The organism is Microcoleus sp. w2-18bC1 (assembly GCF_036700365.1).
Classification (GTDB): Bacteria; Cyanobacteriota; Cyanobacteriia; order Cyanobacteriales; family Microcoleaceae; genus Microcoleus.
Genome location: NZ_JAUBOS010000014.1, coordinates 65,489 through 109,869, shown reverse-complemented (window position 1 = coordinate 109,869; position 44,381 = coordinate 65,489). Strand labels below are relative to the sequence as shown.

General features: G+C 45.1%; 32 protein-coding genes. 16 read left to right on the top strand and 16 right to left on the bottom strand.

All coding sequences use genetic code 11. The features are described 5' to 3' along the window. Positions 1–289 precede the first annotated feature (289 nt). Positions 290–1,231, bottom strand: a complete 942-nt coding sequence (locus tag QT979_RS11125; RefSeq protein WP_333309869.1) for a site-specific DNA-methyltransferase — start codon at positions 1,229–1,231, stop codon at positions 290–292. A 261-nt stretch (positions 1,232–1,492) separates the two neighbouring features. Next, positions 1,493–4,186 (bottom strand): endonuclease MutS2, encoded by a 2,694-nt coding sequence (locus tag QT979_RS11120; protein WP_333309873.1) that lies wholly within the window; start codon positions 4,184–4,186, stop codon positions 1,493–1,495. A gap of 463 nt (positions 4,187–4,649) precedes the next feature. Here QT979_RS11120 and QT979_RS11115 point away from each other — a divergent pair, with 463 nt between their 5' ends. Continuing rightward, positions 4,650–5,921 (top strand): ATP-binding protein, encoded by a 1,272-nt coding sequence (locus QT979_RS11115; protein WP_333309866.1) that lies wholly within the window; start codon positions 4,650–4,652, stop codon positions 5,919–5,921. A 282-nt stretch (positions 5,922–6,203) separates the two neighbouring features. On the opposite strand, the gene thrB is transcribed toward QT979_RS11115, so the two are convergent. The 4 genes from thrB to QT979_RS11095 form a co-directional block, all read right to left on the bottom strand. Next, on the bottom strand, positions 6,204–7,235 hold the full coding sequence (thrB, locus tag QT979_RS11110) for a homoserine kinase (protein ID WP_333209305.1): 1,032 nt from the start codon (positions 7,233–7,235) through the stop codon (positions 6,204–6,206). A gap of 90 nt (positions 7,236–7,325) precedes the next feature. Continuing rightward, positions 7,326–7,820 (bottom strand): tetratricopeptide repeat protein, encoded by a 495-nt coding sequence (locus QT979_RS11105; protein WP_333209303.1) that lies wholly within the window; start codon positions 7,818–7,820, stop codon positions 7,326–7,328. Between the two features lie 3 nt (positions 7,821–7,823). Next, on the bottom strand, positions 7,824–8,390 hold the full coding sequence (locus tag QT979_RS11100) for a Uma2 family endonuclease (RefSeq protein ID WP_333209302.1): 567 nt from the start codon (positions 8,388–8,390) through the stop codon (positions 7,824–7,826). A 323-nt stretch (positions 8,391–8,713) separates the two neighbouring features. Beyond that, positions 8,714–9,949: a VWA domain-containing protein gene (locus QT979_RS11095; RefSeq protein WP_333209300.1), complete on the bottom strand. Its 1,236-nt coding sequence runs from the start codon at positions 9,947–9,949 to the stop codon at positions 8,714–8,716. A 72-nt stretch (positions 9,950–10,021) separates the two neighbouring features. Here QT979_RS11095 and QT979_RS11090 point away from each other — a divergent pair, with 72 nt between their 5' ends. From QT979_RS11090 to QT979_RS11080, 3 genes are all read left to right on the top strand, one after another. Beyond that, positions 10,022–10,681: an ATP-dependent Clp protease proteolytic subunit gene (locus tag QT979_RS11090; RefSeq protein ID WP_333209298.1), complete on the top strand. Its 660-nt coding sequence runs from the start codon at positions 10,022–10,024 to the stop codon at positions 10,679–10,681. Positions 10,682–10,928: 247 nt separating this feature from the next. Continuing rightward, positions 10,929–11,522: an ATP-dependent Clp protease proteolytic subunit gene (locus tag QT979_RS11085; protein ID WP_172188328.1), complete on the top strand. Its 594-nt coding sequence runs from the start codon at positions 10,929–10,931 to the stop codon at positions 11,520–11,522. Between the two features lie 130 nt (positions 11,523–11,652). Then, a complete protein-coding gene (locus QT979_RS11080) occupies positions 11,653–12,279 on the top strand; it encodes a J domain-containing protein (RefSeq protein ID WP_333209296.1) in 627 nt (208 codons plus the stop codon). Here the strand turns inward: QT979_RS11080 and QT979_RS11075 are convergent. Next, entirely contained in the window at positions 12,273–13,211 is a 939-nt protein-coding gene (locus QT979_RS11075; RefSeq protein ID WP_333209294.1) for a serine/threonine-protein kinase, read from the bottom strand. The two genes, QT979_RS11080 and QT979_RS11075, sit on opposite strands and share 7 nt — an antisense overlap. Positions 13,212–13,325: 114 nt before the next feature. After that, on the bottom strand, positions 13,326–13,646 hold the full coding sequence (locus QT979_RS11070; RefSeq protein WP_333209293.1) for a DUF7873 family protein: 321 nt from the start codon (positions 13,644–13,646) through the stop codon (positions 13,326–13,328). Between the two features lie 467 nt (positions 13,647–14,113). Between QT979_RS11070 and QT979_RS11065 the strand changes: the two genes are divergently transcribed. Next, positions 14,114–14,368 carry a hypothetical protein gene (locus tag QT979_RS11065; RefSeq protein ID WP_333084919.1) on the top strand — a complete coding sequence of 85 codons (255 nt, stop codon included), beginning with the start codon at positions 14,114–14,116 and terminating at the stop codon, positions 14,366–14,368. Between the two features lie 3 nt (positions 14,369–14,371). Here the strand turns inward: QT979_RS11065 and QT979_RS11060 are convergent, their stop codons facing one another. Next, a complete protein-coding gene (locus tag QT979_RS11060; RefSeq protein WP_445304774.1) occupies positions 14,372–15,265 on the bottom strand; it encodes an EI24 domain-containing protein in 894 nt (297 codons plus the stop codon). Positions 15,266–15,354: 89 nt separating this feature from the next. On the opposite strand from QT979_RS11060, the gene QT979_RS11055 reads away from it, so the two are divergent. Then, positions 15,355–16,146, top strand: a complete 792-nt coding sequence (locus tag QT979_RS11055; RefSeq protein ID WP_333309857.1) for a 2-phosphosulfolactate phosphatase family protein — start codon at positions 15,355–15,357, stop codon at positions 16,144–16,146. Positions 16,147–16,468: 322 nt separating this feature from the next. Here the strand turns inward: QT979_RS11055 and QT979_RS11050 are convergent, their stop codons facing one another. After that, complete coding sequence (locus tag QT979_RS11050) at positions 16,469–17,854, bottom strand: lipid-A-disaccharide synthase-related protein (RefSeq protein ID WP_333309855.1); 1,386 nt, start codon at positions 17,852–17,854, stop codon at positions 16,469–16,471. 163 nt (positions 17,855–18,017) lie between these two features. On the opposite strand from QT979_RS11050, the gene QT979_RS11045 reads away from it, so the two are divergent. Continuing rightward, positions 18,018–18,581 (top strand): Uma2 family endonuclease, encoded by a 564-nt coding sequence (locus tag QT979_RS11045; protein WP_333309852.1) that lies wholly within the window; start codon positions 18,018–18,020, stop codon positions 18,579–18,581. 63 nt (positions 18,582–18,644) lie between these two features. On the opposite strand, the gene QT979_RS11040 is transcribed toward QT979_RS11045, so the two are convergent. The 3 genes from QT979_RS11040 to QT979_RS11030 all read right to left on the bottom strand — a co-directional run bounded on the left by QT979_RS11040 (position 18,645) and on the right by QT979_RS11030 (position 28,054). Further along, a complete protein-coding gene (locus tag QT979_RS11040; RefSeq protein ID WP_333209283.1) occupies positions 18,645–23,840 on the bottom strand; it encodes a PAS domain S-box protein in 5,196 nt (1,731 codons plus the stop codon). A gap of 419 nt (positions 23,841–24,259) precedes the next feature. Further along, positions 24,260–25,552, bottom strand: a complete 1,293-nt coding sequence (locus QT979_RS11035; RefSeq protein ID WP_333209282.1) for an ATP-binding protein — start codon at positions 25,550–25,552, stop codon at positions 24,260–24,262. Positions 25,553–25,735: 183 nt separating this feature from the next. Continuing rightward, complete coding sequence (locus QT979_RS11030; RefSeq protein ID WP_333309849.1) at positions 25,736–28,054, bottom strand: tetratricopeptide repeat protein; 2,319 nt, start codon at positions 28,052–28,054, stop codon at positions 25,736–25,738. Between the two features lie 160 nt (positions 28,055–28,214). Between QT979_RS11030 and QT979_RS11025 the strand changes: the two genes are divergently transcribed. The 3 genes from QT979_RS11025 (at position 28,215) to QT979_RS11015 (ending at position 35,788) form a co-directional block, all read left to right on the top strand. Further along, positions 28,215–30,761, top strand: a complete 2,547-nt coding sequence (locus QT979_RS11025; protein ID WP_333309846.1) for a glycosyltransferase — start codon at positions 28,215–28,217, stop codon at positions 30,759–30,761. Positions 30,762–30,881: 120 nt separating this feature from the next. Further along, positions 30,882–34,388, top strand: coding sequence for a glycosyltransferase (locus QT979_RS11020; RefSeq protein WP_333309844.1), 3,507 nt, complete (start codon positions 30,882–30,884; stop codon positions 34,386–34,388). A 71-nt stretch (positions 34,389–34,459) separates the two neighbouring features. Then, entirely contained in the window at positions 34,460–35,788 is a 1,329-nt protein-coding gene (locus QT979_RS11015) for a GH39 family glycosyl hydrolase (RefSeq protein WP_333309841.1), read from the top strand. A 289-nt stretch (positions 35,789–36,077) separates the two neighbouring features. On the opposite strand, the gene QT979_RS11010 is transcribed toward QT979_RS11015, so the two are convergent. Together QT979_RS11010 and QT979_RS11005 are read right to left on the bottom strand one after the other, a co-directional pair. Beyond that, entirely contained in the window at positions 36,078–36,377 is a 300-nt protein-coding gene (locus QT979_RS11010) for a contact-dependent growth inhibition system immunity protein (protein WP_333309839.1), read from the bottom strand. Continuing rightward, complete coding sequence (locus QT979_RS11005) at positions 36,374–36,913, bottom strand: RNase A-like domain-containing protein (protein WP_333309836.1); 540 nt, start codon at positions 36,911–36,913, stop codon at positions 36,374–36,376. Before QT979_RS11005 ends, QT979_RS11010 begins: the two co-directional genes overlap by 4 nt. A gap of 318 nt (positions 36,914–37,231) precedes the next feature. Here QT979_RS11005 and rfbF point away from each other — a divergent pair, with 318 nt between their 5' ends. The 5 genes from rfbF to QT979_RS10980 all read left to right on the top strand — a co-directional run bounded on the left by rfbF (position 37,232) and on the right by QT979_RS10980 (position 42,137). After that, a complete protein-coding gene (gene rfbF / locus QT979_RS11000) occupies positions 37,232–38,008 on the top strand; it encodes a glucose-1-phosphate cytidylyltransferase (protein ID WP_333309834.1) in 777 nt (258 codons plus the stop codon). A 299-nt stretch (positions 38,009–38,307) separates the two neighbouring features. Continuing rightward, a complete protein-coding gene (locus tag QT979_RS10995) occupies positions 38,308–39,372 on the top strand; it encodes an acyl-CoA dehydrogenase family protein (protein ID WP_333309831.1) in 1,065 nt (354 codons plus the stop codon). Between the two features lie 77 nt (positions 39,373–39,449). Next, a complete protein-coding gene (locus QT979_RS10990; RefSeq protein ID WP_333209266.1) occupies positions 39,450–40,181 on the top strand; it encodes a cyclase family protein in 732 nt (243 codons plus the stop codon). Between the two features lie 109 nt (positions 40,182–40,290). Further along, positions 40,291–41,037, top strand: coding sequence for a DUF1995 family protein (locus tag QT979_RS10985; protein WP_333209265.1), 747 nt, complete (start codon positions 40,291–40,293; stop codon positions 41,035–41,037). 329 nt (positions 41,038–41,366) lie between these two features. Beyond that, a complete protein-coding gene (locus QT979_RS10980) occupies positions 41,367–42,137 on the top strand; it encodes a metallophosphoesterase family protein (RefSeq protein ID WP_333209263.1) in 771 nt (256 codons plus the stop codon). A 312-nt stretch (positions 42,138–42,449) separates the two neighbouring features. Here the strand turns inward: QT979_RS10980 and QT979_RS10975 are convergent, their stop codons facing one another. Next, positions 42,450–43,301, bottom strand: coding sequence for a M48 family metallopeptidase (locus tag QT979_RS10975; protein ID WP_333309827.1), 852 nt, complete (start codon positions 43,299–43,301; stop codon positions 42,450–42,452). A 371-nt stretch (positions 43,302–43,672) separates the two neighbouring features. Between QT979_RS10975 and QT979_RS10970 the strand changes: the two genes are divergently transcribed. Then, entirely contained in the window at positions 43,673–44,197 is a 525-nt protein-coding gene (locus QT979_RS10970; RefSeq protein WP_333209260.1) for a DUF4330 domain-containing protein, read from the top strand. Positions 44,198–44,381 lie beyond the last annotated feature (184 nt).

The following is a 44,381-nucleotide window of genomic DNA, read 5'->3' as shown; positions in this document are numbered from 1 at the left end:
TTAGCAGGCATTCACTTTGTCTGAATATCATTATGTTATATTATACCACTATGCGTTTTAAATGCACAACAGCTTATTGGCTCAGGAGACTCTGGAACGCTGAAAAAGTTCAAATCTTATGGCCAACTGCTTCGTACTTATAATTACGAACCCGTATTTTTGATTCTTAGAAAAGATAATTTACCCGCAGCTATTACAGCGTGCCAAGTAGGGACTTGGAAAGTTTACACAGGCGACGATTCGTTTGAGTTCATAAAAACAATAAGCGGGTTTGATTTAAAGTCATTTCTTATTGAAAAAGTGGGAGAATTCCCTGTATACCGCTGAAACTATTAAGGCGCTTGTTGATAATCTCTATGTAGTCAGGTACTATTTCAATGCCAACATACCTAATGCCAAATTCTTGCGCCGCCAGCAAGGTGGTTCCCGATCCTGCGAAAGGATCGATTAGAATAGAATTTTCCAAACGCGGTACAAATATTTCGACCAGCTTTCTCATGAGAGCGATTGGTTTAACGGTGCAATGGACGTTAAACTCCTCGGTTTTCTCACGCTGTATACCTTCTAAAATATTTGACTGAAAACCACCGAACTGATCTTTAGTATAAAATAGACCAGTACCATACTCCTGTAGAGTTTCCAAGTAATTATTGACCAGTGGTTTTTGAAGTACGCAGATTGCTTCCCATTCGTTCCTCAGACAACTGTGCCAACCCTCCCATTTTTCAGAGTTTTCATATCCTTTCTTCTCTAACTGTTGTTTGATATTGACACCTTTAGGGATACCACTGGATCTTTTATACACAAGAATATCTCTCGCATAGAAACCAGCACTTTCAAGTGCTACTTGTACGTGAGCAACAGTCCGTGTGCTGTTAAAAACTAAAACAGTCGCACCCGGTTTGCAGATCCGAAAAAGCTGCTCACCCCAATCAAAGCACCACTTTTCATAATCCAGAGTGTTGTTGCGATTCCTTTGATACCATTTTTCGTTTCTGACTCCACCTGCTAAACCACTGCCATAAGGAATGTTTTTAACAAGGGTTTTATTTGCCTTGCCATTGACTCTTTCAATACGCCTTTGAATTTCTGAGTCATCCCATTTATGACCAATAAATTCATAATTATAAGGTGGGTCAGTGATACACGCAGAAATATAATTTTCTGGCAATGTCTTCATCACTTCACGACAGTCGCCAACCAAAACTTCATTTGAGGGAGTTTTTTTCATTAGTCAGGCAGTTACTAAAGTGGTAAATCAACTCTTAATTATGCCAGATTTGCAGTCTAGTATCCATTCCGGTTGCATCAGTATGATATGTTCGTTGCGACTGGTTTTGCTGCAGACAACTAGATATAGCAATCCTTGCAGGAGTCGTAAATTTTTTACCCCACCCCCACCCTCCCCTTACTAAGGGGAGGGAGTAAGAAATTCACAAATGATGCAAGGATTGCTATAATTACGAGTCAACCGGAAATGCGTAAATCCTGACTATTTCAAATAAACCACCGTCACACCTCCACCCCCTTCTTTTTGACTAGCCAACTCAAAGCGGGAAACCTGCGGGTGAGAAGCGAGGAACTCGTGAACGCCACGCCGCAACTGTCCCGTACCTTTGCCGTGAATTATCCACAGCACTCCGTATTCCACGGCTTTGGAAAGAGCTCTGTCTATTTCGATTTCTGCGTCTGAGACTCTCGCACCCCGTAGGTCGATCGAATTATTAGCAGTGCGAATGGCGATTTCGGGATTGGGTTTTGCAGGTTCCGCCGCTGCTTGCTTAGCTTTAGCCGCAGCCAGTGCTTGGGCTTGGGCGGCCGCCTTGGCTAATTGAGCTTTAGTTTCCGGTTTTTGACCGTCGAGGGATTCAATTTCTCCTAGTTTGACAGTCATTTTCATAATCCCAAACCGAACGCTCAACTCTTCGTTAGCGTCGGGGCCGCTGAGGACTTCGGCGGTTTGGCCCAAGCTGGGAATGCGGATGCGATCGCCCACTTTCGGCATAAAACTCGGTTTGGGTTTAGCCGGTTGTTGGCGAGAGGGGAGATGTTTTTGGGAAATTTGATTTAAGGTTTCTGTCGCTTGTTGGGCATTTTGAGCCGTCTGGTTGCCCGACTGCAAGCGACGAATGATTTGAGCAATTTCTGATTTGGCCGACCCGATAGCCTCATTTACTGCCACTTCCTGAGCTATTTTTAGTTCTCGCTCCCGCTCTTGCAAAGCGGCTGCTTTTTGAGAAACTTCTCTGTGCAGTTTTTCGGTTTGGTGTAGCAGTTGAGTTGCTTCTCTGGCTTTGGTTTCCTGTTTCCGGCGCTGTGCTTCGAGTCCGGCAATCACTTGATTGACATCTTGAGAGGCTCCCCCGACATAGGTTTGAGCTTCTTCGACTATTTCTGTTAGCAAACCGAGTCTTTTGGCAATAGTGAGAGCGTTGGAACGTCCGGGAATTCCCCACAGCAACCGATAGGTTGGCTGCATGGAATTGTCGTCAAATTCTACTGAGGCATTTTCAAAGCGGGAGTCTTGATATTTGAGGGCTTTGAGTTCGCCAAAGTGGGTAGTTGCAACTGTTAATAGGGAATGTTGGGCGAGGTATTGCAACAGGGCGATCGCCAATGCACTGCCTTCTGAGGGGTCTGTCCCCGCTCCTACTTCGTCTAACAAAACTAAAGATTTGGGAATTGGTAATTGGGAATTGGGATTTAGGATTTGGGGTTGGGGAATTTGTAATTTAGGTTTGAGAATTGGGAGAGCAGAAACAGTGTTCTGTGTAGCTGTGACTTCTAGGTCTTGCTGTTGGGAATTAGTAATTGGAAGGTTTGAATTTTCTTCCCCTTCAGCCTGCGATTTATTGTGTAAAACTTCTAAAATGCGGCTGATGCGGCGGATATGGCCGGAGAAAGTAGACAAACTTTGCTGCAAAGATTGTTCGTCACCAATATCGGCCAAAATATTGTCGAACCAAGGCAATTCTACGGGTTCGCGGGCGGCAACAAACATTCCGGCTTTCGCCATTAAAGCTGCCAAGCCCAAGGTTTTGAGGGTGACAGTTTTGCCGCCAGTGTTGGGGCCTGTGATGGCGACGACGCGGATGTGCGGCCCGATCGTTAAATCGACGGGCACGACTGGAAAGCCTTGCTCGTGCTGTTGCTGCCAAACTAATAAAGGATGTCGCAACTGGCGCAGGGTAATTTGCGATCGCAGGTTGCGAATTAACAATTGACTGTTTTCTGAGTTTTCCTCATCTTCTTTTTCCTCATCTTCTGTTTCGGGATTTTTTGGTGCTAATTCTGGCTCTCCCAATTCGATAAATTTCGGCGGATTTGCTTGCAACCAAAAACTATAACGCGCTTTAGCGGCGGCTAAATCTAAAGTTGTAACTACCACCACCAATCTGTCTAAATCTGGTTTGACTGCTGCGACTTGCTCGGTGAGGGCGCGGCGAACTGCTTCTTCTTCGGCTTGTTCTTGCCTGAGAAACTGCCGCATTTGGTTGTTAAGATTGACTGTGCTGTGGGGTTCTACGTACAGTGTCGCACCGCTAGCCGAGGAGTCGTGAACGATGCCCGGTATGGCATCTTTTTGGGGAGCTTTGACGGGAATGACAAAGCGTCCGCTTCTTTGGGTAATTAGCTGTTCTTGTACGGCGTTGGATTGGCGCTGCAAAATCCCCTGCAATATTTGATAAATGCGATCGCGCAACTGTCGCATTTGAACTCTAATTCCTGCTAATTTAGGAGTGGCTCTGTCTGCTACTTGAGCGCGATCGTCTATACAGCGATGGATTTCTTGCTCTAGTTCGGGATAAGTCCGCAATTGGGATGCCAGTTCTTTGAGCGTCGGCACATCTGCCTGAGAGTCAATTATCCGGCGCAATTGCCTTGCTCCGGCGAGGGTAGTAGCAATTGCCAGCAATTCTTCGCCACTGAGCAAACCTTGCAGTTCGGCTCGCTGCAGCGAAGTGCCGATGTCTTGGATTCCTTCAAAACTCAAAGCACCGCCAGCGCGGCTGTCTAACTGATAAGCTTCCTGAGTTTGGGCTAGGAGTTCTGCTGTTTGAGGTTGAGTTGCCGGGATTTGGAGGTCGAGGGCGGCGGCGACGCCAAGTTTGGTGGCCGCGAAGGTAGCCAAGTGCTGACACAGGCGCGGCCATTCTAATAGTTCTAGTGTTTCGGCTTGAATCAAAGTTGAGGTGGTGTTGGTAATTGGCATTCTCAGGCGCTGACCGAGAAGGTGAATTTGACGATACTATTAATTGATTTTAAAGTTTTTTATTGTTTCCTGGCGCAATTTGAGAAAGTATTTGCGATCGCCCTCAGCAGTCTTTCGACCGCAAGCTCTGATGTAACATTAATTACGAAGGAGAAAATTTGCATTTTTGCATTACCCGTCTAAAATTATACCTTCTCGTGATAGCAGTCCCCAAAAAATTTGCAACTTTAGGCAAGCTCCCAACTATTATACAGTAAGTCATTCCCAATTTTTTACTCTAAAATATAAAATCTCAAATGGTATGAGCTATTTTTTGTTTTGAGGGAGCGGGGATGGACTGTTTTTTGAGGGAATTGAACTATTTTGGAATTTTAAATCTGTCAGCACAATTCTGGCGGTTGTATCCTAAAAAGTAATTTGTGGAGGTGGTAGAAGTATGGCAAAGATTCTGGCGATCATCGCGGATACTGTGACTTTTCAAGTTGTGCAAGAGTTACTCAGCCAAGAGGGACATCAGGTGAGAGTCGTTCCCGACGACAAGGAGGGTTTAGACTTGGCGAGGGAATTGTCCCCCGATGCGATAATTTGCGACGGGACTTCGCCTCAAATCAACTTTTTGGAGGTGTGCCGGCTGGTGAAAGCCGATTCCCTACGGGATAGCTTCGCTTCACGAGAATTGGCGACAGCCTATTTTATTCTGCTGACAACACCGGAGCAATTTGATGAAATTCAAGAATTGGATGCGCCCTTTGATGATTTTCTGTTTAAACCGATAGTTAAGCAGGAATTATTGGCGCGGGTGCGCGCGTCTAAGCGATCGCGCGAGTTGAGGGCGCGGTTGGAGTTAACCCAGCAAGAATTGCAACTGTCGCGCGATCGAATGCTGCAAAATGAAAAAATGTCTAGTTTGGGCGAATTGGTGTCTGGGATAGCCCACGAAATTAACAACCCAATTACTTTTATTTACAGCAATCTAACTCACGTCCAAAGCTACGCGACCGATTTAATAGAACTGCTGCGATTGTATCAAAAAGAGCTAGTCAATCCCGGAGCAGAAATTCTGCAAAAACAACAAGATATGGATGTGGACTTCGTACTCGACGATTTATTAAAAATTGTGAGTTCCATGCGTACCGGGAGCGATCGCATACGCCAAATAATTTTGTCGCTACAGGATTTTTCCCGCAGCGATCGATCGGGCTGGCAGTTATTTGATGTTTCCGACGGTTTAGAAAATACTCTGTTGTTGTTGCAGCACCGCTTGCCGGCTCGCGAGGGAAGGCGAGATATCAAGGTGATCAAACAATTCGGCAATTTGCCACAGATTGAGTGTTATGCAGGGCTGCTCAATCAAGCTTTTCTGAATATCATCAATCACGCGATCGATGCTTTGGAAGAGTCGGCTCAAGAGTTAGAGGAGTTGGAATCCATCAAATTTAAGCCTGTGATTTTGATTACCACTCAGGTGGTCGATGCTCAGCGAATTTCGATTGAGATTGCTGATAACGACATCGCACATAGCAAAGATACCACAGCCGAAATTTCCGATCCATTTTTGGGAGCAAAACCTGCGGAACCACCCATATCATCGGGACTTGCTCTCAGCTATCGGATAATTGTAGAGCAGCACAAAGGAGAGTTCAAGTGTTTTTCCGAACCGGGTAAAGGCACTAAAATTCAGATAGAGATTCCGCTGCGTCACAGTTAATTAACAGTATTTACCGTTGGTGGGGGCGGGTTTTTGAAATGGTTGGTTGTAGCCGGAAATTCTTGTGAATCCGCCCCTACAATGACTGCACTTTTTTCAGGTAAAATTTTGTAGAGGGAATGGCAGAAGTTATCGAAAAGAGACTTGATTTGATATTCCAGAGATTTGAAGGAGAGAGGAAGAGAATAGAAATATGAATAATTCCATCGAGAGGGGCAACCACGAGAGATTGCCCCTACAAAACACGGTTATGTAGATGTTGTGTGTCTAGGATTGGAATAATTAAAGGGAGACTAGCGCGCCTTGAGTATCAAGGCCGATCGCCCTTACCTCAGCCTTGACCCCAAATTCCATCCAAGCAGCCGCCATCGCTTTTTCAACCGCCTCGGCGTTAGCCATATCCGTTAAAGCTAAAAGCGTTGGCCCGGCACCGCTAATTACCATTTCATAGGCCCCTGCATTCAGAGCAGCTTGTTGCACCGCTTCATATCCCTTAATCAGAGATTGCCGATAAGGTTGGTGAATTTTGTCTTGGAGGGCGCAGCGCAGCCAGTTTTCATTGCCAGTTTCCAAAGCCCGCACTAGCAAACCGAGGTGTGCAGCATTAAAAATCGCGTCAGCCTTACTGTAATCTGCTGGCAAAACTTTGCGGGCTTCGGCTGTAGAAAGTTCAAAATCGGGGATGGCTACCACGGGCACAATATTCGGATGCCAGGGAATATCGCAAATCTCCCATGAACCCCCCCCCTGCCCCCCCTTGCTAAGGGGGGGTGATTGTGTGATCCCCGCGTCGGTAAGGGGGAATTCTTCTCTTAGCCCCCCCTTACTAAGGGGGGGTTGGGGGGGTGCATTGCTAGCAGCGAGGCGACATCCTCCCAGTAAAGCGGGGACAACGTTGTCGGGATGTCCTTCAAGTTCGATCGCCAATTGCATCACTTCCACCTGACTCAAAGGCTTTCCGGCTAATTCATTTGCACCAACTAACCCACCGACAATAGCTGTGGCGGAACTTCCTAAACCTCTAGCCAGCGGCACTTGCATATCTATATGTATGGCTACGGGCGGCGGCGATTGGTTCAGGTATCCGTATAACTTTATAAATGCTTGATAAGCGAGATTGCTGTCATCTGTCTTAACTTTGGTGGTTTCTTTGCCTGTAACAGTAATTTTTAGTTTCTCGGTTGCTGAGGGTTCGAGTCGGGAGAATTGGAAGCGGTTGTAGAGGCTTAAAGCGGCGCCGATGCAGTCGAAGCCGGGGCCTAGGTTGGCGGTTGTGGCGGGTACGGTAACGGTAACGGTGGAATTTTCGGGCATTTTTTGAATAGTTAATTTGGAGTGTTTAACCGCAGATGGACGCGGATGAACGCTGATCGAAGCATATTATACTATGTTTTCAAAAGCCATTTATTCTTGCAGCATTTGAAGATGTTTGATGGCATCTTGATAATCGTTGGTATTGCCATCTTTTTGATAGAGTTCTGCTGCTTTTTGATAATCGGCGATCGCCCCCGGTTTGTCTTCTAAGAACTCGCGGACTCTGGCGCGGTTGTAGTAGGCGTCGCCGTAGTTGGGGTTAATTTCAATTGCGCGATCGAAATCTGCTTTAGCTGCTGGATAATCTTTGAGATTGCGGCCGTGGATGATGCCGCGTTTGTTGTAGGCTTTGGCGTAGTTCGGGTTGAGGCGGATGGCTTCTGTGTAATCGGCGATCGCCCCTGGAATGTCTCCTGCCTCTGATTTGGCTAAAGCACTATTAAATAAATCTTCAGCAGGATTTTGAACAATCGTTTTTTGAGCTATTAATATTGCTGAGGATTTAGCAGAGACAGCAGGGGATATATTACCAAAGATAGTAAAGATTACTAGAGTAGCAATTAAATTGTAAAATGATGATTTCATAATTTAGGCAAAAATTTGAGCGACCGAACAACTAAAACCGGGCAACAAAGGGGAAGTTAGTTCATCATTGCTCAACAGTGTAGCAATGAGCCTTAAACTTGCTTGTTCCCTGCGATAAACTTCTATTTGCTGCAATTGCCAATTCACAACCCAGTATTCCTGCACTCGTCGCACCGAATAGAGTCTGAGTTTCACGTCTCGATCGCGTGTCTGATTGTCTGCACCGGGGGATAACACTTCAACAATTAACTCTGGTGCGGCGGTTAAATGTCCCGCTTCGTCTAGCAAGATAGCCAAGCGTTCGTTGCTAATCCCAACCACATCAGGAATAACACAATCTACATCTGTAAAAATCACCCCTGGACTAATTACTGATTCTCCTAATCCTGTTTTTTGTGACCAATTATTTAACTCTATGCAAATGTTACCACAAACTTCTTGATGATTCCAGTGTGCTGCCCAGGTCACAAATAACTCTCCATCAATAATTTCGTAACGATCGCCGTTATCGGGCAATAGTTCTAAATCGGCGGTAGTCCAGCGTACTTTATCAGATATTGTCTGGCTCATAAGCTAATCCGCATTTAAATTGCATACTAAAATAAATTTTTCCTCTTATGGGGTGGGCATCCTGCCCGCCCTCAACCTAAAAATTAAATGCACAACAGCTTACAAGCACTGTTGAGAGGTGATACAAACATTCTAAACGATCGAGCTTCTACACGATCCACAGCTTGAAACAATCGGCATACACTGACTTTCGCCTTTTGCAGGCGAGACTCAGAATATTGAAACCCGCGCCCAGGCGGGTTTCGTTTTTGTAGAGGCGATTTCGCATCACCAAATTGTCCGATCGCCCAATTTAAAATTATTTAGAATTTCAAATCGCGCGATTACTTCAAAATAGTTTTAGAAGCAATCCGAGTTTTCTTGCGATCGGCTTCACTCAATTGTTCACCAGATTGCAAGCGAGTAGCAGAGGTTTGCAGCACAGTTGCGGCACTTTTATCGCCCATTTGCAAAGCAGTTTTAGCTGCTGTTTGCAACATCGTTGCCGCGCCGGCGCGATCGCCCTGTTGCAATCTAGTTTCTGCGAGTTGAGTTTGGCGGTATTTAGCCAAAGCTAAAATGTGCTGCTGCACCATCGGGTTAAGTGCTGGCTGATAAACTTTTAAGACATTAGCAGAAACTGCAACAGGATCGGAAAGCAAACCTTGCCCGACAGTCGGATCGTCGTAGCGAATTTGCAATTGCCCGATCGCCTGTGTACCTTCGGGCAACTGTCCAATATAAATATTAGCCAAAACTACTCGCTCTATATCCTTCATTAAATCTCCCAGGCGCACCATAAAACGATCGCCCTCTTGCTGTATCGGTAATTCGATCGTATCCGGGGCAACTTGGGCGATCGGTTTGAGTTCGGCTAACCGCACTTTTGGCATTAGGGAAAATAGCAAATAAGCATTAGTCAAACCTACACCTTGGACGCGACTAAACAGTTTACCAAACTCGTCAACCGCATCTTCAGGACGCTGAATGTGAGCCAGAGCACCGCCGCCAGCATCAGCAATTTTTTCCAGAATATCCTGGTTCCAGTTATCGCCAAATCCCAGAGAATTTAAAGTCATGTTGTAGTCGGCAGCCAATTTAGCCAACTTCAAACAGCGGCTGTCGTCGCCGTGTTCGTTTTCGCCGTCAGTCAGCAGAAACGCCTGAGATATAGCTTCTTTTTTGCCTTTGCCCAACTCTTCAATACCTAACTTAATGCCCTCATCAATTGCTGTGCCACCGGCCGAGCGCAATTGCTCAATTTGCCGTTTAATGCTGCTGGGATCTCCCACAATTTGATTGGGGACGAGGACTTTGGCTTTGTGGTCGAAAGCCACCGCGCAAAAGCGATCCCCGGGCTTCAACCTGTCGAGCAACCGTCCGGCGGCTTGTTTGACGGTTTCCAAGGGGCGTCCGCCCATCGAACCACTGTGGTCGAGAATCAGGCACAGGTTTAAGGGTACGCTGGAGTCGATCGAGCTTGCCGTCGCAGACACTGAAATAGCTAGCTGGCGCTGCGTCGAGGGCGCAGCAGCGTCAAGGTTAGGGTCGTTTAAAACCGGGAGCAAACTAACTTTCATGCGGGATACCTAAAGATTGCGTTACTATTTCTTTAAGAATAGCTCCATCAGTTCAGGCAACATTTCGGTTATATGAACACACCAATTAAAGCTGTGCAATCGCCATACTACGGGGAAGGGAACTCTCGGACGCCACCTCCCGATTTGCCATCCCTGTTGCTGAAGGAGCGGATCGTTTATCTGGGGATGCCTCTGGTGCCTGCGGTAACAGAACTGATTATCGCTGAACTGTTGTTCTTGCAGTACGAAGACCCGGATAAGCCGATCAAAATCTACATCAACTCGACCGGCACTTCTGGTTACAGTGGCGAACCCGTCGGCTTTGAAACAGAAGCCTTCGCTATCTGCGATACGATCAGGTACATTAAGCCGCCTGTGCACACTATTTGCCTCGGTTCGGCAATGGGGATGTCTGCGATGCTGTTAGCGGCCGGTACAAAAGGCTTTCGGGCGAGTTTGCCCCACGCTTCGATTGTGTTGCATCAACCCAAGGCTTACACGCGGGGTCAAGCAAGCGACATTCAAATTCGGGCTAAGGAAGTGCTGGCAAATAAAGCGACAATGCTTGATATTTTTGCAAGCTGTACTGGCCAACCGATCGAAAAGATTACTAAAGATATGGATCGGTTGCTGTACATGACGCCTTATGAAGCGAAAGAATACGGTTTGATCGATCGCGTTCTTGAAAGTTCGGAAGAATTGCCGAAACCGCTGCCTGCAGGAGTCATCTAACTGGGAATCGGGAATCGGGAATCGGGAATTGGGAATCGGGAATCGGGAATCGGGAATGACTAAGAATTAAGGGTTAATGCCTAGTAGTTCCTACCCTGATTAGTTACTAAATAGTCTTTTTATGACTAACAATGCCCGATGCCCAATGCCCAATTGCCCAATTGCCCAATGCCCAATGCCCAATTGCCCAATTGCCCGATGCCCAATTGCCCGATCACCAATTACCAACTAAACGGAGTTCCGAATTATGCCTATAGGTGTGCCAAAAGTTCCCTACAAAATGCCGGGTGGTTATGATACTCAGTGGATTAATATCTACGATCGCCTCTACCGGGAACGAATTATTTTCTTGGGCAGAGACATTGACGATGAAATTGCCAATCAAATCATCGCTGTGATGCTCTATCTTGATTCGGAAGATTCTGGTAAGGATATTATTTTGTACATCAATTCCCCAGGGGGAATGGTGTCGGCAGGCATGGCTATTTTTGATACCATGCAGCACATTAAATCAGACGTGGTGACGATTTGTGTGGGCTTGGCTGCTTCGATGGGTTCTTTCCTGTTAGCTGCCGGTGCGAAGGGGAAACGCTTAGCTTTGCCTCACTCGCGAATCATGATTCACCAGCCTTCTGGGGGCACGCGGGGACAAGCAACGGATATTCAGATTGAGGCGAAAGAGATTCTGCGGCTGCGCCACGAGCTCAATAATATCTATGCTAAGAATACTGGCAAGCCGATCGAGAAAATCGAGAAGGACATGGATCGCGACTATTTCATGTCCGCTGAGGAAGCCAAGGAATACGGCTTGATTGACAGAGTAATCGAAGATCGTCCGTAAGTTATTTTTGCGCGACCGTAGTGTGGGCAACCCTCCCACTACAACCTAGTTCGCACTAAATTTTGGCAGAATCTTTACATTTAAGGATTCTGCCATATTTAATGGAATTATCAACGCTCATTCATGCTAAATGGATATTGCAGATTATTACCGACAGTTAGGACTGAGGTCAGGTGCGAGTTTATCGCAAGTTAAGACCTCTTATCGGCAGTTAGCGAGACAGTATCACCCCGATGTGAATCCGGGAAACGAACAGGCTAAAAATAAGTTTATTGCTATTACTGAGGCTTATAAGTTCCTGGTGAATGTTGCCCCCCACCATGTTGCGGAGTCGAAAGTTGCCAATTCAACTGTGCCGCCTACTTCGACACCGCCGGATCTGGGGGTGAAAGCTCAACCGCAAGCAGTTAAAGTGACTCGAAAAGAGGCCGCGGTTCAATCTAATGCGGATCTGTCGGCGGTAGAACAAAAGTTAAAGCAAGATGCTTATGTTGAGTTGCAGCAGTTGCTGAAATATCAGAGGTTCCCGCGGGCGATCGCCTTGATTGAGGGTTTGGCCCAGCGGGTTCCCGAAGATTTGGAGGTGCGTCAGTGGCAGGCGATCGCCTATCAGCGCTGGGGACGGCATTTGATCGGAGAAAAGCAGGTTGATAAGGCGAGAATTTATTTGAAAAAGGCTGTGAAAACTGACCCTCACAATCGGGCTTTGTGGGCGGAAGTTGAGCGGGATTTTCGCAGGTTGGAAGAGATTTATTGAAGCGATGTTGCGTCCCCCTTTTTCAGGGGGTCTGCGTCGTGAATTTTTAATTTTTCTAATTTTTCTAAAATAACTTGGGTATTTTCCGGTCGGTTTTCCGGTAGCGGTTCGATCAATTCGTCGATCGACTCTAGAAGTAACGGGTCAATATCTACAGCCTGGTTCCTCCAATTAATTTTACCAGTTTTTTCATTAACGGGAAAGTCGATCGGCTCTATGCCTGTTAATAAGTGTACAAAAGTACGCCCTAAAGCAAAAAAATCCGATCGCACGCCTGCTTTACCTAGAATTTGTTCCGGTGCAGCGTATCCAGCAGAACCTATGGGTGCGGTCTCTATCTCTGCTTCTGTGGTGGCGCCGAAGTCAATTAATCTCAATTTTCCATTGGCTTCAACCATCAGGTTGGATGGCTTAATATCCCGATGCACTACATGATGTTTGTGGATTTCCTGCAAAATACGAAGCATTTGTTGCAGCCAATCAAGAGCCAGCTTTTGAGAAACGTACTGTTTTTTAGTTAAGAATTCTGCCAAGTTTTCTCCGCTAATTTTTTCCATCACCAAACAAGACAATTTCTGGAAGTTATGGGGGAGTTTAATTTGGAAATAACCGTCAGGTTCGACATGGGGAACTGAACCCTTTCCGGCCAGCCAAATCAAAACTCGCGCTTCTTGCTTGAACAAGCGAACTAAATCGGGATTGTGGGCGTGTTTCAAGACTTTTAAAATTTTGACAGTGCCCCATTCGTTTTCCCCGGTTCCCAAGTCTTCGACTTCAAAGATGTCTGTGGGGCGTGCGGGATTGGGCGATCGCACTGGTTTAAGGATACGATAGCGATCGGCAATTAACAAATCCGTGCCACAAGCCTGACAATTTTGAGCAGCAGCAGGATTTTCGCGTTGTTCGCATTGAGGATTGATGCAGTAAATCATACCATTTTAGATTTTAGATTTTAGATTTTAGATTGGAAATGACTGACGCTGTATCGGTTTAGAGCTTGGTTTTGCATTCTTTTTTGGGGAAGTCGTATCACTTTGATTGATAAATTACCATAAAACCCAGCAGTTCTGATCGTCTACAGTTATGTCAGCGCTGGCGCTACAATTTGTCCAATCTTTGGTTGCGGTTACGTCGAAGAGTTTGGTCAAAAATTCAGTCGTTTTGCGGATAATCTCTTCGGCTTTGACTTCAACTTTTTTGGACTCTGGCGGCAGTTGTTCGCCTTCTTCGTCTTTGGGGCGGTAAGTACGGGAGATTCCAGAAAGCACAGCGGGCTTCTGGAGTGCTTTTTGAGCTTCTGCGAGTTCTTGGACGGATCGGCTTTTGATGCCTTTTTCGATCGCAATAATCTGATTTAAGCGTGCCATTGTTCGATTTTATTGACGCTGAACTCATATCAAGCCGGGTTGATACTGATCATCAAATTGTTTGTGCTGTGGCTTTTAGGGCTTTGATAACTCTCCCTCCTCAGTACAAAACTCACGATCGTTCTTTAACCAGACTTGTTCATTTTGTAGTATGGTATAATTCAATATAAATTACAAGCTTTTTTTTGTGCCAAGAGATCCCGCTGCTATCCGTGGTCAGCAATTTATCTCTCAAAAAATCGGCAAAATCTCTAGCGTCGCTGCCAAAGTGTAGCAAATATAACTCTTTGTCAGCGCTCCAACTACCTCTTGAGATAGATGCGGGAATCCCTCTCAGGGCGCGTTGTCATATCGGGAAATATTTCTTAACATATAGATAACAAAGGGAATCCGAGGAGACACCAAAAATCCTTAAGCCCTTGGGGTGCCCCGGTTAATTAGACTTTTCGCAAACAAGGGCTAAATCAATGAACAAGCAGCAAAACTCCGAAGTTTCAGCATTTTTGCCCATGCTCCAAAAAGGCATTTGGCTGTTTGGGATTCTCTCTTGGATATTCGGGCTGACAGATAGAACTATTGCACTATTATCTGACGGATATTTGTCGGCGATCGATATTGTCCAGCTATTTACAGCATCATTTTTCTTCATTAGCTGGCTGTTGTTAAGCCCGTTTTTGGGTCTTAACTCCCAGAGTCAGCCGAAGGAAGAAGCATCTCCCTAGTTTTTAAGTTGTAATGTTAGTTTCTCGATCGCTCTTTCTTTCTTCTGGGGCAAAGCGCGCCGGCCAAATGCGATCGCAAAAAAATAACGTTCCCGCCGTCACACACAGCGGAATCGCCAACAGATTCAACAGCGGAATGCTTACCAAACCCAAACAAACCAAACCAAAACTCCCGCTGGCCGGCAAACTCGCCCAAATGATCTCCAACTTCTCCTGAAAAGGTCGCCTCCGCCTCTCCAAAGGTGCATCTAAAAAGTCCAAACAGACAATAGTCGCGCCCAAAGCTACGCCACCCAAACTGCTAAGAATAGAGCCGACTCCTGGAATGAAATTTAGCAGCAGCAGCGGTATACCGACGCTCAACAAAATTTGTAGTTTTCGCAGTTCAAAGGCGATCGCCCTTTGAATATCCTCAAAACTACTCGCCAAATTCATTGGTGCTTCTGCGGGCAATTGACCGTTCCGCAGCAGTTCCAATTGTTCGGAAAGTTTGCCGTACCAGGGCGAACCTAAAATCACGCCAAACTGCACTAACAAAAATCCAATTATCAGCAAAAGTCCTGACACTAGGAGTACGCGCAGCAGCCAGCCGAAAGCGACTGTTAACACGCCAAGAAAGCTCAGCCAAGCTGGAAAACTCGCAATTAAAGCATTAAATCGGACGGACAAATCGGCAACCAAAACGTCTATCCCAGCCAAACTGGGAAATAGCAAGCTTAAATAAAGACCAATACCAATTATAAAATTTAGCACCACGGGAACTAATACATAAGTCCACAGCTTGGGAGTTTGCAAAATTAGCGTGAAAGCTCGCAAAGGATAAGTGAAACCTGCCAGGAGTCCAATTGGTGCGGTAATGGCGGCGTGGGCGGGGTTTGAATTTAACTGTTTTGACATATTTTCTGCTTTTGAGGACTCGACTCTATTTTCTATCATCCATTTTCCATTATTATGACTGATGAGGATTTATCGCAGGTTGCCCAAAAGTGAAGCTTTTTATTTACCATACCCCGGAACTTACGCCAGGCGACAAAATGCCGGCTTGCGCGATCGCAGTTGATGTGCTGCGGGCGACTACGACAATGGCAACGGCCCTGAATAATGGGGCGGAAGCTGTCCAAGTTTTCAGCGACTTAGATAAGCTAATGGCCGAGAGCGAAAAATGGCCTGCAGATAAGCGGATTCGCGCCGGAGAGCGCGGTGGCGGCAAAGTTGACGGATTTGACATGGGGAATTCCCCCCTCGACTGCACGCCAGAAAAGGTGACTGGGAAGCGAATTTTTATCAGCACAACTAACGGTACTCGGGCTCTGGAACGAGTGCAAGCTGCTGCAACTGTGTTAACGGCGGCTTTGATTAACCGCAAATCTGTGGTGCAGTTTTTGTTAAATAAACAGCCGGAAACTATTTGGATTGTGGGTTCTGGTTGGGAAGGGAGTTATTCGTTGGAAGATACGGTTTGTGCTGGTGCGATCGCCCAAAGTCTCCTGGCAGAAAGCGGTATTCCTGCGAGCGATTTTGCTGGTAACGATGAAGTATTTGGGGCTATTGCTCTTTATTTGCACTGGCAAGATAGGTTGCACGAATTGTTGGAAAGGGCCAGCCACGGTCAGCGCCTCCTCGGTTTAGGTGTTATTGAAGATTTAAAATATTGCGCGCAAACGGATACTTTAGATGTGCTGCCTGTGCAGCGAGAACCGGGAGTGTTGGTTAAGTCTGATTTTAAAATTCCTCAAGCTAATTTCTGGGTTCCATCTTCGGAAAAAACGGCGAATTAAATTTTTCTGCAAGTGGTGTAAGCTGTCGCGCATTTAAATTGTATATTCAGGGCGGGCGGGACGCCCACCCCACAAGACTTTGATTTTTTTTGACATACAATTTCAAGGCCGCAACAGCTTATTAGTAAGGTGCACGGCCCTGCACACCTACTCGAACAAGCACAATAAAATTGGTTTGCAGCATCGGAATGCAAGTCCTCATAAAAATCAGAGGACTTGCATTCCTCACTACAGACAACGGAAGTTAGTAGTTAGCCAACGAGATTTTTGTTTAAAAAGTAGAATTAAAGATATTTGGTAGGGACAAAACATTGTTTTGTCCCTAGTCGATTGCAGGCAATTGAGAATTGCTGCATTCACCACCGAACCGCTGAATTAAACATTCGGCAATTCTGGCTGCTGCACCGGGTTCTCCCATGCGGCGCCAGCCATTTTCAGCGATTAGCTGCAACCTGTCGGGGTCGCGGAGCAAAGACTGCACGGCGCCGGCAACTTCGGCGGGATGTTTGACTAAAATTAATGACGGGCCTAACAGGCGACTTTGAGCTTCTGCAAAAGCGAAAGTAAATTGCGGGCCGTTTCCGGGAATGGCGATCGCGGGTTTTCCTAAACCTACAAATTGTTCTGTAGCCGTACCTGCCATTGCTATTGCTAAATCGGCTTCGTACAAACAATCGTTAAAACTTTGCTGAGTCAAAATCATCGTGGCGTTTCTCTGCACAAATGTCATGGGCAATAGTAAATTAGGAGATTCTTTCTGCATTTCTTGAGCGCTAGAAACAGGAGGTCGCAAAATACTTCCTTCTCGCCGCTGCGTTCTAATTTCGCCGTCTTGTCGCCAGCCGAAAAATTCTAAACTAGGTCGCAAAGCTTCTAAGTTTAACTGGGGAGAAATGGCTCCGAAAAATAACAATTTGCGATCGGCAAACAGCGATAAAATTCCGGCTACAGCCTCTACTATTAGCAGCCAATTAGCATAGGCTTCCGGCGCTCGAGAACCGGGGAGTAAGGTGATGATGAGCGATCGCTCGATTTCCCGAAACTCTGCGTCAGGGCCGTAAAAACCGGCGGGGTTTTCCGGTTCGAGTCCGTCCATCATCGGGTTTCCGAGATTGTAAGCGGGAATTCCCAGCTTTTGTAAAGTCTCGGCGGTCAGCGCGTCCCTGGCAAAAACGGCTCTACAGCGCGATCGAGTCATCAACCAGCGCTCCCAAGGCAAATAAACCGATCGCGACCAATTCCACCCACCAAAGACCCTGGATTTGCGAGCCAGAGGCCCGTCCTCGTCCCGCAAATAATACTCGGACTTGGCAGTACCGACAAAGGCATAGGGCGCGCCGCTGAGCCAAGCAAACAGCAGCGGTACAATATCCCCGCAGGCTAAAATAACGCCGTCTTGATTCCCAGACTGTTGTTGGCTTCGCACCCAAGCGCGGATGGCTTTAAACTGAGCGATTGTCAACTGCAGCAGGCCGCCTTTGACATCGCGCAAAAATTCCCTCCCGTCCATGTAAATAAAGCCGCCCGAAGGCATCCGCTGCACCGGGCCGATGATGCGGGCGTTTTCTAGTTGAGCGAAAGCTTGCCCTTCACCCACTAGCGGAAACACGGCTAATTCTGGCGGATGCGGGTGCTGTTGCAGTTCCTGCAAGATGCGAAGGGCGATCGCGTCTTCTCCGTGGCCGTTACTGAGGCAAAGTAATTTCAATCCCAACTCTCTCAAAAACTGTCTCTGAATATATAGAAGCAAGATTAGCCGCAGGATGCAAGGTGCTATAGCCGGATGTTGAAGTAAGTGGATCGCCGATCGCACGAGTCCGGGACTTTTGGGTAAAATAGCAGATGAAACTCTATTTTATAGGTAAAATTGGATGGTACAAACCCTGCCAAAATCTTTGACACTCCAAGAGTTTCTGAAGTTGCCAGAAACCAAACCAGCCAGCGAGTACATTGACGGTGAAATCATTCAAAAACCGATGCCTCAAGGAGAACATAGTGTCATTCAAGGCGAGTTGACAAGCGCTGCTAATACTGCTCTTAAACCTCAAAAGGTGGCGCGAGCATTTCCAGAACTACGGTGCATTTTTGGCGGTCGAGCGATCGTTCCCAACGTGACTGTATTCACTTGGGAGCGCATTCCCCGTAAAGAAAATGGTGGTGTGGCAAATGTGTTTGCGATCGCCCCGGATTGGACAATTGAAATCCTCTCCCCCGACCAAAGCCAAACTAAAGTTACTAAAAATATTTTACATTGTCTCAAGCACGGAACTCAAATGGGTTGGTTAATCGATCCAGAGGAGCGATCGGTTTTTGTATATCGGCCGACTCAATCAACGGAGGTATTTGACGAACCGGAACAGTTATTGCCCATGCCATCTTTTGCCAGGGAATTGCAACTGACAGTAGGAGAATTATTTGGTTGGCTATTAGAGTGATATCATGTCCTATCGAGCGATCGCACATGATATCACTACTGACTACTGACCACTGACTACTGACTACTGACCATCGATATATTGCTTTAAAGTATTCCGAATTTGTTTGAGCTGAAATCCCTTAGCAAGTTGGCGCAGCTTCGAGACAAACGGCATTAAATTAGGTTCTAAACTCTCCAGCTTAGCACTCTCATCAAAAATTTCTTCAATGTCGCCCATAGCTGCGAGTTTCAAAAGTTTTACTACCGACTCAGAAGCTGCAGGTAACAGAGAAGAATAAGCAGGAAAATCAGAGGCTGGTGACAAACTGGGATGTTTGCGCTTTTTGTTTTCCGAAGATTCCCCATAAATCCATTCTAGTCCCAAACGCACGCGCAACTGTTCCAAAAAGTGATTTGCTTCGATCGGTTTGGGAAGAAAAGCATCGTACCCTGCGAGGATGCTATCTTGCTGCGTAGCCTCGAAAACGCTAGCTGACATAGCGATTAACACAACATCTTTTACTTCCTGCAACTGCCGCAGTCTTCTTGCCGTTTCTAAGCCATCCATTACAGGCATCCGCAAGTCCATTAAAATGATATCTGGTTGAAATTCAACTGTTTTGCAGAGGCATTCTTGACCGTTTTGGGCCTCTGCAACCTCAAACCCCAAACGCAGCAGCAGCCTGCACAACAAATCGCGATCCAGTTGATTGTCATCCACGATTAGCACTTTCTGCTTGTTGCCAACAAAACCGACAAGCCAGCGTTTTTCCTGCAAAGGAGACACCTCTAAGTACCGTTTAGCTGCTGGCAATTCTAAATCTACCCAAAAAGTGCTGCCTTTTCCCAAAGTGCTGTGCACGCGAATTTCGCTACCCATTAGTTTCGCTAATTTCTGGCTAATCGAGAGTCCGAGACCTGTACCTTCAACAAACGTATTGCCTCCTACTTGGTGGAATGGCAAAAATATTTCTTCTAACTTGCTTTCGTCTATTCCCATGCCGGTATCCTCGACTTGAAAGCGGATTTTTAAAGCGTGTTTGGCTGCGATCGGATTGTGGGCGAAGCGCATATAATTTTCTTTCAGTTCCGAACTCAAAGTCGAGAACTCATAATTTTCTTCTTGCCCTCGACTCCAGGCCCCTGTGCCGACATAGCCGACTTTGAAAGTCACACCGCCGCTGTTAGTAAATTTAACGGCATTGCTGAGTAAATTTATGAGAATTTGGCGCAATCTTTTTGGATCGACACGAACGCCGCTAGGCAGGGGAGAGACTTGTTCGTAATGGAATAAAATTTCTTTTTGAGACGCCCGCATCTGAAAGAGATCAGCAAGGTTTTTCGTAAAATTTAGAAAATTTAACTCTTCCGGGTAGAGTTCCATTTTTCTAGCTTCAATTTTGGAAAGATCTAAAACATCGTCGATTAACATCAGCAGGTGTTGACCGCACTGTTGAATATTGCTGAGACTTTCTTGGTGATCAGAGCTTAAGTCTTTGTCGGTTTTGAGGATTTGAGTGTAACCTAAAACGCCGTTTAAAGGCGTGCGTAGTTCATGGCTCATATTCGCAAGAAATTCGCTTTTGGCGCGGTTGGCGCTTTCAGCAGCTAATGCAGCTTGTTGGAGGGCAGATTCTGCAAGTTTGCGATCGACAATTTCCGTTTTTGCTTGTTGAAATAGCGTCGATTGCTGGATCGCGATCGCCAATTGCACGCACAATTGCCGGAGAGATTCTATTTCTGAGGAATCCCAGGAACGGGGGCCACTGCAATCGTGAGCGATCAGGAGTCCCCAGAGCTGATTTTCTGCCGTCGGTTGGACTTGGGAAATGCTTTCTCGTGCTTGTAAAATTGGCACTATTAAGTTAGCTTTAACTTCAAATTTTTCTAGGAATTTAATGTGACATTCACTCATATTTTCCGCGTAAATATCTTCTATAGCGCGAATATTTCCTTGCTGGTAAATATCAACAAATTTATCTCTAAAACACGTATCCAAATAGTCAAAATCTTGCAGCGAAACTATATCTTTGGCTACAGATTCGACAACTACAATACCGCTCCAGTCGGGATTAAAGCGGTAAATAACTGTGCGGTCTGTTTGCAAAAATTGCCGCACTTGTTCGACAGCAGTTGTCAGGACTTCTTCTAAATTTAGGGAGGAGCGAATGCGATCGAGCATGGCAACTACCAGCCGTTCTCGCCTTAATTGCTGCTGCAGGGCGATCTCCGCTTGTTTGCGTTCGGTGATGTCGGTAATTACTCCCACTAACCCGATTAAATGACCAGTTTCATCTTTAATGGCGTCGGCGCGAAATAAAGTTGTTACCAGTTTGTTGTTTTTAGTGTTGATTTTGAGTTCGCCTTGCCAAGATTTGCCTTTACGGATCGTTTTAAACATTTCTAGCAGCACATTACTTTGGGGGTAAATTGCTGTTAATCCGCCTGCTGTGTTTAGTTCTTCTGCGGTGTAGCCGTACTGTTGAACAAAAGCTTGATTGTGGTAGAGCGATCGCCCTGTCAAGTCAGCAATGCCGATCGCATCGCTGGTGCTTTCCACCGCTTGAGTAACTCGCAGCAAATCTAATTCTGCTTGTTTGCGATCGCTAATATCAGTAATAGTGCCGATATAGCCTTTAATTTCCTGCTTGTCTCCGATTTCTGCAATTGCCTGACCGATCACCCAGATTACCCGACCGTCTGGACGCTGAAAGCGGTATTCTGATTTAAAAGGAATTTTCTCAAAAATTGCTAGATGCCATTCATTTTTTACTCGCTCGACATCATCGGGGTGTATGGCATTCATCCAGCCTATTTCTGCTGCTACTCCTGGGTTTAATCCCGTAATTTCGCTCCACCGTTTATTCACATAAAGGCAATTTCCCAAGGTATCGGTATGGAATATGCAAACTGGCGATGCTTCTGCTAAAGTTTGGTAGCGACGCTGGCTCGATCGCAGGGCAGATTCTACCTGTTTTCTATTAGTTATATCGCGGACTATAGAAATTATTTCGCCACCGACAAGCATGGTCAGCGACAATTCTTGAGGGAACTTAGTACCGTCACGGCGCTCACCGATAGCTTCTATATTGCAGTACCCATTTTGCAGGAGCATCGGCATTATTTGTAGTTCAAAAAATAAATTTTCTGCTTTGCTGTAGAGCATTTTCCATTGCTTCCCATACAGTTCGCTAGGGCTAGCCAAGCCGTACATTTTGAGATAAGCGTCGTTGGAATAAATACATTCTTTATTGTTATTAAAAATGGCGATGCCGTCATAAGCAGCGGCCATTGCTACTGATTGTCGCTGGAGTTGGGACTCTGCTTGTTTACGAGAGGTAATGTCGTGACCGACTGAGTAGATTAAACCTTCTTCGCTAAATGGCGATGCCGTCCACAGGAAGTATTTGTAAGAACCGTCTTTGCAGATGTAGCGGTTTTCAAAGGAGATACTGGACGAACCCGCAATTAGTTTGGCTCCTTCCGCTGCGGTAGCTTTTCGATCGTCTGGATGAACAAATTCGATCATTGGCTTGGCAAACAATTCACTAATACTGTAGCCTAAAGCTGTTGACCAAGCTGGGTTTAAACGTTTAAAATGACCGTCAAAACCTACAATACAAAGCAAGTCTAAGGATATGGTAAAAAAACGATCGCGCTCTGTTTGTGCCTGCTTTAATTCAGTGATATCCATCACTAAACCGTCCCAGAGAATATCGCCTGCGCTGCCAGATTTGCTCTCATTAGTGAGCCTTTCTGGTCTCGCAGCTCCTTGCAGCCACTTAACTTTTCCAGATGGTAAAGTCTGCCGCCACTGCTGCTGCCAAGGTTCCAGCGTAGTGGCTGAAATTGCGATCGATGCTTTTAAATCTAAGAGATCGTCTGGGTGAATTCCGCTGGAAATCAGTTCCGCATTTTGCTCTATTGCTTCTGCCTCTAATTCGTAGAGTTGCCGGCTGCCTGAAGAGATGTAGGGGAAAGACATTTTTCCAGTGGCTGACATTCGTAATTGATAAATTATTCCCGGCAGATTAGCTACCAATTTTTGAAAGCGAGCTTCGCTTTGTTCCAGGGCTTTTTGTTGCTGCCTATATGCGGTAAAATCTCTAATTGTACCGACTATTACTTTACTACCATCTGCTATTTGGAAGACGCTTTTTTTTGTAGAAATTATGTGTTCTTTCCCTGCCGAGTCTGTAAATTTTTCTTCGGTTTCCAAGCAGATACCAGTTGTCAATACTTCTTCATCTTTTGTCCAAAAAACAGCAGCTTCTGATTGGGGAAAAAAGTCATAATCTGATTTGCCGATCAGTTCTTGCCGGGATTGGCCGACCAACTGACAAAAAGCATCATTTAATATCATCCAGCGGTGTTGCTCATCTTTGACGAAAATTGGGTCTGGCGTAGCATTTATGGTGTGGTTTAAAAATTCTTCTGACGCTTTCAGTTTGGCTTCGTAGCGGTAGCGATCGCTCACGTCCAACACTACTTCGATTATCCGGTCGATAGACCCGTCCAGGCGACGGATGCAGCGCCGGGAAACTCGCGTGTGAACTATTCCGCCGTTTTTTCTGAGCCACCTTTTGTCTAAGATGTAACCGTCGAGCCTACCTGCTAACATCTGAGAAAAATTTTCACAATTAGCCTCCAAATCTTCTGGATGAGTCAACTCTAGCCAATTCTTTTGCACGAGTTCGTAGCGCTCATAGCCCAGCAAATTGCACAGGGCATCGTTAACTTCTATCCAGTGGCAATTTAGAGGAATTTCGCTGTCAATAATTGGAGCGATGATGGCAATGCCGATCAGGGAATTTTCCACCACCGAGCGATATTTTTCTTCACTTTTTCGCAAAGCATCTTGACTGTTCTGGCGTTCTATGGCGTAACGGAGCGATCGAATTAACAGTTCGCTGTCAATTTTTCTTTTTACCAAATAATCCTGTACGCCGACCGCAATCAACCGCAGGGCAAGTTCTTCGTCGTTTTGGGCGGTCAGAACTACGATCGGCACATTTACCCCGTACTCTTGTACCCGAGCTACCGTCTCGATTCCCAGACTATCAGGCAATGAAAGGTCTAATAAAATTATGTCAAAAGTTTCTTGATTCAATCGCTGCTGCGCTTCGCTGAGACGCTCTACTTTCGTCAGCACTATACGCTGCGAGCCACCTATTTCTGACAGCAAATCTTCAATCAGCTCAGCTTCATGAGGGTTGTCTTCTACTAACAGAACTTTAAAGCAGATAGGAGGCAAAGCTAAGTTAAAAACTGCTTTCATAATATTTATTAATCAAGAAAATAATCAAGAAAATGTTAAACTAACTTGAATTCTACCTTTTATTTTCAGGGCAGTCATTCAATTGCACGTACACATACATTGACCGTCAGATTAGGGAGGGTAAGCAAGCGCTACAAAAATTTTGTTTAATAATTAAAATTATATCACGCACCAACTAGACTGTCAACGGAAAATAATTTTTATTATAACTGGGCATTTATACCAATTAAAAAAATGCAACTATAGCCCATATCCACACCCCGATAGTCACATTTTTCCCAATTCTTTACTGCTTTCATCGGCCATATTCAATAGTATTACCTTCTAGATTATATCTTCTAGGTTAGGATTTAGAATATAGAAAGTAATTAATTTTACCTCCCTTATAGCTTATAGCTGTGGCCGAAGTTATGTCTCAATTAAGCGAGAGTAAAGTAAAAAGTTGAACCTTGATCCGGTTCCGATTTTACCCAGATACATCCGCCGTGAAGTTCCACAATTTTTTGACAAATTGCTAAACCAATACCTGTCCCAGAATATTCTCTTTGAGTGTGCAAGCGCTGGAAAATTTGAAAGATACGTTTTTGATGCTGGGGAGCAATCCCAATTCCATTATCTGAGACATAAATTAACCAGTTTTCCTCCTGTTTACAAGCGGCAATATGAACCACAGGCGGTGCATCGTGGCGATATTTAATCGCATTGCTGACTAAATTTTGAAATAGCTGTACGAGTTGAGAACTATCCCCCATTACCGTTGGTAATTCGCTGTAGGTGACAACGGCTTTATTCTCGCGGATTGCCCCTTGCAGGTTCGCGAGTGCTTGCTCGACTGCATGATTGCAATCTGTCAGTTCAAAAGGTTTCCGACTCCGGCCAACGCGCGAATATTCGAGTAAATCGTCAATTAAAGTTTGCATTCGGGTGCAACCCTGAACGATATTGCCGATAAACTTACTACCTTGGCTGTCGAGTTGGTCTTTGTAGCGTTTTTCTAAAAGTTGAGCGTAACTAGCAATGGTTGCTAAAGGCGCTTGCAAGTCATGAGAAGCCACATAAGCAAATTGTTCTAGTTCTGCATTTGAACGCGCCAATTCTTGGTTAGATTTTAATAAAGCAGATTCGGCGCGCTGGCGGTGGGATATCTCTTGTTGGAGTACCAAATTTTGCTCTTGCAGAGCTTTTTCAACAGCGCGACGGGTGCTGATTTCTTGTTGCAAGATTTGGTTTTTTTCCTGAAGAGTTTTTTCCACTGCTAAGCGGCTCGTGATTTCTTCTTGCAGCAGCATATTTTGTTCTTTTAGCTGCTTTTGTAAATTCCGCAGGCTAAGGTGACTTTCGATGCGGGCGAGCACTTCTTCAAACTGAAATGGCTTGCTGATATAGTCAACAGCTCCCACAGCAAATGCGTTTACTTTGTCAAAAACTTCATCTTTAGCGCTGATAAAAATTACCGGGATTTCGCGAGTTTTAGGCTCTACTTTCAAGTGCTGACAAACTTCATAACCGTTCATTTCCGGCATCATTATGTCGAGCAAAATCAAATCTGGTGGATTAGAATTGCAGGCTCTCAAAGCCATTTTTCCGTTAATCACGCAGCGGGGGGTGTATCCCCTCTGAGTCAACATCGTAGACAACAGACGCAGGTTTTCTGCTGTATCGTCTACTACTAAAATGTTTCCTAACGGCGTCCCTGGTTGCTGATTGTTCATTGATTATTTCCCAGTTCCTGTTTTATTCACAAAAAATGTTGGCAGCTATTTTATTTAGGACTTACGGAAAACACCCGGTTTCTAGTAGGAATATTGGGGAAAGAAAACGAGGAATCCGCTCATAAACCGGGTGTTTAGCCGTTTGTGCACAAGCAAGTCCTCTTATTATTCGTTTAGCAATCCTCAAATCCCCAGCAGCAGAGTCAGAGCATTATTGCTCCAAGTCAATCCTTTGTCTAAAACTTTAAATCCCGCGACTTCGCACATAGCTTCTAAAGCAGTAGCTGTAGGCAGCCACCAGCACGCCGCAAAATTGTTCATGTCAAAAACTGCTTTCTCAGTTATCCCTATAAGTGGGTTGTTGTTGATGTATAGCTGCCAATAAGCTGTTAAAATAGCTCGTTCGGCGTCGTCCAAAGCGGGAATAAACATTACTCCAGAAGGGGGAAGTTCATAGCGTCCTAACTCATTCTCTATAACTTCTTGGGTAATAGCTGAAGTGAAAACTAAATGCTCGCGAGTTATCTGACGCAAGGCAACTAAAATCTGCAACGGATGGGGGTGATGGTACAAAACTCCTGCACAGTGAACTACATCGTAAGGTTCGCCAATGTCTGCAAGTTGAATCTGAGTGATATCTTGATTGATACAGTGATAATTAGCAATATTTAAACTTGTCATCCGATCGTGAAAATCTTGCCACCAGTTAAGGGATGCCGGCATGGCATCAATCATTGTCAGAGAAACTGCACCGTATTTGCTAGCTACGGATACTTTTTCGCTGACAGTTCCCCACAAGCCGCCGACTTCTGCAAAAGTCTTGCCTTTGACTACTCGGGCAATGTAGCGATCGCGAATATCCTTAGCCTCTAACTCTAATAATAGAGTAGATTCCCCTGTTTGACGCTGTTTTTCTAAAATCTCCTCTAATTTTGGGGATATTTCTGGATCTTTTGGTCTAATTTCTAATGCCATCAAGTACAACATTATGGCTTCGTTAAGCCGATCACTCTCAGCAAACTTTTGAGCGATTTCGCAGTAAAATTCAGGAGCGTGCGGCGGCTGCATTTCGTGGTGATAGTAGCTAGTTGCTACATCTGAATCTACCGGAGTTCTTTTAATTAGAGCCGCACCTAATTTTATGTAAATTCCCGGTAGAGACCGCTCGATTTGAATCGCACAAAGGTAGGCGGAAACAGCATCGTTCCATGCGTGACTTTCACTAAAAGCATCGCCTAAATTGTAATAAGACCAAGAAATAGTGGGATTAAGTTCTATAGCACGTTGGTAAGCGGTAGCTGCGGCTTTCCACTGTTGGGTTTTTAACAGCACTTCTCCTAAATTGTGGTAAGTCCAAGAGAATTCTGGATCGAGTGCGATCGCCCGCCGATAAGCGAGTGTTGCGCCTGCAAACTTTTGAAGTTTAACTAAAGTCAAAGCTAAGTTATAATGAGACCAAAATAAATCTGCATTTAGTGCGATCGCCCGTTCGTATGCAGCCTCAGCTTCTGACCACTTTTCTAGCTTAAAAAGTGCATCTCCTAACTTGTGAAAAGCTGCGAAAAAATTTGGGTCTACTTCAGTAGCGTGCTGGTAAGCTGCGGCGGATTCAGACCATTCTTCTAATCGATCGCAAGCTGCACCGATGCTGTAGTAAGACCAAGAAAAACCCGGGTTAATTTCAACAGCCGTGCGGTAGGCTATCGCAGCTTCTTCCCATTTTTCTAAATTGAGCAGCACGCTGCCTAAGTTGTAGTATGACAAAAAAGAATTGGGATTTAAATCAATACTTTTTCGGTAGGCAGCCTCCGCTTCGCGCCAGAGTTCCTTAGCTTGCAAAACATTGCCTAGTTTGTAATGAAACTCCGAAATCTCCGGCTGGAGTTGAATAGCTTTGCGGTAGTTAACGATAGCTTCGTCCCACTGCTTTAGCTCGCTAGCCGCTTCGGCTATTTTGCAATAAGCTTCGCAAAAGCTGGGGTTTAAATAAATCGTGCGGTGGTAACAAGTCAGCGCTTTATCTGGCTTATTTTGGGCAAGCAAAGTATTACCTAAATCGAGATATTCTTCTGCTATTTCTATCGGTTCCACGATTAGTGCTTGATACCAACAGTCTGCTGCTTCTTCAGCTTGACCGACTTGGGTAAATATCCGGCTCAAATTACGGTAAAATCCTGCAAAGTTTGGTTGCAGGGAGATGGCTTTTTGGTAACAGGCGATCGCCTCTTGCCACTGTTCCAAAGTAGCGGAGAGAGTGCCTAGGTTAGCAAAAGCTTCGGCAAAATCCGGTTGGTGGGCGATCGCAACTTTATACCAATACCTTGCGTCTTCTAGTTTACCCTGAGCTTGCAGCGCTTTCCCCAAGGTCTTGCAAGTCTCTGCAGAGTTGGGTTCAGATGCCAAAACTTGTTGGCAAAGTGCGATCGCCCGATCGAAGTTGCCTGTAGCTAAATAAAGTTCTGCCTGTTGCTGAAAATTCACCTGCGCGGTTTCCGAATTCATTTTTTATTTTCCTTTTGAGTTATCATTCCATGTAAAATTATATGCTACACTTTGCCAAAGTTCAAGTTTTTGTAAGTAGAGCAACCGAACACAGAATAATAATGAATGTCCGCCACATTAATCTAAACTAGATAATCATAGGTTAACAGCGAGCTAAATAATGTCAACAGCTACTCAAACACCGCAATTAAGCGTAATTATACCTGTATATAATGGCGATCGCTACATCGTACAAGCGGTTGAAAGCACCCTAGGTCAAACTTTTACTAATTTGGAGATTATAGTTGTAGACGATGGTTCCACAGATCGCACGCAGCAAGTATTGCAGCCTTATTTTGACAGAATTCGCTACATATACCAGGAAAATCAAGGAGTAGCAGCCGCCAGAAATATTGCTTGCCAACTAGCACAAGGGGAGTTTTTAGCCTTTCTAGATGCCGATGACTATTTCCGGCCATCCAAGCTAGAGAAACAACTAGCTTGCTTTGACGCTGAACCCACCTTAGATATGGTGCAAACAGGTTGGGTTATCGTCGATGAAACCGGGCGAGAGATTTCTGCTGTCAAGCCTTGGCAGCAAGCATCTAAATTAGATTTAGAAAGCTTTATTCTATATAAATGCGTGCGACCGAGTGCGATGATGCTGCGCCGAAAGTGGTGGGAAAAATTGGGCGGTTTCGATTCTCAGTTGCCACTAGCAGAAGATTTAGACTTTGCCTTGCGTTTAGCTTTAAAGGGGTGCAAAGCAGTTTGGTTAGAAGAGACACTTACCTGTTATCGCCAGCACAATTCTAATCTCATGTCAAGCGGTTTTCGCGTAATGAAGGATATAGAAATTGTGATGAAAAAATTCTTCGCTCGACCCGATTTGCCTCAGTCAATCCGGCAGTTAAAAAACTCAGAACGCTATCAATGCTTAAAGTGGCTGGCATGGCGGATGTATCGCGACGGTCATCTAACAGAGATGGCCCAGTGTTTAGAAGAGTCATTGCAATATACGCCTTTTTCGCCCACAAAAACAGTCTTGAATTGGCTGGAAAGTTTTCAGATGGCTTCTGAAGAATATGGTGAAAACTTTGACGCTTATTCGCTGAGTAACTTAGCCCAATGGCAAGAGATAATTTTGATGGTGATGACTAATCCACCCCAATCTCAACAGAGTTCTATTCCCACACCTTCAAAAAGGCAAGCCCACATTCTACTCTACAACACCGACGATCCGGGTGTGGGAGGATTAGCGCAATACAATCATGCCATTCTCTGTCAGTTAGCCTTATTAGGGTATCGAGTCACTTGCGTGCAAACCAAATATTCTAGCCCCTTGCTTGAGCGAGAACGAGAGTTAGGTATAGAGCACTTGTGGCTGGATTTTAGTGGCCATAAAGATTTACAGCGGGTGTTAAGAAATACTCAGGATGCACGAGAGCTTTTTGCTAGCAATCAACCGGATATGATTATTTTTAGCGATGGTTGGCCATTTTCCAATTTTGCAGCTAAACAGGTAGTTATTGAAATGGGAATACCATACATGATGGTGATGGGATTAGTTATGCCAGAACACGCAACTTTTGCCTGCGGGGATGTATTGCCTTATGTAGAAGGAGTGCTCTACCACTGCCTGCAAGCTAGAGCATTGATTGTTGGCGCTTACGAACATTTGAATTTATTGTGCCAACATTTCAAGTTGCCGAAAGAGCGAGGACAAGTGATTTACTTGGGGCGTTCTCCTGAATATTTTGCACCTCCTAATGCTGCGGCTCGTCAACGCCTGCGACAAGAAATAGGAATTCCTGAAGATGCGATTGTCTGTTTCACATCGGCTCGATTGGCATCGATTAAAGGGCATCGATATCAGATCGAAGCAATCAAGCAGTTGCAGCAGTCTCCTGTGTGGTCTAAACTGTATTTTGTCTGGGCAGGAACTGGTGAGGGAAGCGCTGACAATGTAGAAATAGAATTGAGGGAAACTATTAAAGAGTTAGGGGTGAGCGATCGCGTGAAGGCGATCGGACAGCGCTGGGATATCCTAGATTGGCTGGATGCTAGCGACATATTCATTTTAACTTCTCTAGCAGATGCAGCGCCTTCTTTTTCAGTAATGGAAGCGATGGCTAAGGGATTGCCGGTAGTTGCAACGGCTGTCGGCGGTATTCCTGAAGGGCTTGCCGAGACTGGGAAATTGTTGCCAGATCCGAATACCGATCCAGAGGGAACCGCGAGGGAATTGGCGAAAACTGTAGAATCTTGGGCAATGAATCCAGAATTACGCCATCAAATCGGTCAAGCTTGCAAGCAGCGGGCCGAGCAAGTGTTTAAAGAGGAACGGATGTTGGCAGAGTCGATGGAGGCGATCGAAAAAGCTTTAGTTTGCGATGATCGCCAAACAGATCCCTTTGTTACTAAAAAAGAGGTGCAGAGGTCAATAGCGAAAATAGAAAACCTGGTCAACTACAGCTCTTTAGTATGGAAGGCTTGGCAGGCTTACTGTGAAAAAGATCAAAGCGAAATGCAGAAGTCGCTTAAAGAATCTTTAAAATACACACCTTTTTTGAATACAGAAACGCTATTAAACTGGGTAGAATATTTTGGCAATTTTTCGTCAGCTAAAGGGCATACTTTAGATACATATTCTCTAATTAATTCAGGAGAATGGCAACAATTAGTCGAGGAAATACAGGGAGTTGAATCTGTATTTTATACAGGTTAAAATACCATATTTACCTTCTTAACTTAGAATTCTTTCTTCTTTCTTCTTCCTTCTTCCTGACCTCTATTACATCCGTTTCAGAATCCGTCCCCGAACCATTCCTTATCACAGATAAAATTCATGTCAATTTCAAATTCGACAGCGCGAGTAAGTGTAATTATCCCAGCATATAATGGATCTCGCTACATCGCGCAAGCGGTAGAAAGCGTCATCAGCCAAACCTATAAAAACTGGGAAATTATCGTCGTAGACGACGGCTCAACCGACGACACCCGCCAAGCATTGCAGCCTTATTTTGACAAAATTCGCTATGTTTATCAGGAAAACCAAGGAGTAGCTGCCGCGAGAAACCGAGGAATTCAAGAATCCAGAGGTGAATTAATTGCTTTTTTAGATCAAGATGACTTTTTCTTGTCCGATAAGTTAGCTGGACAAGTTGCGTTATTTGACGCTCAGCCATCACTAGGAATTGTTAATAGTGGCTGGCGAATGGTTAAAGAGCAAGGCGAAAGTATTTTCGATGTCACACCCTGGGAATACTTGCCTCAGCTAGACTTAAAAACCTGGATTGTTTATATGCCCCTACTTCCCAGCGCCATGATGTTTTCGCGGCAGTGGCTGGAACGAGTCGGTGGCTTTGATTCTCAGTATGATTCAGTAGATGATGCCGACTTAATCTTGCGTTTAGCCCTATCTGGCTGCGAAGCTGCTTGGTTGCCTCAAGTGACAGTATGCTACCGCCAGCACGGGCAAAATGTGTCCATCCAGAGAGCGCAGAAACAAGCAAATCTTGCTATTAAATTAAAGCAAAATTTATTCGCCCGATCGGACTTGCCAGAGGACATTCGTCAATTGGAAAAGCCGGCTTTTTATGAGATTCTAACATGGATGTCGTGGCAACTTTTCTACAGCGGCTATCCGGCAGAAATGACTGAGTATTTGCAAAAATCTTTAGATTATACCCCGTACTCCCTGACAGCAACTATAGCAGATTGGGTAAAGCGCATCACTGAAATTGCTAAAACCTACGGCTGCAATATCGATGCCATTTCTCTCAGAAAATTACCAGAATGGAAACAGTTAATGGCTAGTATCATTCCTCCCAAAAAAGTGCGCGTCAGTGTCATCATCCCGACTTACAACTGCGAGCGCTACATTGTCAGAGCCGTAGAGAGTGTTCTCAGCCAGACTTATCAAAACTGGGAAATTATCGTCGTAGACGACGGTTCAACTGACAACACTCGCCAATTTTTATCACCTTACCTCGATTTAATTCAATACATCTATCAAGATAACCAAGGAACAGCAATTGCTCGAAATCATGCTTGTAAGTTAGCAAAAGGGGAATTTTTAGCTTTTCTAGATGCTGACGACTTCTTCCTACCTGAAAAACTAGAAAAACAAGTAGCTTGCTTTGACGCTGACCCCACATTAGATATGGTGCAAACAGGTTGGGTTATCGTTGGCAAAAACGACGAAGGCATCTATGGAGTCAAGCCTTGGGAAGAAGCACCCAGATTAGATTTAGAAGCCTTTGTTTTCTACAAATCAGTGCGTCCCAGTGCCATGATGCTGCGGCGAGAGTGGTGGGAACGCTTGGGGGGTTTCGATCATAGGTTGCCGCCAACTGAAGATTTAGATTTTGTCCTACGTTTAGCTTTAAAAGGCTGCAAGTCAGTTTGGTTAAAAGAGATATTAACCTGCTATCGTCAGCACGACAGCAATATCATGTCCAACGGCTCCATATTAATGAAAAATACGGAAATTTTGATGGAGCAATTTTTTGCGCGGCCAGATTTACCTCAGCACATCCGCGACTTGAAACGCGCGGAACGTTACAAGTGTTGCGTATGGATAGCATGGCGGATGTACCGCGACGGATATTTGCCAGAAATGGTCGAAAGTCTAGAAAAATCTCTGCATTACACTAATCTGACAGGGACTGAAACTGTTTTTAATTGGTTGGAAACTTTTAAGGGGGTTTCGGAACAGTACGCCTACAACTTTGATGCCTATGCCTTAACCAATTTACAGGAATGGCAAGACATAGTGGCGATCGCAGCAAACAATCCTTATCAGTTCCAATCGACCGCCAGTTCGCTTTCTCGGCAGCAGACAAAGCACGTACTCCTGTACACAGAAGACTCAGGAGTCGGCGGTTTGGCTCAGTTTAACCACTCGCTGATGTGTAAATTAGCTGCTGATGGCTACCGAGTAACCAGCGTTCAAAGTCAAGCTTCTAATCCTTTAATTACCGAACAAAAACAGCTAGGTATCGAACATATTTGGCTAGAGTTCGACACGATGAAAGAGTTTTTGCGAATAGCTTACAATTTAGATGATGCTCAAAAGATTTACGCCCAAGCTCGACCGGATTTAATTATATTTAGTGACGGCTGGCCGATGGCTAACTTTGCAGCTAAACAAGTTGCGATCGAGCAAAATATACCGTACATAATCAGTCTGGGTTATATCAATCGCAATTATGAGACCTTCGATCGCGGCGATCAAATTCCCTATTTCGATGCAGTTGCCTACCAGTACATTGTAGCCAAAGCAGCAGTAGCAGTTTCCCACGAGAATTTAAACTTGTTCCAAAGTCTATTTAAAGCACGTCTTGAACGGGGCAAAGTAATCTATTATGGCAGACCAAATAGTTATTTTGAGCCACCGAATCTTTCAACTCGCCAACGCCTGCGTCAAGAACAAGGAATCCCCGAAAATGCTGTCGTTTGTTTCACGGCGGCGAGATTGACTCCTATTAAAGGATATCAGTATCAATTGCAGGCGATCGCCCAATTGAAAAATCGTCCGATTTGGTCGCAAATTTACTTTGTTTGGGCCGGGCCTGGGTCTACTACTCACGACAATATGGAACCTGAATTAAGAGCAACTGTGAGCCAATTAGGAGTAGAAGAACAGGTGAAATTCTTAGGACAGCGCTGGGATATTGCCGATTGGCTCGACGCCAGCGACATCTTTATTTTATCTTCCCAAGCAGAAGGAATGCCGCTAGCAATTATGGAAGCAATGGCGAAAGGATTGCCCGTAATTGCCACAGCCGTCAGCGGTATTCCCGAAGAATTGGGAGACACGGGAAAGCTACTGCCCGATCCTACAATCGATCCAGCAGGAACAGTAAAAGAGTTGGTAGAAACGGTCGAAATATGGGCAGAAAATCCCGAAGCGCGCAGGCTTGCAGGACAATCGTGCAAAGCGCGAGCCCAAGAACTATTCAAAGAAGAACGGATGCTTCGGGAATATGAAGAAATAATTGAGCAGGCATTTGTAAGTGACGATGAGAGCGATAGTTTATCTATTAGTCCGAAACTCAAAAAACAGGTACAGCAAGTGGATAGCCTGCTGAAATACTATTATTTAGTGTGGAAAGCTTGGGAAGCTTACGATCGGGGAGATATGTCCGCGATGGTGAATAATTTGCAATCTGCTTGGGCCTGCACACCTTATTTTACCACAGAAACTATCTTTGATTGGGTGAAAAATTTTGGTATTTTTGCTGCGGAAAAAGGAGTTCCGTTCGATACCAACGAGCTGATTAACTCCCGATCGTGGCAACAAGTGATAGAATCAATACAGGGTTTTGAAGTGTTGTCATACGTTCGTTAAAACTGAGTTCTTGCAGCCTTATTAGGAACGGGCTAGATGCCCATTCCACCAAACATCAACTACAAAAAAATATGCAACTTACATTCAAGTTCCCACGTATTAGTAAACTGCTGCCAATTGGTTTAGCTATTGTCACTGTTCTGTTAATAGCCTATTTGGGACAGCCAAGAGCGATCGCCCAACTGCGATCGAACGTTACAGTAGATTTTGGACAGCCAGCCACCGGTACAATTTCCATGAGCGGCATCCTGCACGGAATCGACACCGCAAAACCGCCGGATAGTTCTATCAAACCCTTGCAGCCCAAACTTTGGCGGGCGGGGAGACTCGATATTTACGATCGAGTAATCGCCAGCGGAGCCGAGTTTCAGTTAGTAGTCAGCGATTTGTGGGGCTACGGTAGCAATCCCAATGGGTGGCCCTATCAAAACTACCCTGCATGGGAAGCATTCATCCGACAGTTAGCCCAGCAAAATAAAGGCAAAAAAATTATTTGGGATGTATGGAATGAACCAGATTGGAAAGATCCATTTTGGAACGGAAGCAGAGAACAATTCTTTGAAACTTACAAAAGAGCTTACAAAATCTTGCGGGAAGAATTGGGGCCGTCAGCAATGATTGGCGGGCCAAGCCTCGGCCGCTACAGCAAAGAATATCTCGCGGCTTTTTTGGATTACTGCAAGGCTAACAAACTTGAAGTTAATTTCCTCTCATGGCACGAACTTAACGACACGATGATTTTATTTGTTGACGATCACGTAATTGAGGCTAAACGCAATTTTCAGCAAAGTCCCTCTTACAAGGAACTGAAATTGCAAAAAATTTACGTCAACGAAATTGTCGGGAACTTAGCGCAGTACCAGCCGGGGGAAATATTAGGTTATTTGTATAATTTAGAGTATGCGAAAGCTGACGGTGCTTGCAGAGCTTGTTGGGAGAGTAAAGGGCCAAATAAAGTTAGCAATTGCTTCAACAATACCCTGAGTGGGATGGTCACGCCTAATACTTTTGAGCCAAGAGCCGCTTGGTGGACTTACAAAGCTTATGCTGACGGAGTTAATTCGCGGGTGCGGAGTTGGTCAAATAACAATCGCCTTGTCGCTTTAGCCAGCAAGTCCAATCCTGAAGGTAAAGCACAGATACTTTTAGGTTATTTCGATCCCAATTTTTCCTCAGCAACAACGGTAACATTAACCCTCGGCAATTTGGAGCAGCTAGGTATTCAAAGGGGTCAGAAAATCACTCTAAAATTAGAAAAGATTCCCAACAATCAAGAAGGAGCAGTGCCACAGCTTGTCACCGTTAAAGAAGAAAGTTTGTCGGTGGGTAGCGGCAGCTTGGCTTATGTTATCCCTAATTTCAACGTCCACGAAGGCTACTTATTGACGGTTAGCAAGTGAGCTAGCTATCCTATTGAATTGTGAACAAATTGTAGGGCCACGGCAGTGCCCATTGGTGTCAACAAACACGTTAAACCGATAGTCCGACAGGGGTTGAAACCCCTGCCTCAAAGCTAAAGTCCTCTAAAAGAGGACTAATGAATTATTCAGTCCTCTTTTAGAGGACTTTGGCTATTAGACAGGGAATTCATTCCCTGGCGGACTAGCGGGTAGGCGCGAGGACTAGCGGACGAAAAGCTTAAGTTGACACCAATGGGCACGGCGCCGTGTCCTTACCAATATATAGAGTTTAGCTGGGATTATTCAAAGATTTTTGCACCGATTCCAACCATTCTCTGACTGTTTTATTTTCGGATTGTGGGTCGTAGTAACACCCTAATTCATCGAGAATGAATGCTTCTAAATCCGCTGGGGCGATCGGCATTTCTAGCAGTTTGCTGAGCTCTTGCGATGCAGCTTCAACACTTGGGCGCGGTTCGCTACTGCGGTAGTTATTCACTACATCGCTGGGAGTGTCAGCTTCTAACAGCCAGTCTTGGTGAAAGTAGGAACTGAAAAATTGGGTTAAATGAGGAAATTGATCGATCATTGGGGATAGGCTGTGAGAATAAAGTATCCGGGAGGTAATTTGGCGCTGCGCTGGAGGACGATTCTCAGGCGAGATGTTGAAGTTGCTTTGGATGCGCGGCGACGCAGAGTAATGCCAATTATTCTGTTGGCATTGTAGTCGATCGTATAACGATTACCTCGACTTTTCACCCAAGAGTCGATCGCACTTTGATTTCTGTTCATTGCTTCCGCAATACTGGCTTCGGCCACGGAACGATCAGTAAAAGAAGATGCGGCAGAAATTCTAGTTTCGCTTGCGAGTCGCTGTGCTAGTTGTGCTTCTGTTTTACCAACGTGTCTCTCTAAAGTGTGTCCTCCTGCTGCTTCGTGAAAGTCTAATCCGCCGCCCGGTATGTTGGGTACAAAAGCTACGGTAGTTTGTGGTATGGTTGAGATTTTCGGTGCAACAACCGTGGCGTAAACACCAGGTATAGCCGATGGGAATAATATAATTATTGAGGCGATCGCGCATAGGATACCTAAAAACTTTTTTAGGCGATCGAGTTGATTTTTCATTGCTCTTGAATCTATTTCTTATATTTAGTATAGGTACTTGCTGTTTTTTTGTCTATTTCTTAATCGACTCTTAGTAAGTTAGAAAATGCGCTGTATTCAAATATACAGTTCGCAGTACCCACCCTACGGTTAGTTAGAAATTGCGCGCAGTATTCAAATAGACGCTGGGGTCGCGCGCACCCTACAATTATTTATAATAGTTCGTGATTTCTGCAGTTTACAAAGCTTCACTCACTATGAGAAAATGTTAATAATTCTTTGAAAAAAATCTTGATGATTGATGATAAGTTAATTTATTATCTTTAAAAATGTGAAAAAATGCAAGTAGTTATCCTAGCAGGCGGTCTCGGTACTCGTCTCAGAGAAGAAACAGAATTTCGTCCCAAACCCTTAGTTGATGTGGGGGGGCATCCGATTATTTGGCACATCATGAAGATCTATGCACACTTCGGTTTCCAACACTTTATTGTGTGCTTGGGCTATCGCGGCAACATGATTAAAGAATATTTCCTTAATTATGAAGCCATGAACAATGACTTTACTATCTGTCTGGGACGCCAAAATACCATCACTTATCACGAGGAACATCTCGAACAAGATTTTAAGGTGACACTGGCAGAAACTGGCGCTGAAAGCATGACAGGAGGGCGGGTAAAACGGATCGAAAAATATATCGATCGCGAGAATTTCATGGTGACATATGGCGATGGAGTAGCTGATGTCAATATTGAGGCTTTAGTCGATTTCCACAAGTCTCACGGTAAGCTGGCTACTGTCACCACATTCCGTCCGATTTCTCGCTTTGGGATTTTGGATGTAGACAGCGATAGCCGCGTAGTACAATTTACTGAGAAACCTCAAATCGACGGCTGGATTAGTGTTGGATATATGATATTTAACCGCCGGGTATTTGAGTATTTGGGGGAAGATGATTGTATTTTAGAACAGGAGCCGATGCAGCGTTTGGCTGCAGACGGACAGTTGATGGCTTACCGTCATGAGGGCTTCTTCTTTGCGATGGATACTTTTCGAGAGTACAAGTATTTAAACGAACTTTGGGATGAAGGGAAGGCTCCTTGGAAAGTGTGGAAATAACTGAGATTTTGCACCATTCTCAATAAGCCTTTATGGGCGGGCAGGATGCCCACCCCACAATAAATTTACTCTTTGTGGAACAGGCATCTTGCCTGTTCTTGAGAATGGTAAAAAATGTGAGGAAATAAGTTAGTTTTGGGGAAGATTTTTAGGCTTGCCACAATAATTTGAATAAAAATCACTAAGCTGTCGCGCATTAAAATTGTAGATTCAGGGCGGGCGGGACACCCCACAAGACGGGGAATTGTTTTTTAACAGACAATTTAAATGTAGAACAGCTTATAAAATAATTATAAAAAATGGATTCACAAGATATTCTCAACAGCACAGAAACTTACCTACAAAAGTGCGTTTCCCCCCACGCGGAAATTATCGACAGCGACTCGGAAGCCCTGAAAACAGCAGTTGCGGGATTGGAAGATCGATCGCTCTTAGCATTGCGAGTTCCCCAAAAATGGGGCGGTGCGGAAATTGCACCGGAGATTTTTTACCAATATCAGGAATTGACGGCTCGATATTCCGGCGCTTTGTCTTTCCTGCAAACTCAGCACCACAGCGCAACTGCCATGATTGCCAACAGCGACAATGAAATGCTAAAAAGCAGATACTTGCCCGCGATCGCCCAAAAAGAGTTACGCTTGGGTATTGGGTTTTCGCATTTGAGGCGATCGGGCAATCCGGCCGTCACCGCAACTCCCACAAAAGATGGCTATTTACTGTCAGGAAAAGTTCCTTGGGTAACAGGTTTTGGCTTGTTTCAAAAGTTTATTGTAGCGGCGTTACTTCCTGACAAACGCGCTGTTTTCGGTTTAGTACCTTTTGCCAATATTGAACGCGAATACGGTAAAATAGCTTGTAGCGACATCATGCAGTTAATCGCTATGAACTCGACTAATACTGTGACAGCAACTCTCGATAATTGGTGGCTGCATGAATCGGAAATAATTTCAGTTAAACCTGTCGGCTGGATTTCGGAAAACGACAGCAAAAATATACTGAATTTTGTTCCGGGTACTTTTGGCTGTATTCGAGCCGGATTGGATGTAATTGCTGCAGCGGCGGCTGCTAAGAATTCACCTTTTATAACGACGGCTTGCCAAAAACTAGAGCAAAAGCTCGATCGGCTAAAACAGAATTTCCCACAATCTCAACATAGCTCGAAAGCAGAACAATTAGCGCTGCGAGCTCAAGCCATTGATTTAGCGGTGCGTTGCGGGCACGCGGCGGTTGCAGTTTCTAGCGGTGCTGCTAACGGTGTGCTACACCCCGCCGGGAGAGTTTATCGAGAAGCTTTGGTGTATACTGTTTCCGGGCAAACCAAGGATGTGATGGAAGCAACGCTCGATCGACTAATCGAATTTTAGATTTTAGATTTTAGATTGAGTTCGCAGAAGGTAAAAAACTCAACTGTGTTTAATAAATAATAGATATATTTAACCTGATGACAAACAACTTTAAGTCAAATAACTTAAAAACTATCGCCTACAGCAAAATTGTAGACTTAACCCATGCAATTCACCCAAATATTCCCATTTGGCCAGGAGATCCAGCGACAGAAATTACCACAGTAGCTCAAATAGAAACAGACGGGTATTTCCTGCGAAAATTATCGATGGGAGAACACAGCGGCACTCACATCAACGCACCCAACAGCTTTTATGTAGGAGGCGCCAGCATTGATAATTATTCCCCGCAGTCGCTCGTTGTGCCGGCAATTGCGATCAATATCCGAGAGCAAAGTCTTGCCAATCCAGATTACACTTTAACCATAGACGATGTATTAAATTGGGAACGGCAGCACAAACTTATAGAACCTGGAAATCTAGTTTTATTGTATACTGGCTGGCAAGAAAAATGGGATAATCAGGGAGCATTTTTCAACCGAGACGATCGCGGAATTTGCCACTTTCCCGGATTTAGCAAAGCAGCAACTCAATTTTTGCTAGAAGAACGCTCTATTGCGGGAGTTGGAACCGACACTCACGGAGTCGATACCGGGCAAGATGAAAGTTTTGCGGTTAACAGATTGGTATTGGAAAAGCAGCGAATAGTGCTGGAAAATCTGGCAAATCTCGACTTGTTACCTGCGGCTGACATCACTTTAGTTATCGGAATATTGCGCCTTTTGGGAGGTTCTGGCTCGCCTGTGTCGGTGTTAGCTTTTGTTGCTTGAGGCGGTAAAACTTACATCTTGCACCATGCTCAAGAACAGGTAATTGAGAATGGTGCAATATCTCAGGTAAAATTAGATAGAGAGAAGTCGAGTAAAAACAATAAGATTAATGACAGAACTGCCCAAGGATCTCAACGAGGCAATCGCCCAATCCCGCATTGCCACCGCCGCTGCCCTCTCGGACGGCAAAACTCTACTGCAAGTCGAATTAGTATTTCCAGAAATCGCCCTGCAAGCACAGTCTATCACCTTACAATTTCTCCCAGAATTTGAGGAAATCTACCCCGGAGTAAAAGTCTTTTTTCCCGACACCGGTGCGGCAGCCCTCGCGCGCCGCGACTGGGGAGAAACACCGTTTAAAGTCACTGATTTGGGTAGTAGTCGCACCCCTGTTGAAGATAAAATAGCACCGGAAGATCAACTTTTCCTTTTGATCAATCCAGCAGCCGTAGAAGTTGCCCAAGTCGAAAAAATTTATATAGCTGCGGCAGGTCGCCCAGTAATTCTACTCAACCCCCGCCTGGAAGATGTTGCCACCATAGGTATAGGCTATGCGGGCCGCCAATTGCGCGATCGATTCCTCAGCAAAATTGAATCCTGCTACTATATCAGACCCCTAGACACTGCGGCTTTATTCCGCTGCTACCCCCAATCCTGGCAAGTGTGGCTGGAAACAAACGACGAATACGAACTAATTTCTGAAACCGCCCAAAAACCTGTCGGAGACGATTTAGAGCGGATTTTAGCCGGTTCTCTCCCAAGCGCCGATCCTGACTCCACCACACCTGCCAAACCCTTAAAAAAGAAAGGTTTTTTGGCAGAACTCCAGACATTTCTCAAAGCTTTGACTCAGTGACCATTGTTAAGGCTCGATCGTATTTTACGGTGTGTCAGCTAGGATTATTTTCGACTTAATCCGTCGGCTAATCGCTGATGCACCCTAAAGAGTGAAATAACTCAAAGCTTTGCCTCAGTAACAGCAGTTGCAGAAGCAGAATTAGCAGCTTGCCTGTGTTTCTATCAGTAGCTACGCAAACAGCTACTGGTGAGCTTTACAGAATCTTTATAAAAAGCAGTATAATGGGTGACACCCCTCCCCCGTAAAAGAGGGCAGGCAAATAACAGCAAAATCAGATGCTATAAGCTAGAGATGGGGCTTTTGAGTCAGGGAAGCGGATAAACACAATGGAGCACCGGCGCATTGTTATCGGGGACGTACACGGGCATTACGACGGCTTAATGACCCTGCTAGAGGCACTTGCCCCCGGCTTGGACGATCGCGTCTATTTTTTAGGAGACTTAATCGATCGTGGCCCCAAAAGCGCTCAGGTATTAGATTTTGTGCAGCAAAGCCCCTACCAAACTCTGTTGGGCAACCACGAACAACTGATGCTGGAGGCTTTGTCGGGGACGCCGATGGATATGCGAGCGTGGCAATCTTGGCTCTACAGTGGCGGCGATGCGACAGTAGCAAGCTACAGAGATACAGGGATGATGCCGTACAAACACTTAGAGTGGCTGCGATCGCTCCCTACGTACCGGGACTTAGGGGACATCTGGCTGGTTCACGCGGGCGTTGACCCCCATCTGTCGATCGATGAACAGTCGATCGAACAACTGTGTTGGATTCGCAGGGAATTTCACACCATGTCGAAACCCTATTTTCCCAATAAATTAATTATCACCGGTCACACGATTACCTTTACCTTTCATGGGGTTAGACCAGGCGAATTAGTCAGGGGCGAAGGGTGGTTGGATATTGACACGGGTGCTTATCATCCCAAAAGCGGCTGGCTGACAGGATTTGATCTCAGCTACCGCAGAGTTTATCAAGTAAATGTATTTAACCATCAAGTCCGAATTTTGCCGTTTGACGAAGTTGTTCGGCAATTGAAGCCGCAGCCGATTGCACCCCCGGAACCTGCGATCGATTCTGTTGTTCCACAGGAGTGTTAAATCAAGTTTTAGTTGTAGGGTATGTCAGCTTAAGTCCGATCTATTAAATCGAAATTAATTTGCTGCTGACTTACCCTAGTAACTGGATTTATTTTTTAACGAACCGCGAAGACGCGAAGATCGCGAAGTAAGAAAAGAGAAGGGAAGAGAAGAGAAAATACTTCTTGCAAAAGTCCTTTTAAGCAAAGTTTCGGACGGGCAAAATGCCCATCCCACAATAGAAAAAACTTTTTGTGGGATGGGCATCTTGCCCGTCCCAGCTATTTCTGCAAGAGGTCTAAAAGAAGAGAGTGCCTGATAGATTTACCTTTGCTACGAACCTAAAAGTCTGCGGATCTCTAGCCTGTAATCCTCATTATCTAAACCTTCACCGCTAGCAAGATCTGGATCTATAGCCTGCGAAATAGCAGCAATGCGATCGCCAGTTGCCGGGTGAGTGCTCAAAATGCTCGGAGGAGAAGGCTTGTTGAGCAACTTTTTCATAAAATCAACCATCCCAGATTGAGCGTAGCCCGCTCGCCCCATAGTTTGCAATCCCAACTGATCCGCTTCATACTCAGCTTGGCGACTGTGGGGACGGCGCAAAGCCAATTCCACGCCAATCTGAACCGCCTGAGATCGATCGAGCCCAGTGGCCGAAGCTACACCTGAAGCGATCGCCATTTGACGCATTTGTTTAATCGCGTGGCGAGCATTAATGTGAGCGATTTCGTGGGCGATCACACTTGCCAATTCTGCCTCATTGTCCGCCGCTGTCATCAAGCCTTTATTCACATAAACAAAACCGCCCATAGTTGCAAAAGCATTAATCGTGTCGTCGTCAATGACTTGAAAAGTATAAGGAATATCGGGGCGAGTGCTTTCTTGAGCGAGTCGTTGACCGATGCGGTTGATATATTCTGTAGTGTCCCGATCGCGGTCAATCTTAAACTCGCTGTTCGTTAACTGCTGATTAATTTGTCTGCCAATAGTCACCTCTTGGCGATCGGACATATTCGACAATTGAATAACTTGAATGCCGCGAAAAATTAGTTCAGGCAAAGAAAATGCTTGAGTGGGTTCCGGGGAAACCACCCAGATACCCGCAGCCACAATCAGGGACAGAAACAGATAAATCCCCCGGCCACAAGTATGCCGGCAAGTCAACCAAAAACTTTTTAACATGAGTGATAGGTGCCAGAAGTTAGATAAAATTGTAGGAAAAACTCGAAAAGTCACTAAATAGGCAGACGTAATTTGAGGCTGCTTAGTTGCTATTCTAGCTTTTTGTCAATTTTTAACGGCGCCACCAGCTTATGGGCGATCGAGCCAAGGCCAACCAACCGCTGTCAACTCCCTTCTGGGTTAAGTGCCCCAGTCATGCGGATTTTGGGCGATCGTTGTGGTAATATCTTTTAGCTTCATGACTTACGCATCAATAAAGTATGTCATTGCCAGCGGTAGCTCAGCAATAGCAGCATCTGTTTTTCATCGATGTCTGGGTAAGTCCTGAGCTTGTAAACATACTCCTGTCGCTATCAGTATAATAGGCGATTATGAAAATTTTGGATTCTCAAGGCCGACTGTTCGGCAAACTCAGCATTCTAGACGTAGGTGCGGCTCTGATCGTACTGCTAGTTGCAATCGGAATCTTTTTCTTTCCCGGCACTTCTGGCGGTTCCGTCGCCCAAGTCGGCACCAGTGTCAAACCTGTAGAAATTGATGCAATTGCGATCGGTCTCAAAGGAACAAACGTTCAAGATTTGTTCAAAACAGGTGATAAAATCAATGTGGTGATCCGCAATCAACCCTCCGGTCAGATTACCATCAAATCTGTCAAAACTCTCACCAGAACCCTAGCAGTTCCTCAGCCCAACGGCACTCTGAAAGCTCTCCCCGATCCAAGAGAAGAAGAAGCTTTCAGCAAAAATATGATGTTTACCTTAGAGGGAAAAGGTCAACTTACTGAAAATGGCCCGGTTTTAGGTAATACGAAAGTCAAAATTGGCACCACGCTAGAGCTTGAAGGTAACAAGTACATTTTCAACGCCAGCGTCATCGACGTGCGAGTAAAAGAATAATTAGTAGTCAGTAGTCAGTAGTCATTAGTCAGTAGTCATTAGTCATTAGTCATTAGTCATTAGTCATTGCTAATGGGGAGGGGGGAAGAGGGAATTCATATTCCTTCTTCCTTCTTCCTTCTTCCTTCTTCCTTCTTCCTTCTTCCTTCTTCCTTCTTCCTTCTTCCTTCTTCCTTCTTCCTTC

Bases quoted from the DNA above. Each gene is read 5' to 3' on its own strand.
- QT979_RS10975 (WP_333309827.1), bottom strand. From the start codon at position 43,301: ATGTTAAAAAGTTTTTGGTTGACTTGCCGGCATACTTGTGGCCGGGGG.
- QT979_RS10970 (WP_333209260.1), top strand. From the start codon at position 43,673: ATGAAAATTTTGGATTCTCAAGGCCGACTGTTCGGCAAACTCAGCATT.
- thrB (WP_333209305.1), bottom strand. From the start codon at position 7,235: ATGCCCGAAAATTCCACCGTTACCGTTACCGTACCCGCCACAACCGCC.
- QT979_RS11020 (WP_333309844.1), top strand. From the start codon at position 30,882: ATGTCAATTTCAAATTCGACAGCGCGAGTAAGTGTAATTATCCCAGCA.
- QT979_RS10995 (WP_333309831.1), top strand. From the start codon at position 38,308: ATGGATTCACAAGATATTCTCAACAGCACAGAAACTTACCTACAAAAG.
- QT979_RS11065 (WP_333084919.1), top strand. From the start codon at position 14,114: ATGAACAAGCAGCAAAACTCCGAAGTTTCAGCATTTTTGCCCATGCTC.
- QT979_RS11080 (WP_333209296.1), top strand. From the start codon at position 11,653: ATGGATATTGCAGATTATTACCGACAGTTAGGACTGAGGTCAGGTGCG.
- QT979_RS11105 (WP_333209303.1), bottom strand. From the start codon at position 7,820: ATGAAATCATCATTTTACAATTTAATTGCTACTCTAGTAATCTTTACT.
- QT979_RS11015 (WP_333309841.1), top strand. From the start codon at position 34,460: ATGCAACTTACATTCAAGTTCCCACGTATTAGTAAACTGCTGCCAATT.
- QT979_RS11040 (WP_333209283.1), bottom strand. From the start codon at position 23,840: ATGAAAGCAGTTTTTAACTTAGCTTTGCCTCCTATCTGCTTTAAAGTT.
- QT979_RS11125 (WP_333309869.1), bottom strand. From the start codon at position 1,231: ATGAAAAAAACTCCCTCAAATGAAGTTTTGGTTGGCGACTGTCGTGAA.
- rfbF (WP_333309834.1), top strand. From the start codon at position 37,232: ATGCAAGTAGTTATCCTAGCAGGCGGTCTCGGTACTCGTCTCAGAGAA.
- QT979_RS10980 (WP_333209263.1), top strand. From the start codon at position 41,367: ATGGAGCACCGGCGCATTGTTATCGGGGACGTACACGGGCATTACGAC.
- QT979_RS11095 (WP_333209300.1), bottom strand. From the start codon at position 9,949: ATGAAAGTTAGTTTGCTCCCGGTTTTAAACGACCCTAACCTTGACGCT.
- QT979_RS11115 (WP_333309866.1), top strand. From the start codon at position 4,650: ATGGCAAAGATTCTGGCGATCATCGCGGATACTGTGACTTTTCAAGTT.
- QT979_RS10985 (WP_333209265.1), top strand. From the start codon at position 40,291: ATGACAGAACTGCCCAAGGATCTCAACGAGGCAATCGCCCAATCCCGC.
- QT979_RS11090 (WP_333209298.1), top strand. From the start codon at position 10,022: ATGAACACACCAATTAAAGCTGTGCAATCGCCATACTACGGGGAAGGG.
- QT979_RS11010 (WP_333309839.1), bottom strand. From the start codon at position 36,377: ATGATCGATCAATTTCCTCATTTAACCCAATTTTTCAGTTCCTACTTT.
- QT979_RS10990 (WP_333209266.1), top strand. From the start codon at position 39,450: ATGACAAACAACTTTAAGTCAAATAACTTAAAAACTATCGCCTACAGC.
- QT979_RS11030 (WP_333309849.1), bottom strand. From the start codon at position 28,054: ATGAATTCGGAAACCGCGCAGGTGAATTTTCAGCAACAGGCAGAACTT.
- QT979_RS11035 (WP_333209282.1), bottom strand. From the start codon at position 25,552: ATGAACAATCAGCAACCAGGGACGCCGTTAGGAAACATTTTAGTAGTA.
- QT979_RS11005 (WP_333309836.1), bottom strand. From the start codon at position 36,913: ATGAAAAATCAACTCGATCGCCTAAAAAAGTTTTTAGGTATCCTATGC.
- QT979_RS11060 (WP_445304774.1), bottom strand. From the start codon at position 15,265: ATGTCAAAACAGTTAAATTCAAACCCCGCCCACGCCGCCATTACCGCA.
- QT979_RS11100 (WP_333209302.1), bottom strand. From the start codon at position 8,390: ATGAGCCAGACAATATCTGATAAAGTACGCTGGACTACCGCCGATTTA.
- QT979_RS11075 (WP_333209294.1), bottom strand. From the start codon at position 13,211: ATGATTTACTGCATCAATCCTCAATGCGAACAACGCGAAAATCCTGCT.
- QT979_RS11085 (WP_172188328.1), top strand. From the start codon at position 10,929: ATGCCTATAGGTGTGCCAAAAGTTCCCTACAAAATGCCGGGTGGTTAT.
- QT979_RS11025 (WP_333309846.1), top strand. From the start codon at position 28,215: ATGTCAACAGCTACTCAAACACCGCAATTAAGCGTAATTATACCTGTA.
- QT979_RS11045 (WP_333309852.1), top strand. From the start codon at position 18,018: ATGGTACAAACCCTGCCAAAATCTTTGACACTCCAAGAGTTTCTGAAG.
- QT979_RS11070 (WP_333209293.1), bottom strand. From the start codon at position 13,646: ATGGCACGCTTAAATCAGATTATTGCGATCGAAAAAGGCATCAAAAGC.